Below are 44,882 nucleotides of genomic sequence, written 5' to 3'. Positions count from 1 at the left end.
CGGTGGCGGCGCTCTGGTACAGGGCGTTGAGGTCGCCGCCGCTCCAGAAGTCGCGTTCGAAGAGGTCGGTCTTGCGCTTGGCGTCGCGGATCTGGAACCACTTGCGGAAGATCCAGTACCAGGACATGAAGGAGACGGTGCCGAGCAGCGCCATCACGAGCTTGACGAGGACGCTCGCGTTGGCGATCAGGGACAGGATTGAGAGGTCTTCGGTGACGTTCATCGGTTTAAACCAGGGTGGCGAACTGGTCGCGTACGGCAGGAGGAATCGGAATGGCGCGCTTGGCGGTGCTGTCGATGCAGGCGATGGTGATCTGGGCGTCGAAAATGGGCTGACCTTCGCGCTGGATCTGCTGGTCGAAGATCAGACTGGCGCGGCCGAGCCGGGAGACCCGGCTGACGACGTCCAGCATGTCGTCGAGGACAGCGGGCTGGCGGTAGTCGGCCTTCACGGAGCGCACCACGAAGACGACGCCTTGCTCGGCTGCGAGCCGGCCCTGCTCAAAACCAATAGCCCGCAACCAGTCGGTGCGGGCTCTTTCGCAGAACTTCAGGTAGTTGGCGTAGTAAACCACACCACCGGCGTCGGTGTCTTCGTAGTAAACCCGCACCGGCAGCGTGAAGGACGCCTTCTCCGCGGCAGGAGCGGGATCGTTCGTGAAATGCATCGCAACATTTTACCGCACGACTCGCCCTGATCCGAAGCAACGCGGTAGATTCAGTGTTTCAGAATGTAGGTAGGAGCGGGCCGATTGCGCTGGCCGCATTGTAATTGCAGCAATCCTGTGCCTAGAATCGCGCTCTTGGAGACAGGCTGGTGCGATTCGTGCATTGGCCAGCGAGTCGCAGATGGGCGATGTCGCGGCGCGGATGTCGCGGGATCCCGGCCCGACAGTCGATTCATGGGAGGAATAAGAGATGGTTGCAACTACCAGCAAAGACAAGACGCTGACCGAGGCCGAGATTCTGGCCATGCCGGAAGATGACTATATGAATCCGGCGCAGCTCGAGTTCTTCCGCTTGCGCTTGTCGAAGATGCGTGAAGAGCTGCTCGAGAACGCTGCCAGCACCGGCGCAAACCTGCGCGAGAACGAGATCGTCGCCGATCCGGCCGACCGGGCCACGGTCGAGGAAGAGCACGCCCTCGAGCTGCGCGTGCGCGATCGCGAACGCAAGCTGATCAAGAAGATCGAGGAAGCCCTCGAGCGGATCGCAGAAGGCGAATACGGCTGGTGCGAGGAAACCGGCGACCCGATCGGGATCGGCCGCCTGCTCGCCCGCCCGACCGCCACGCTGTCGATCGACGCCCAGGAGCGTCGCGAGCGCACCCAGAAGCTTTACGGGGAATAATCCCCCCGTTCCCGCTTCCTGCTTCACCCTGTTTCGCCGGATCGGCCAGGCCCACCATGACCGCTCCGGCGAACCGCATTCCTGTCACCCTGCTCACCGGGTTCCTCGGTTCGGGCAAGACCACCCTGCTCAATCACCTGCTGCGCCAGCCCGAGCTGGCCGGGACGGTGGTGCTCGTCAACGAATTTGGCGCCGTGCCGCTGGATCACCTGCTTGTCGAGAAGATCGACGAGGACGTGGTGCTGCTCGAATCCGGCTGCATCTGCTGCTCGGTGCGGGGTGATCTGTCGCGGGCGCTGAAGGATGTCTTCATGCGCCGCCTGCGCCGGGAGCTTCCCGCGCTGACCCGGGTGGTCATCGAGACCACAGGCCTCGCCGATCCGGCGCCGGTAATCTTCACCCTGATGCAGGATTTCTTCATCGCCGAACGCTATCGCCTCGACGGCGTGGTGACGGCGGTGGATGCGCTGTTCGGCGCCGGGCAGCTCGCCCGCCAACCCGAGGCCGTCAAGCAGGCCGCGATGGCCGACCGGCTCATCATCACCAAGTGCGACCAGGCGCCGCCCGACGCCGTGGATGCGCTGGCGGAGGCGCTCGCCGGGCTCAATCCGGGTGCGGCCCAGTTCCGCGTCGAAGGCGGCGTGGTCGAGCCCTCTGCGGTGCTCGATTGCGGCCTGTGGAACCCGGCCACCAAATCCGCCGACGTGGCGCGCTGGCTGGCCGACGAGGCCGTCGCAGCCCGGGCTGTCCGCAACCCGTATGCCCCGGTGGGCCGCGGCACGCGTCCGGCGGGCGACCCGAACCGTCACGACGCGAGCACTCACGCCTTCGTGGTGCGCATCGACCAGCCCGTGGGCTGGGGCGATTTCTCCACGGCCCTCGACATGCTCCAGGGCCTCAAGGGCGATCACCTGCTGCGGGTGAAAGGCATCGTGAACGTGCGGGGCGAGGCCGCGCCGCGGGTCATCCAGTGCGTCCATCACCTGCGCTACCCGGATGCCGCGCTGCCGGCCTGGCCGGATGACGACCGGTCCACCCGGCTGGTGTTCATCGTCCGCGATCTCGACCGCGCCATTGTCGACCACGCGTTTGCCTGCTTCTGCGCGTCGGAGGCAGCGGCGTGAGGCACATCGCGCTGCCTTTCCGCCTGCCGCGCCGGGCCTCGCCGCTGTTTCGCAGCGTGCTGGCGCTGGTGCTGGTGTGCGCCCAGCTGTTCGCTGCCGCCCACGCCCTCAGCCACGTGGGCGACGGGCTGGCGGAGCGCCGCGGTGCGGGCATTCTTGCCGCGACGCCGGCGACCACCGGCGAGACTGGCCCCGGCGGCCTGCCCGCGGCGGAGCGTCACGAGCGTTGCCTGCTGTGCCTGGCCGCGGCCGATCTGGCTTTTGTCCTCCCTCCCTCGCCGGCCGTGCTGGTCGTCGAGACGCTCCCGCCCGCGCAGCTTGCCGAACCCGCCGTGGTGCTGGTGGCCCGGCGCGCGCCCTGCCCACCCTGTCGCGGGCCGCCCGCTTCCGTCTGATCCCGTTCCCGAACCGCTGACCGGCGTCCGTCGCTGCCCGAGGGCAAGACGCGCGCCGGCCGGCTGCTTTATCCGAACTGATCCGACGGAGCACTCTCCATGAAATTCGTACGACCCGCCGCCCTCTGCGCGGCGCTCGCGGCGTTGCCGCATGCCGCCCTGGCGGCCCCCGACGCGGCTTCCGAAGCCGACCTGAAACAGCTCCGCAACCAGCTGCGCGAACTCCGCGAAACCTACCAGCAGCGCATCGACGCCCTCGAGCGCCGGCTTGCCGACGCAGAGGCCCGTAGCGCCTCCGCGGTGGCCGTGGCGGCCGAGGCCGACCGCACGGCCGCTCGCGCCGAGAGCGTGGCCAAGGCCAGTGCCGAGCCCGCGCCCCAGCGCCCGGCGGGCGAGTCCGCCTTCAACCCGGCGGTGTCGCTGATCATCGACAGCAAGTTCACCCGCCTGCAGCGCGACCCGTCCACCTACCGCATCGACGGCTTCATCCCGTCTGGCGGCGAGGTCGGGCCACCGAAGAAGGGCTTCTCCCTGGGCGAATCCGAGCTGGCCTTCTCCGCCAATATCGACCACCTGTTCCGCGGCAACGCGCGTTTCTCGCTGGCCGAGGACGACGGCGCCGGCGTCGTCGAGGTGGAAGAGGTGAACGTGGAAAGTCTGGCCCTGCCGGCCGGCCTCAAGATGAAGGCCGGGCGCTTCCTGTCCGGCGTCGGCTACATCAACCAGCAGCATCCCCACGAGTGGGATTTCACCGACGCGCCGCTGGCCTACAAGGCCTTCTTCGGCTATCGCCTGCAGAACGACGGCGTGCAGCTGCGCTGGGTGGCGCCGACCGCGTTGTTCATGGAGTTCGGCGCCGAAGCGGCCAATGGCGGCAAGTTCCCCGGGGCCGAGCGCCACACCAACGGCGCCGGGCTGTGGACGGCCTTCGCCCACGTGGGCGGCGACATCGGCGAGTCGTCGGCGTGGCAGGCGGGCCTGTCCCACGTGCGCACCCACCCGCAGGAGCGGGCCTTCGAGGACGGCGGCTTCACCAATGCCTTCTCGGGACGCAGCCAGACGTGGATCGCCGATTTCATCTACAAGTGGGCGCCAGGCGGCAACAGCCGCGACACCTACTTCAAGCTGCAGGGCGAATACCTGCGCCGCACCGAATCGGGTTCGATCAACTACGGGGGCGACGGCAATGACTACGCGGCGCGGCTGCGCCAGTCGGGCGCCTACCTGCAGGCGGTGTATCAGTTCATGCCGCGCTGGCGGGTGGGCGTGCGGGGCGACTGGCTGCGCTCGGGCAACGTCGATCTGGGCGGTCTGACCAGCGCCGAGCTGCCGATCCTGGCCGGCTACGACCCGACGCGCCAGTCGGCGATGGTGGATTGGTCGCCGTCGGAGTTCTCGCGCCTGCGCCTGCAGGTGGCGCGGGACAAGTCGCGCAGCGGCGAGTCCGACAACCAGGTGTGGCTGCAGTACGTGATGAGTCTTGGCGCCCACGGTGCTCACAAGTTCTGAGGAGCCGGAAGATGATCGACAAGATGATCCTGCGCGTCGTCGCGCTGCTGTGCGTGCTGCTGCCGGCCCTGCCGGCCGCGGCGTCTGTCAATGTGTTTGCAACGGTGCCCGAGTGGGCGGCGCTGGCGAAGGAGATCGGGGGCGACAAGGTCAATGTGCTGGCCGCCACCACCGCCCTTCAGGATCCGCACCGCATCGAGGCGCGTCCGTCGCTGATCGCCCGGGCGCGGAGCAGCCAGCTGGTGGTGGCCACCGGCGCCGACCTGGAGATCGGCTGGTTGCCGCTGGTGCTGCGGGAGTCGGGTAATCCGGCGATCCAGCCGGGGCAGCCGGGCTACTTCGAGGCGACCTCGGCGGTGCGCCTGCTGGAAGTGCCAGCCCGCCTCGACCGGGCGGACGGCGACGTGCATCCCGGCGGCAACCCCCACATCCAGCTCGATCCGCGCAACATCCTGGCGGTGGGCGAGGCGCTGACGGCCCGGCTGGCCCAGGTGGACCCGGCCAACGCCGCCGCCTACAAGGCGGGCTTCGCGCGCTTCGCCGAGCGCTGGAAGGCGGCGATGGGACGCTGGGAGCAGGCCGCCGCGCCGCTCAGGGGCGTGCCGGTGTGGGTGCAGCACAAGGGCTTTCCGTATCTGTCGGCCTGGCTGGGCCTGAAGGAGCTGGGCGCGCTGGAGCCCAAGCCGGGCGTCGAGGCGGGCAGTGCCCAGCTCGCCAGCCTGCTGGAACGCCAGAAGGCCACGCCGGCGAAGATGATCCTGCGCCCGGCCTACGCCCGGCCCACGTCGTCGGACTGGATGGCCGAGCGGGCGAAGATCCCGGTGGTCGTGCTGCCCTACACGGTAGGCGGTTCGAGTGAGGCGTCCGACCTGTTCGGGCTGTTCGACGACACCCTCCGGCGCCTGCTCGCCGGGGCGAAGTAAGGGGGCGCGGCATGGCCGGATTCCTGATCCGCGCCAGCGGTCTGGTGGCCGGCTATGCCGCGCCGGTGGCCGGGCCGCTGGATTTTGCGCTGCGCCGGGGCGAGATCCTCGGCCTCGCGGGGCCCAACGGCGCCGGCAAGTCAACGCTGCTCAAGGCCCTGTGGGGTGGCGTGCGGGTGTTTGGCGGCACGGTGGAGAAGGCGCCGGGGCTGGCGATCTCCCATCAGGCCCAGGGCTTTGACGACCTGCGCGGCATTCCGCTGACCGGTCGCGAGCTGCTGCGCCTCACCGGCGCCACGACCGACGGCCTGCCGGCGTGGCTGTCGGGCCGGCTCGACGAGCGCCTCGACCGGCTCTCCGGCGGGCAGCTGCAGTTCCTGCGTCTGTGGGCCTGCCTCGCCGCGCCGGCCGACCTGATCCTGCTGGACGAGCCCACCAACAACCTCGACAAGGCCGGCGTGGCTTTCCTGTCGGACTGGCTGGGCCACGCCCACGCGGCGCAGGGCATCGTGATCGTCTCCCACGACCACAGTTTCATCGACCAGGTGTGCACTCGGGTGGTGAACGTGGGGGAGGAGGCGCCCGCATGAGCTTCGATCTGCTCTTCGATCCGCTGTTCCGGGTGCCGTTCTTCACCGGCCTGCTGCTGGCTGGCCTGCTGCCGCTGGTGGGCATGTACCTGCGCCTGCGGGACGAATGGCTGGCGGCGCTGGCCTTTGCCCAGATGGCGTCGGCCGGGGCGCTGCTGGCGATGGTGGCCGACTGGCCGATGATCGCCGGCGGCCTGCTGGCGGCCGTTGTCGCGGCGCTGGTGAAAGGCGTCGCCGCGCAAGCGGGGGCCGGCGCCTACGCGCTGATGATGCTCCTCGCCTGGGGCGCCGGGGTGCTGCTGGTGGCCAATCATCCGCTGGCCGAACAGGCCGGCCACGCACTCTTCGACGGTCAGCTATATTTCACTGGTGAAGGTCATCTGGTGGCCGCTGCGCTGGCCGTGGCGGTAATCGTGCCGCTGCTGGCCTGGCTGTCCCGGCCCTTGCTGCTGGCGCGCTTCTTTCCGGAGTTCTACCGGGCCCGGGGGCGCAACGAGCGGCCGCGGCTGATGCTCTTCGACCTGCTGGCCAGCCTCGCGGTGGCGCTGGCGACGGTCAGCCTGGGGGTGATGGCAGCCTTCGCGCTGGTCTTCGTGCCGCCGCTCCTGGCCTGCCGTTTTGGCCGCGGCTGGCGATCGGGCCTGGTGCTCTCGGCTGTCATCGGAATGGCGGGGTACTGCGTTGCGTTTGCGGTGTCGCTGGGTTTCGACCAGCCTTTCGGGCCGGTTTGTGCGGTGCTTTTCGTGGTGCTCGTTTTGGTGATGGGCGTGAAATCCGACAGGATGTAAATCACGGAGCCCGTGCTTTGTAGAGTGATATCCTAGTCAATCGTAAAAAAGTAACTTGGAGGGTATGGGAGTGGTGCTACCTTTTTTCGGCAAGAAGCCTGCACCTGCCGGAACTACCGCACCCCGTTCCCGGAGCGCTTCCAGCGCCGGAAGCGCCCAGATGTCATTGAACGGGCTGCCGCATGGCGGCAACGTCCGCAGCGAGAGCTCGACCCTCGATTTCACGATCGCCGGCGGTGATCTCAAGCGCATCCTCGCCCAGTGTGCCGACAAGGTGCACGTGGAAGAGGGCGTCGACGAGATGGCTCCGCCGGCCGAAGAAGCCGCCATCCTGTTTGCCCACGGCGGCGATGACGAAGCCCGCAGCGTGCTCGAGCACGCGCTAGAGGGCACTATCAACGCCGATGCCCGCTTCAACCTCTGGCAGATGCTCCTTGACCTGATGCGCCTTACCGGCCAGCGGGAGCGTTTCGAGGCCCTCAGCCTCGGGTTTGCCACCGAATTCGAGCGCTCGCCCCCGGCCTGGCGCGATCTGTCTTCCCCGTCGGCCCGGGTCAGTAACGAGCCAAAGGTACAAACGATCAACCTGTCCGGCCATCTCGGCGGTCAGGCTGCCGCCCAGTTTGCCCAGTTGATCCAGATCGCGATGCGCGCCGGTGCCCTGCGCATCGATCTTGCCCGCCTCAGCGGTGTCGATGACGCCGGTGCCGAGCTGTTGCTGCGCGCGGTGCGCGGCCTGCGCCGGGCCAAGGTCCGGCTGTCGCTGGGTGGCGCGATCCATCTCGTCAATCTGCTGAGCGGTTTGGTGACTTCCGGCAAGCGCGCCAACCAGTCCCTGTGGCTGCTCCTGCTCGAAGTGCTGCAATACACCGATCAGCAGGATCGCTTCGAGGAGCTCGCCGTGGATTACGCGATGACCTTCGAAGAGTCGCCGCCGTCCTGGGAGCCGCCCCTGACGGTCACCGCCAGCCAGACCGGCGCCGAGCCCCTCGCCACCGCTGCCCGCACCTATGTGCTCGAAGGCGAGATCATCGGCCCCAACACCGACACGCTGCGCAAGATCACCGGTTTTGCCGCCGACAAGACCATGGTCGAGGTGGATTGCAGCCGGCTGCGGAGGATGGATTTCGTCTCTGCCGGCATGCTCTTCAATATCATCTCCCAGCTCCACAACCAGGGGCGGCTGATCGTGCTGACCGGCGTCAATTCGATGGTCGCGGCGCTGATGCAGGTGATGGGCCTTCATCAGGTGGCCCGGATCGAGCTTCACAGCTGAGCCTTCCGGCCTCGTCCGCAGCGCTTTTTTCGTCTGATTCCGTTCCACTCCCAGGCGTCGTGACGCCGCCAGATCACGCTGTTTCCGCCGCGGGCGGAGTGGGCTTGTAATCCGTTTTTTCGTCCCCACATCCGTGCGATGGAACAATATCACGGCACCACCATCCTCTCGGTCCGGCGCGGCCGGCACGTAGCCCTCGGCGGCGACGGCCAGGTCACCCTCGGCAACATCGTCATCAAGGCCAGCGCCCGCAAGGTGCGCAAGCTCTATCAGGATCGCATCCTGGCCGGGTTCGCCGGCGGCACGGCCGATGCCTTCACGCTCTTCGAGCGCTTCGAGGCCAAACTCGAAAAGCACCAGGGCAACCTCGTGCGCAGCGCCGTCGAGCTCGCCAAGGACTGGCGCACCGACCGCGCCCTGCGCCGGCTCGAAGCCATGCTGGCGGTGGCCGATCTCGACAACTCGCTGATCATTACCGGCAACGGCGACGTGCTGGAGCCCGAGCAGGGCATCGTGGCGATCGGCTCTGGCGGCGCCTACGCCCAGTCGGCGGCCCGTGCGCTCATCGAGAACACCGAGCTCGCCCCCGAAGAGGTGATCAAGAAGTCCCTCACCATCGCCGGCGATCTGTGCATCTACACCAACCAATGCCACACCATCGAGGTGCTGAAGCCATGAGTCCGCAAAGCCGCCTTAAGGGCGAAATCTCCCGCCTGGCGGGAAAGCGCGTAGCGCCAAGGGTGCCCAAATGACCCAGATGACGCCTCCGGAGATCGTCTCCGAACTCGACAAGCACATCGTCGGCCAGGGCAAGGCCAAGAAGGCCGTGGCCGTGGCGCTGCGCAACCGCTGGCGGCGCGCCCAGGTGGCGGAGCCGCTGAAGAGCGAGATCACCCCCAAGAACATCCTGATGATCGGCCCGACCGGCGTAGGCAAGACCGAGATCGCCCGCCGTCTGGCGCGGCTCGCCAACGCGCCCTTCATCAAGATCGAGGCGACCAAGTTCACCGAGGTGGGCTATGTGGGCCGCGATGTGGACACGATCATCCGCGATCTGGTGGAAATCGCCATCAAGAGCCACCGCGAACAGGCCATGAAGAAATGCCGCGACCGGGCGATGGACGCCGCCGAAGACCGCGTGCTCGACATCCTCTTGCCGCCGGCCCGGCCGACGGTGGGCTTCGGCGCCGAGCCGGCCACGCCGGAAGATAACGCCACCCGCCAGAAATTCCGCAAGAAACTGCGCGAGGGCGAGCTCGACGACAAGGAAGTCGAGATCGAGGTGGCGGTGCCCGGCATGAGCGCCGAGATCCTCGCGCCTCCGGGCATGGAAGAGCTCACCGGCCAGCTGCAGAGCATGTTCCAGAACATCGGCGGCGGGAAGAAGAAATCCCGCAAGCTGAAGATCAGCGAGGCCATGAAGCTGCTCGCCGACGAGGAAGCCGCCAAGCTGGTGAACGACGAGGAGCTCAAGCTCGAAGCGCTGCGCATGGTCGAGCAGAACGGCATCGTGTTTCTCGACGAGATCGACAAGATCGCCACCCGCTCCGATAGCCACGGCGCCGATGTGTCGCGCCAGGGCGTGCAGCGCGACCTGCTGCCGCTGGTCGAAGGCACGACGATCAGCACCAAGTACGGGATGGTCAAGACCGACCACATCCTGTTCATCGCCAGCGGCGCTTTCCACCTGTCGCGCCCGAGCGACCTGATCCCCGAGCTGCAGGGGCGCTTCCCGATCCGCGTGGAGCTGGAGTCCCTCTCCGTCGAGGATTTCGAGCGCATCCTGACCCAGACCGACGCCTGCCTGACGCGTCAGTACGAAGCCCTGCTCGCCACCGACGGCGTGACGCTGCAGTTTGCGCCGGACGGTATCCGCCGGCTCGCCGAGATCGCCTTCCAGGTCAATGAAAAGACCGAGAACATCGGCGCCCGCCGGCTTTACACCGTGATGGAAAAGCTGCTGGAAGAGCTGGCCTTCGAGGCTGGCAAGGCTGGTGAGCAGACCGTCACCATCGACGCCGCCTATGTGGACGGGCGCCTCGAGGTGCTGGCCCAGCGGGAAGACCTGGCGCGCTACGTGCTGTAAGGCTGCGCCGGGCTCATCCGGATGCTGTCGAATGAGGGGCTACCGGGGTAGCCCCTCATTTATTTCACGGGTCGGATGGCGTATACCGTCGGGCGAGCGTCGCCGGAGAGTGGCGCCGATACCTCCCCAGAACTCGTCACCTGAACGCCATGCTCCTGCGCATCGTCTCCATCCTCTTTCCGCTCTTTGCCATCACCGCGGTGGGTTTTCTGGTTGGCCGGCGGGCGAAGCCGGATCTGTCCCAGGCCAACAAGCTCAACATGGATGTGTTCGTGCCGGCGCTGGTGTTCGGCGCGCTGGCCAACAAGTCCTTCCACATCATGCAGTTCCTGCCGCTGCTGGGGGCGACCACGGTGGCGGTGGTGGGCTCGGGGCTGGTCGGCTGGGGCGTGGCGCGGATGATCGGGGTGGCGCCGCGCACCTTCGTGCCGCCGATGATGTTCAACAACTGCGGCAACCTGGGCCTGCCCCTGGCGGTGCTGGCCTTCGGCGAGGAGGCGCTGGCGCCGGCGGTGGTGATGTTCATGGTGTCGAACCTCATCCATTTCACCTTCGGCGCCTGGTATCTCGATCACCACGCGCGCCTGGCGAGCGTGTGGCGCGTGCCCTCGGTGCTGGCCACGCTGGCGGGGCTGGCGGTGGGCATCGCCGGCATCGAGGTGTGGCAGCCGGCGATGCTGGCGATCAAGATGCTCGGCGACATCTCGATTCCGCTGATGCTGTTTGCACTGGGGGTGCGGATCAGCGAGTCGCGCATCTCGGCGATCCGGCTCGGGATGACCGGCGCGGTGGCGCGGCCGGCGATCGGCATGGCGCTGTCGGTGGTGCTGATCTGGCTGGTGCCGCTGCCCGAGCGCGAGCGGGCGCTGCTGCTGGTGTTCGGCGCGCTGCCGCCGGCGGTGCTCAACTACATGTTTGCCGAGCGCTACCACCAGGAGCCGGAGAAGGTGGCGTCGATGGTGCTGATCGGCAACGTGCTGGCGGTGGCCTTCCTGCCGCTGGCGCTGGCGATGGCCTTGTGACGGGGCTCAGCCGCCGCTGTTGAAGCGCCCGATCAGCCGGCGGTCGCGCTTGGTGGGGCGGCCGTGAAGGTCGGCGCCGGGCGTGGCGGCGAACTTGCGTTCTTCCCGCGCCGTTTCGCGGGCGGCGATGCTTTCAGGCGTTTCGGCGTAGAGCGTCTGGGCCACAGTGGCGCTGCCGCGCTTCTCGGCGATGCCTGTGACGATCAGCGTAAATCGGGCTTCGGCTAGCTGGATCTCTACCCGATCGCCGATCTTGACGTCTTTTGCGGGTTTGACGCGGATGCCGTTGAGCTGCACCTTGCCGCCTTCGACGGCGTCGGTGGCGAGGGTGCGATGCTTGAAGAAGCGGGCCGCCCACAGCCATTTGTCGAGGCGGGTGCGGTCGGTGGAGTCGTGGCTGTCTTTCATTCCTTGACCGGCCGTTTGGCCAGTTTCCGTTGCAGGGTGCGTCGGTGCATTTTAAGCGCACGCGCCGTGGCGGAGATGTTTCCGTCGTTTTCGCTGAGCACCCGCTGGATGTGCTCCCATTCCAGCCGGTCCACCGACATCGGCGCCGCCGACGGCGTGTCGTCGATGACCACCTCGGTGGCCGAGAGCGCCTTCAGGATCGCATCCACGTCCGCCGGCTTGGCGAGGTACTGGGTGGCCCCGAGCTTGATCGCGTCGACAGTGGTGGCGATGCTGGCGTAGCCGGTCAGCACCAGGATGCGGCAGTCGGGATTGACCGCCAGCAGCGGCTCGATGAGGCGCAGACCGGAGCTGCCGGCGATGTTGAGGTCGAGGACCACGTATTCGGGCTCGTGCTCGCGGGCGAGGCCGAGGGCGCTCTCGGGATCGGCAGCGCCGAAGACTGTAAAGCCGCGCTGGCCGAGGGCGCGGGTGAGCACGCGGTTGAAGACGGGGTCGTCGTCGATGACGAGGATGTGGGGGGCGTCCTGGGCGTTCATGGCTGGAGGTTGGCAAGAGGAAGGCTGAGGGTGGCGACGGTGCCGCCGCCGGGGCGGGGCGCAAAGCGGATGCTGCCGCCGCAGCGCTCGGCGGCGCTGCCGGCCAGCAGCAGGCCGATGCCCAGGCCCTGGCCAGGGCTGCGCGGAGCGGCTTCGTCGACGGGCATGCCGGGGCCGCGGTCGAGCACCCGGACGACGAGCTCGGCGTCGTCGACACCAGCTTCGCATTCGATGCCCGCCGGATCGGCGTCGGCGGCGTTGTTGATGAGGTTGTGGATGGCCTGTTCGAGGGTTGTGTCGGCCACCAGCGTGGGGGCGGGATCGCCGCAGTCGATGCGGGTGGCCAGCGGCACGTGGGGCCGCTGGCTGCGCCAGCGCTCGATGATGCCGGCGAGCCAGGCATCGGCGGCCATCGTGGAGCCGCCTTCGGCGCGCAGGCTGCCGGCGCGCAGGGTGAGCCCGCCGAGGATCGTCTTGCAGTGGGCGATCTGGGTGAGGAGGATTTCGGCGTCGGCCCGGGTGTCGTCGTCGAGGCCCGGGTTGCGGGCAAGTTCGCCGGCGACGATGGCCATCGTGCCCAGCGGTGTGCCGAGCTCGTGAGCGGCGCCGGCGGCGAGGTTGCCCAGGGCGACGATGCGCTCGCTGCGCAGGCTGGACTCGCGGGCCGCGGCCAGCGCCTGGTCGCGGCGACGGATGGCGGCGGTCATGCGCACCACGTACCACACGATCACCCCGGCCGAGAGGGCGAAGGTGAGCCACATGCCGGCCAGATGCCAATGCACGGCGAGACCCGAGTCGTAGATGTCGAGCTGCTCGTTGAAATCCCACAGCACCGAATAGGCCACAACGGCCAGCACCGCAAGCAGCCATGCCCACCGTCCGGGGAGGGTCGCCGCGCCGATCGCGACCAGTGGCAACAGCAGCGAAATCAACGGGTTGGTGGCGCCCCCGGTGAAGTATAGGAAGGCGCTCCAGGCGCCCAGTTCGATGCATAGCTGGGCGAACAGCTCGGCCGGGCGGATGGCGCTGATGCGGGCGGCGCGCAGCATCGACAGGCCGTTGATCGCGATCAGCGTGACCGCCACCGGGAGCAGGGCGGCGCCGGGGAGGGGAATGTCGAGGAGCCAGGGCACGAAGAGCAGCACGCCCAGCATCGTCCCGATGGACAGCCAGCGCAGGCCGATCAGGCGGCGCAGGGCATCGGTGGGGCTGGCGGGAGAGGGCATGGCGGTGTGCCTGGGAGGAGGAAAACGCGTCGGCGGATTATCGCCGAAGCGGGCGCCAGGCCTCGCGCTGAAGGCGCCAGAGGGTGTGCGGTGGATTGTCGCAGCCCGCCTTTTTGACATTTTTTCGGGCTTTCGGGCATGTTTTCGAAAATAGTGTTTGCATTAGTGGCCGATACAGTGCACAGTCCGACCTCGCGATCTTCAAGTAGTGTTGTTGTTGTCTGGTTCAGTACCCGCAGCCCTGCGGCAGTCTTTCCTTCATCACCCCGCCGTCTTGAGTTTCGCCCTTCCCAGGGGGAAAACCCTGTTTTAACGTTTTTTCAAGGATATTCATCATGGCAGCAGGTACCGTGAAGTGGTTCAACGATTCCAAGGGCTTCGGTTTCATCACCCCGGAAAACGGCGGTGACGATCTGTTCGCTCACTTCTCCGCCATCCAGTCCAAGGGTTTCAAGACCCTGACTGAAGGCCAGCGCGTGACCTTCGACGTGGTCACCGGCCCGAAGGGCCAGCAGGCCGCCAACATCGTTCCGGTGGCCTAAGTCCCGGTCGATACCAGCCCGGCGGGAGCCGGGCTGCGGAACGCGGCAACGCTGTTCCGGACGCATCCCAGAAGCCCGGCCCATGCCGGGCTTTTTGCTGTCCACGCGCCAGATCCCCGCCCCGCGAAATCCGCCCGGCGGGGATTTTCTTTTTCTGTGCGTGCTTCTTGCTCCTTGTTAAGGCGATTTCTCAGCTGTAAGCGAACGTAAGTTCACCGTAAGTCTGCGCCGGTAACTTGCGATCACCCTTAGGGCGCCCCACGGTGCCCAGCAAGGTTAATTCGAAGAGGAGGAGAAAGACATGAGAGACGACCTCGGCGACCGCATCCGGGCAAATCCGAAGTACCAGGAGCTGGTCTCGAAACGCAATTCATACGGCTGGATCATGACTGCGTTGATGATGATTGTTTACTACGGCTACATCCTGCTGGTGGCCTTCAACAAGGAGTTCCTCGCCCAGAAGACCGGCGCGGGCGTGATGTCGATTGGTATTCCCATCGGCGTTGGCGTGATTCTGTTCACCATCATCATTACCGGCATTTACATCCGTCGTGCCAATACCGAATTCGACGATCTGAAGGCTCAGGTCATCAAGGAGGCAACCAAGTGATGCGTACTTCCAAACTTATCCTTGGCCTCCTGGCGGTGCTGGCTTCCGGTGCCGCCCTGGCTGCCGGTGCCGACCTCGGTCAGGCCGAAAAGCAGGCCACCAACTGGACCGCGATCATCATGTTCGGCATCTTCGTTGCCGGCACGATGTTCATCACCAAGTGGGCCGCTTCCAAGACCAAGTCGGCTGCCGACTTCTACACTGCCGGCGGTGGCATTACCGGCTTCCAGAACGGCCTGGCGATCGCCGGTGACTACATGTCCGCCGCGTCCTTCCTGGGTATTTCCGCCGCGGTGATGGCCAACGGCTACGACGGCCTGATCTTTGCGATCGGCTTCCTCGTGGGCTGGCCGGTCATCACCTTCCTGATGGCAGAGCGTCTGCGCAACCTCGGCAAATTCACCTTCGCCGACGTGGCCGGTTACCGCTTCCAGCAGACCCCGATCCGTGCCTTCGCAGCTTCCGGCACGCTGGTCGTGGTGGCCTTCTACCTCATCGCCCAGATGGTCGGTGCCGGTCAGCTGATCAAGCTGCTCTTCGGCCTCGAGTACTGGATGGCTGTGGTGATCGTTGGCGCGCTGATGATGGTTTATGTGCTCTTCGGTGGCATGACCGCCACCACCTGGGTGCAGATCATCAAGGCCGTGCTGCTGCTGGCCGGTGCGTCGTTCATGGCGTTCATGGTGCTCGTCAAGTTCGGTTTCAGCCCGGAAGCGATGTTCGCCAAGGCTGTCGAGATCAAGACCGCCCTCGCCGCCAAGGACGCCAAGCTGATCGCCGACGCCGCGACCGCTGCTGCCGCCTCCGGCAAGGATGTGGCCGAAGTGACCGCCGCGATGGCCGCCAAGAAGGGCGATTCCATCATGGGCCCGGGCTCCTTCGTGAAGGATCCGATCTCCGCCATCTCCTTCGGTATGGCGCTGATGTTCGGTACCGCTGGTCTCCCGCACATCCTGATGCGTTTCTTCACCGTGCCGGATGCCAAGGAAGCCCGTAAGTCCGTGGGCTGGGCGACTGTCTGGATCGGCTACTTCTACATCCTGACCTTCGTGATCGGCTTTGGCGCCATCTGCTTCGTGCTGACCGATCCGACCTTCCTGGATGCCAAGGGTGTCCTGAAGGGCGGCGGCAACATGGCGGCCATCCACCTGGCCAACGCCGTTGGCGGCAACATCTTCCTCGGCTTCATCTCCGCGGTTGCGTTCGCCACCATCCTGGCCGTGGTTGCTGGTCTGACCCTGTCCGGTGCTTCCGCCGTGTCGCACGACTTGTACGCCACCGTGTTCAAGAAGGGCAATGCCGACTCCGCCGCCGAGCTGCGTGTCTCCCGTATCACCACCATCGTCCTGGGTGTGATCGCGGTTGTCCTGGGTATCGCCTTCGAAAAGCAGAACATCGCCTTCATGGTGTCCCTGGCCTTCGCCATCGCCGCTTCGGCCAACTTCCCGGTGCTCTTCATGAGCGTGCTGTGGAAGGACTGCACCACCAAGGGTGCGGTGATCGGTGGTTTCCTCGGCCTGCTCAGCGCCGTGGTGATGACCGTCCTGTCCGACTCGGTGTGGGTTGCCACCCTGGGTAACCCGAAGGGTTCCGCTCCGTTCCCCTACACCTCGCCGGCCCTGTTCTCCATGACCATCGGCTTCGTGGGTATCTGGATCTTCTCGCTGCTCGACCGCAGCCCGAACGCCCAGCAGGAACGTGCTGACTTTGCTGCCCAGCTGATCCGTTCCGAAACCGGTATCGGTGCATCTGGTGCGTCTGGTCACTAAGCCCTGAATCCACCGGCCGGATCGCTGATCCGGTCGGCCCGGAAATGACAAACCCCGGTTCGCCGCAAGGCGACCGGGGTTTGTTGCGTCTACCGGGTATGGTTTTGCGTGCCTGTCCGGGTTGCGCGGGCGCGGCTGCATGTCACTTCAACCGCCCCTCCGCGTGGTGGCCGGGGGCCGATGGCGTCCTGCTGCTCCGCGGGCTGCGCCAATCGGCCTCGCTGGACAGGCGGCGACGCGTGCGCGCCTGCACTTCGACCGTGTTTGCCGACGATCTCGGTCGCGATGCGGTTCATATCGGTCTTGGCGTGGTGATCATTCACCCCTGCGTAATCAATATCGACGTCGGTGTATTGATCGCGCGGACGTCGACATCGATGTCTGGTGCCGGCGTGATGAAATGTCGCGCGGTGATATTGATATCCGGTGCCGGTGCGAAGATCGCGCCGCAGGTGGCGTTGATATCTGGCGCCCGCGTATTCAATGTCGACGCCGGTGTATTGACCACGCGGGCGCCGACATCATGTTCTCCCGTGTGAGCAAGGTGATTTTTTAGCCTGCGCAATGATTGCGCGGCGGCAGACTGAGGCATCCGTCCAGCGCGGTGAAAGCCGGCGCCGACGTGGCGACCGCGCCAGCGGCAGGATCGAGGGCCGGCCTTGGCGCGCAGGGATGGCCGCTGCACAAACCTTGCTGCGCCGCCTGGCCAGCTCAGGCTGGCGGCGGTAGACAAAAAAACGGCGCCCTTGCGGGGCGCCGTGAAAATCTCCTGGGAGGGAGAAGAGAAGACACTCTGTGTAGTCGGGCGCCGGAGCGCCCGACCGTGTTCAGTGGGAGCTCGCCGAAGCGGCACCGATACCGGTCTGGGAACGCACGTACTGGTCGTCGTAACCCGCCTTGTCGATCTTGGAGCGGGCGCTGGTGTCGGTCACCGAGAACAGCCAGGTGAAGAAGAAAGCCAGCGGCATCGAGAACAGGGCCGGTTGTTCGTACGGGAAGATCGGCGTGGCATTGCCCAGCACCACCACCCACACGGCCTTGGACAGCACCACGAAGCTCACCGCCGAGATCAGGCCGATGAGGCCGCCAAGGAGTGCGCCGCGGGTGGTCAGGCCCCGCCAGTACATCGACAGGATCAGGATCGGGAAGTTGGTCGAGGCGGCGATGCCGAAGGTCAGGCCGACGAGGAAGGCGATGTTCTGCTTCTCGAACATGATGCCCAGCAGCACGGCAACCACGCCCAGGGCGATGGTGGACAGCTTGGAGACACGCATCTCTTCGGCTTCGCTGGCGGTGCCCTTGCGGATCACACGAGCGTAGATGTCGTGGGCGATGGAGGAGGCGCCGGCCAGAGCCAGACCGGAAACCACGGCCAGGATGGTGGCGAACGCGACCGCCGACATGAAGCCCAGGAACAGGTTGCCGCCAACGGCCTTGGACAGGTGCATCACCGGCATGTTGCCGCCGCCGATCAGCTTGCCGCCGATGTTGCCGCCTTCGTAGAAGTCGGGGTTCTGGCCGACGATCACGATGGCCATCAGGCCCAGGGCGCACACCACCATGAAGAAGTAGCCGATGCAGCCGCTGGCCACGAACACGCTCTTGCGGGCTTCCTTGGCGTTCGGCACGGTGAAGAAGCGCATCATGATGTGGGGCAGGCCGGCGGTGCCGAACACGAGACCCAGCGACAGGGACACGGCGGTGATCGGGTCGGCCATCAGCGAGCCGGTGCCCATGATCTTGATGCCGTCCTTGTGCACTTCAACCGCCTTCTGGGCCGCAGTTTCGAGGCTGAAGCCGAACTGGCTGAGGGACAGGAACAGCAGCACGGTGCCGCCGAAGAGCATCAGGCAGGCCTTGATGATCTGCACCCAGGTGGTGGCGATCATGCCGCCGAAGGTGACGTAGATCACCATCAGCACGCCCACCACGACCACCGCGGTGGCGTAGTCGAGGCCGAACAGCAGCTTGATGAGCTGGCCGGCGCCGACCATCTGCACGATCAGGTAGAAGCACACCACGGTGAGCGAACCGAAGGCCGCGAAGGTGCGGATGGTGCCCTGCTCGAGGCGGTAGGAGGCGATGTCGGCGAAGGTGAACTTGCCCAGGTTGCGCAGGCGCTCAGCCATCAGGAACAGGATCACCGGCCAGCCGACGAAGAAGCCGATGGCGTAGATGAAGCCGTCGAGGCCCTTGGCGAAGGTCATCGCCGAGAGGCCCAGCAGGGTGGCGGCGGACATGTAGTCGCCGGCAATCGCGAGGCCGTTCTGGAAGCCGGTGATGCCGCCGCCGGCAGTGTAGAAGTCGGCGGTGGATTTGGTCCGGCTGGCGGCCCAGTAGGTGATGCCCATGGTGGCCACCACGAAGATGAAGAACATCCCGATGGCGGTCAGGTTGAGGGGCTGCTTCTGGGCTGCGCCCATGGCGTCGGCGGCCAGCGCTGCGCCACCGACGAGGGTGGCCGCGAGGGCGGCGAGGAGGTGTTTGCGCTGGATCACTTGGTGGCCTCCCGGACGATCTCGTTGTTGATGGTGTCGAACTCGCCGTTGGAGCGGTTGACGAACCAGCCGGTCAGCAGCCAGGAGCCGATGATGATGGCGGCGCCGATGGGCACGCCGATGGTCAGGGTCGAGCCGGTCGAGATGGGGGTGCGCATGACCTCGGGCGCGAAGGCGACGATCATCATCATCCCGTAGTAGCTGGCCATCACGATGGCGGTGAGGAGCAGCGCAAAACGACTGCGCTTTCCTTCGAGTTCGGCGAACTTGGGGTTCGCACGGACCTTCTTGTAGATGTCTGCCGACATGATTCCTCCTTGAATTCGGCGGGTTTTTCAGGTTGTGGTTGTTGTTACGGGGTGAGTGCTGTTCTCCCCCGGTCTTGCCGTGGTTACTGCTTACATGTTCGGGTAGTTGGGCCCGCCGCCACCTTCGGGCACGGCCCAGTTGATGTTCTGGGTCGGGTCCTTGATGTCGCAGGTCTTGCAGTGCAGGCAGTTCTGGGCGTTGATCTGCATGCGCGGGCCGCTCGGGTCTTCGACGATTTCGTACACACCGGCCGGGCAGTAGCGGGTCTCGGGTGCGGCGTAGAGGGCGAGGTTCACGCTCACCGGCACCGAGGCGTCCTTCAGGCGCAGGTGGCAGGGCTGCTCTTCCACGTGGTTGGTGGCCGAGATGAACACCGACGAGAGGCGGTCGAAGCTGATCTTGCCGTCAGGCTTGGGATAGACGATCGGCTGGCAGTCGGCGGCCTTCTTGAGCTGGGTGTGGTCGTCGTGGTGACGCAGCGTCCACGGGGCGCGGCCCTTGAGCAGGAAGGTGTCGATGGCGCTGTAGGCGATGCCGCCCCACAGGCCCCAGCGGAAGCTCGGGCGGATGTTGCGCACGGTGTACAGCTCGTCCCACAGCCAGCTCTGCTTGAGCTGTTCGGGGTAGGCGATGCACTCGGTGCCGGTCTGGCCCTCGAAGGTGAGGTGGGCGAACAGGGCGTCGGCGGCCACGATGCCGGACTTCATCGCCATGTGGGTGCCCTTGACCTTGGGCACGTTGAGGAAGCCGGCGGTGTCACCGATCAGCACGCCACCCGGGAAGGACAGCTTGGGCAGCGACTGGAAGCCGCCTTCGTTGAGCGCCCGCGCGCCGTAGGCGATGCGCCGCCCGCCTTCGAAGACCTTGCGGACCTCCGGGTGGGTCTTGAAGCGCTGGAACTCCTCGTAGGGCGACAGGTAGGGATTGCTGTAATCCAGGCCGACCACGAAGCCGACGGCTACCTGATTGTTCTCCAGGTGATACAGGAAGGAGCCGCCGTAAACGTCGGTGGACACCGGCCAGCCCACGGTGTGCATGGTGAGGCCGGGCTTGTGCACCTCGGGGCGCACTTCCCACAGTTCCTTGATGCCGATGCCGTAGGTCTGCGGGTCGGCGCCGTCGCGCAGGCGGAAGCGCTCGAACAGGCCCTTGGTGAGGGAGCCGCGGCAGCCTTCGGAGAAGACGGTCTGGCGGGCGTGGAGCTCGATGCCCTGCTGGTAGTTGGGGCCGGGTTCGCCGTTGCGCTCGACGCCCATGTCGCCGGTGGCGATGCCCTTCACCGAGCCGTCCTCGTGGTACAGCACCTCGGCGGCGGCAAAGCCCGGGTAGATCTCGACGCCGAGTTCCTCGGCCTGCTGGCCCAGCCAGCGCACCACGTTGCCCAGGCTGACGATGTAGTTGCCCTCGTTGTGCATCTGGGGCGGCGTGGGCAGCTTGTAGGCCTTCTCGGTGGACAGGAAGTAGAAGTGATCCTCGGTGACCGGGGTGTTGAGGGGCGCGCCGCGCTCCTTCCAGTCGGGGAACAGCTCGGCCAGCGCGCGAGGCTCGATGACGGCACCGGAGAGGATGTGCGCGCCCACTTCGGAGCCCTTTTCGACGACGCACACCGAAAGCTCGTGGCCGGCCTTCTCTGCCAGTTGCTTCAGGCGGATCGCGGCGGCCAGGCCAGAGGGGCCGGCGCCGACGATCACCACGTCGTATTCCATCGCTTCACGCGTCATTACTGCTCTCCGTTGTTGCTATCAATTCGTACGTTCTCCAGACGGAGCGCGAAGAAACCGTAGGGAGCGGCCCGAGGTCGCAACGAGGAGCGCAACCGTACATGCGTACGGTGAGCACCGCAGTTGCGAGATCGGGTCGCGCAGTAGGTTTATTCGTGCTTCGTCAGAAGAGTGCTTCTTCCAGGGCCAGCACCGACTCGGCGCCATTCACGATGGCGTCGCGGTAGCTGTTGGCTTCCGGGATCACGTGCTGGGCGAAGTAGGCGGCGGTGGCCAGCTTGGCCTTGTAGAAGTCACCGTCGGCGGCATCCAGGCGCTCGACGGCGATGGCGGCGGAGCGGGCCATCAGCCAGCCGCCGACCACGATGCCGGTGAGCTTGAGGAAGGGCACCGAGCCGGCGTGGGCGGCCTGCGGCGTGGCTTCGTAGTTGGCGAGCAGCCAGTTGGTGGCTTCGTCCAGCGCGGCGATGCCGTTGCCCAGGGCGTCGGCGATGGCCTTCAGCTGGGCGTTGCCGGAGTTGCGCAGGGCGCTGCCGGTTTCGGCGATGTCGGCGAGGAGCTGCTGCATGCTCTTGCCGCCTTCCTTGGCGGTCTTGCGGCCGATGAGGTCGTTGGCCTGGATCGCGGTGGTGCCTTCGTAGATGGTGATGATGCGGGCGTCACGCATGTACTGGGCGGCGCCGGTCTCTTCGATGAAGCCCATGCCGCCGTGCACCTGCACGCCGTTCCAGGTGATGCCCTGGGCGTTCTCGGTGCACCAGCCCTTGACCACCGGGGTCAGCAGCTCGAGGCGGCGCTGGTTGGCGGCGCGGACGTCGGCGTCCGGATGGCTGTGGGCGCGGTCCATGCAGCCGGCCACGTAGTAGGCCAGGGCGCGGCCGGCTTCGGTGCGGGACTTCATGTCCATCAGCATGCGGCGCACATCCGGGTGGTGCAGGATGGGCTTCTTCTCGCCGGACTTGTCGCCGACGATGCGGCCCTGGATGCGGTCACGGGCGTAGGCCAGGGCGTGCTGGTAGCTGCGCTCGGAGACGCCGACGCCTTCCAGGCCCACGTTGAGGCGGGCGTGGTTCATCATCGTGAACATGTACTCGAGGCCGCGGTTCGGCTCGCCGACCAGGTAGCCGATGGCGCCGCCCTTGTCGCCGAAGGACATGACGGCGGTGGCGCTGCCGTGGATGCCCATCTTGTGTTCGATGGAGGCGCAGATCAGGTCGTTGCGCTCGCCCAGGCTGCCATCGGCATTGACCAGGAACTTCGGCGCGATGAACAGGGAGATGCCCTTCACGCCCGGGGGCGCGTCCGGCAGGCGGGCCAGCACGAGGTGGACGATGTTCTCGGCCATGTCGTGCTCACCCCAGGTGATGAAGATCTTGGTGCCGGTGATGGCGTAGGTGCCGTCGCCGCGGGGTTCGGCCTTGCTGCGGATGGCAGCGAGGTCGGAGCCGGCCTGGGGCTCGGTGAGGTTCATGGTGCCGGTCCACTTGCCGGAGACCATGTTGGGCAGGAAGGTGGCCTTCAGCTCGTCGGAGCCGTGGTGGGCGATGGCTTCGACCGCGCCCAGCGTGAGCATCTGGCACAGGGAGAAGGAGATGCTGGCCGACTTCCACATTTCGAGCACCGCGGTGGACACGGTCACCGGCAGGCCCTGGCCGCCGAACTCGGTGGAGGCGGGCATGCCGTTCCAGCCGGTCTCGCAGAAGGTGGCATAGGCTTCCTTGAAGCCGTCGGCGGTGGTCACCACGCCGTTGTTCCACTTGTTGCCCTGCTTGTCGCCGACGGCGTTGAGCGGGTCGACGACTTCGGTCGCGAACTTGCCGGCTTCGTCGAGGATGGCCTCGACGAGGTCGATGGAGACTTCTTCGTTGCCCGGCAGACCGGTGATCTCTTCAAGACCGGCCAGCTCGTTCATGTTGAACAGCATGTCCTTCACGGGGGCGATGTACGTGCTCATGGTTGTTCCTTGCGAATTCGGTTGAGTGCGGCGTCGGCGTGGCGCAGGTCGGGCCTTCGCCCGACGCCGTTGCTTCGATCAGATTCCGGGGTGTCGGGCAAACGCCCGACGCACGATCAGAGGGCGGAAACCAGCTGCGGCACGGTCTCGAACAGATCGGCCACGAGGCCGTAGTCGGCCACCTGGAAGATCGGGGCTTCGGGGTCCTTGTTGATCGCGACGATCACCTTGGAATCCTTCATGCCCGCCAGATGCTGGATGGCGCCGGAGATGCCGACCGCCACGTACAGCTGCGGGGCGACGATCTTGCCGGTCTGGCCGACCTGGTAATCGTTGGGCACGAAGCCCGCATCCACCGCGGCGCGGGAGGCGCCCATGGCGGCGCCGAGCTTGTCGGCGAGAGGTTCGAGCACGGCGCGGTAGTTGTCGCCGCTGCCGAGGCCCCGGCCGCCCGAGACGATGATCTTGGCGGCGCCCAGCTCGGGGCGGGCCGACTTGGTGAGCTCGCGGCCGACCAGCTTGCTCTGGGCCAGATCCGGGCCGGCGGCGATGGCTTCGACCGTCGCACTGCCACCGGTGCCGACGGCGTCGAAGGCGGTGGTGCGCACGGTGATGACCTTCACCGGATCGGCCGACTTGACGGTGGCCAGCGCGTTGCCGGCGTAGATCGGACGCACGAAAGTGTCGGCCGATTCGACGGCGGTGATGTCGGAAATCTGGGCGACATCCAGCAGCGCGGCGACGCGCGGCAGGACGTTTTTGCCGAAGGTGGTGGCGGGGGCGAGCACGTGGCTGTAGCCACCGGCCTTGACCACGTCGACCAGCAGCGCGGCGAGATTCTCGGCGCCTTGATCAAGGTAGGCGACGGCATCGGCCACCTTGACCTTGGCGACACCCGCCAGCTTGGCGGCGGCTTCGGCGGCGGCGCCGCAGTTGCTGCCGGCAACCAGCACTTCGATGTCGGCGCCCAGTTTGGCGGCGGCGGAAACGGTGTTGAGGGTGGCGGCCTTCAGGCCGACGTTGTCGTGTTCGGCGATGACGAGGATGGGCATGTTCTTTGTCTCCGTGTTCTTCAGGCGCTTACAGCACCTTGGCTTCGTTCTTGAGCTTGTCGACCAGCTGGGCCACGTCGGCCACCTTGATGCCGGCGCTGCGGGCGGCGGGTTCGACCACCTTGAGGGTGGTGAGGCGCGGGGTGACATCCACGCCCAGATCGGCCGGCTTGACGGTGTCGAGCGGCTTCTTCTTGGCCTTCATGATGTTGGGCAGCGTGGCGTAGCGCGGCTCGTTCAGGCGCAGGTCGGTGGTGACGACGGCGGGCAGGGGGAGGGAGAGGGTTTCAAGCCCGCCGTCGATCTCGCGGGTGACGCGCACGCCGTCGCCGGCCACTTCGACCTTGGAGGCGAAGGTGGCCTGGGGCCAGCCGAGGAGCGCGGCGAGCATCTGGCCGGTCTGGTTGGAGTCGTCGTCAATGGCCTGCTTGCCAAGGATCACCAGCGTGGGCTGTTCCTTGTCGACGAGGGCCTTGAGCAGCTTGGCCACGGCCAGGGGCTGCAGGTCGGCGTCGGATTCGACGAGGATGCCCCGGTCGGCGCCGATGGCCATGGCGGTGCGCAGGGTTTCCTGGCACTGGGTGACACCGGCGGAGACGGCGACCACTTCGGTGGCAGTGCCGGCTTCCTTCAGGCGCACGGCTTCTTCAACGGCGATCTCGTCGAAGGGGTTCATGGCCATCTTGACGTTGGCCAGCTCGACGCCGCTCTGGTCGGCCTTGACGCGGATCTTGACGTTGTAATCGACGACCCGCTTGATGGGTACGAGAATCTTCATGGGAACCTGTCTCCGTTCTTGTGCTTGCGCGCTCGCGCTGAATCTCCTGGCCGGACTGCCGAGGATCGGACGGAAGGTTCGCAAACAAACTTGTCGGAAGTTTCGTGAAAATGTACTCAATCATGTCTGGTGCTTCGGGGCGGCCGGACGCTGGCTAGAATCAGTGAAAGTGATTGAAGTGGAGCAGCGATGAGCGGGCAGCAGATGGATGGGGGAAACGATCGGGGCGCCGACACGCCGCCGTCCTTCGACCGGCGTTACCGGGAGATGCTGGGCGCGGGGCTGGATCTCCTCGACCAGGGCGTCACGGTGTTCGACGAAGACCTGCGGATGGTCGCGTGGAACACGACCTTCCTGCGCCTGCTCGACTTTCCCGAGTCGCTGGCGAAGCCCGGTGTCAATTTCGAGGATTTCATCCGCTACAACGCGGAGCGGGGCGACTATGGTCCGGGCGATCCGGCGACGCAGGTGGCCGAGCGGGTGGCCCGTGCCCGCAGCTTCCAGCCCCACGTCACCGAACGGGTGCGGCCCAACGGGCAGATCCTGTCGATCCGCGGCTTTCCGCTGCCGCACCAGGGCTTCATCACCGTCTATACCGACATCACCGGCCAGCGCCACAGCCAGGAACAGATCGCCCGCCACCAGGCCGAGCTGGAAGAGCACATCCGCCTGCGCACCGACGCGCTGACCCGCGCCAACGCCGAACTCACCGCGGCCATCGAATCCAACAAGGCGATCACCGGCGCGCTGCGCCGCAGCGAGCAGCGCCTGCGCGAGATCACCGACGCGATCCCGGCGGCGGTGGCGTATTTCGACCGGGACTGGACCTACCGCTACGCCAACAAGGGCTACGCCGAATGGTTCGGCTGGTCGGCGCCGGAGATCGAGGGCCGGCAGATCCGCGACGTGGTCGGGCAGGAGGTCTTCGCCATCGTCTCGCCTTACGTATCCCGGGCGCTGGCGGGCGAGCGGGTGTCGTACGAATACACCCTCACCGGTCGCGACGGCACGCCGGCCCAGGCCCGCAGCACCCTGGTGCCCGACATCGCCGACGGTGAGGTGATCGGCTGCTACGTGCATTCGGTGGATGTCACCGAGAGCCGGCGCACCCAGGCGGCGCTGGCCCAGGCCCAGAAGATGGAAGCCATCGGCCAGCTCACCGGCGGCCTCGCCCACGACTTCAACAACATGCTGACGGTGGTGATCGGCAACCTGGTCGCCCTGAAGGAAAACCACCCCAACGATCCGCTCACCGAGAACTTCGTCGAGCCCGCCATGCAGGCCGCCAACCGGGGCGCCGAGCTGATCCGCCGGCTGCTGGGTTTTGCCCGCCGTCAGCCGCTGGAGCCGCGCCCGGTGGAGGTGAACGAGCTGATCCTGGGCATGTCGAAGCTGATCCGCCGCTCCCTGCCGGGCACCATCGCAGTGAGCACCGCCAGCCGCGAGCCCTGCCTGGTGGCGATGGTCGATGCCCACCAGCTCGAAAACGCGCTCCTCAACCTCGCCCTCAACGCCCGCGACGCCATGCCCAACGGTGGCGAGCTGCGCATCGAATCGTCGCTGGAGCACCTCAACGTGCACGCCGCGGCCGATCTCGAAGTGCCCCCCGGCGACTACGTGCAGATCGCCGTCACCGACAACGGCATGGGCATGGACGGCAGCACGCTGGCGCGGGTTTTCGAGCCCTTCTTCACCACCAAGCAGTTCGGCATGGGCAGCGGGCTCGGGATGTCGATGGTGTATGGCTTCGTCAAGCAGTCGGGGGGCGGGGTGCGCATCCGCAGCCGGCAGGCGCGGGGCACCACGGTGGCGCTGCTGCTGCCGCGGCTGGCCGAGGCGGAGGAGGTCGAAGCCCTGCCGGTGGGGCATGAGGTGGCCGAGACCGATCTGGCCGGCAAGCTGGTGCTGCTCGCCGAGGACGACGTGGACGTGCGCACCGTGGTGCGCATGCAGCTCTCGGAGCTGGGCTGCGCGGTAGTCGAGGCCGAGAACGGCGCCGAGGCCGCCGACATGGTCGAGAACATCCCGGCCATCGCGCTGGTGATCTCCGACGTGGTGATGCCCGGCGCGATGGATGGCCGGGCGCTGGCGCGTTTCGTGCGGCGTTTCCGGCCCGATCTGCCGGTGGTGCTGATGAGCGGCTTCGCCGAATCCCAGCACGAGCTGGGCATGGACGGCGATCTGCCGCTCCTCTCCAAGCCTTTCTCGCGGGACAAGCTGCTGGCCGCCTTGCGTCCGCTCGCCGCTTGAGCCAAGCTTCGCAGCCATGGCCCAGACCCGCAAACCCGAGCTGATCTACGTCGTCGAGGACGAAGCGGCCATCGCGCGCCTGATCGCCGACACCCTCGAGAAGTTCAGCTACCGCACCGAGCTGTTCCGCACCGCGGAGGCCTTCTTCCACGGGCTGCGCCATCAGGTGCCGGATCTGGTGGTGCTCGATCTGGGCCTGCCCGACATGGACGGCATGGCGGTGCTCCAGCAGCTGCGCCGCAAGCACACCTGCGGCCTGCTGGTGGTCACCGGCCGGGCCGACACCCACGACCGGGTGATGGGCCTGGAGCTCGGCGCCGACGACTACGTGGTCAAGCCCTTCGAGCCCCGCGAGCTGATCGCCCGGGTGCGCTCGATCCTGCGCCGCTATCCGGGGCAGGTCACCCTGCCGGCCGATCCGGCCCAGCGGATCGCCGAGTTTGCCGGCTGGCGTTTCGAGCCGGGCAGCAATACCCTGGTCAGCCCCGGCGGCCAGCAGGAAACCCTCAGCACCGCCGAGGCCCAGCTGCTCGGCGTGCTGCTGGCCCATCCCAACCACATCCTGACCCGCGAGCAGCTGCTCGAAGGGCGCGACGTGTCGGCGCTGGATCGCAGCATCGACCTGCGCATCTCGCGCCTGCGCCGGCGTTTCGAGGAAAACCCCCAGCACGCCAAGCTCATCAAGACGGTGTACGGCGCCGGCTACCTGCTGGCGGCCACGGTCACCTGGACGTAGACGGACGAAGGCCGGATCGCCTCGCGGCAGATCCGGCCCGTCGTGCGCGCTGGCCTTCAGCGTCGCTGGGGCACCACGTCGATGGTGCGCTTGTCGTCGGCAAAACCGCGCTTCAGCTCGGCCGGCAGGCGGCTCACCAGCCAGGCGATCACCAGCGGGATCAGCACGAAATCATCCACCAGCCCGATCACCGGCAGCACGTCGGGGATCAGGTCGATCGGCGACAGCAGGTACAGCCCGATCAGCGCCACCGAGGGCACCAGCCAGGCCGGCCGCGCCGGGTGGCGCAGGGCGTACCACAGGATGCGCGCGTCCTTGCGGATGAGGGCATACAGGGCGGTGAGCTTCTTGAACATGGCGGGGGTTCCTTCGTGGTGGATGGCGCTTTCTATGATCGTCTGGCCGCCACCGGGTTGCCGGTGGTGTTGTAAGCGGATGTGATTTCGGCCCCGGGCGGACACATCCCGAAAGATCCGTGCGGCAAATGGTCGCATTCCCGGCCCGTCGGGGGCCGCCCGCGTTAAGCTCGCGGCGTTCATTTCAAGGAGTCTCCCGTGAAGCTTTTCGCCCTGATCGCCCGTTCCGTTGCTGTCACCCTGGCCGGCCTGTGTGCCACCGCCGCCTTTGCCGCGGATATCGAAGTGGCCAACCCGTGGGTGCGCGGCACCGTCGCGGCCCAGAAGGCCACCGGCGCCTTCATGCAGCTCTCCAGCAAGGGCGGCGTGAGCCTGGTGGGCGTCGAAAGCCCGGCCGCCAACATCGTCGAGCTGCACGAGATGGTGATGGCCGACAACGTGATGAAGATGCGCGCCGTGCCGCGCCTCGACATCAAGCCCGGCCAGCCGGTTGAGCTCAAGCCCGGCAGCTACCACGTGATGCTGATCGACCTGAAGAAGCCCCTCGCCAAGGGCGACGTGGTGCCCATCACCCTCAAGGTCGAGGGCAAGGACCAGAAGGTCGAGCGTGTCGAGGTGAAGGCCGAGGTGCGCGACCTGACCGCCGCCGCGCCGATGCCGATGGATCACAAGCACCACCACTGAGCGCCCCTTGCGGCGTATCAAAGCGCCGGCGGCGGATTGGGTCTAGAGTGGTTCCATCACGTTCCGCCCCGATGGGGCCGGAGGCCGTATGGATGTGCTCTCAGAATGGCTGCTGCCGGTGTTGCGCGGTGGTGCCGGCAATCTGGCCGCCTACCTCGCCGCCCATGTGCTGCTGTGCCTGCTGCCGGCCTTCTTCATCGCCGGCGCCATGTCGGCGCTGATCCCCCAGCAGACGATCACCCGATTTCTCGGGCGCAATTCTCCCCGTCATGTTTCCTATCCCGCCGCCGCGGCCGCCGGCTCGCTGCTGGCGGTGTGCTCGTGCACCATCGTTCCGCTGTTTGCCGGCATCTATAAAAAGGGCGCCGGGCTGGGGCCGGCGATCACCTTCCTGTTCTTTGCGCCGGCGGCCAACATCCTGGCGCTGGTGTACACCGGCGGGGTGATCGGGGTCGATCTGGCCGGGGCGCGCTTCGTGCTGTCGCTGATCTTCGGGATCGGCATCGGGCTCATCATGGCGCTGCTGTTCCGGGCCGACGACGCCGCCCACGAGCAGGCCGGCAGCGCGATGTTCGCGGCCGGCAGCGAGGGCGTCGGGCCCGTGGCCGGGTGGTTCCTGGGGTTGTGGGTGGCGCTGCTGCTGGCGGGCACCCTCAAGCTCGGTTTTCTCACCGGCACGTGGTTCCATCTGGACGTCCCGTTGCCGGCCGCGTCCGGCTGGCAGGCGTGGCTCGACCGGCTGGTGCCCTTCGACGCGAGCCGCGGCGAGGAGGGCGTGTCGGTGCAGGGCGTGATGCTGATCGCCCTGCTCGGGGCCATCGGCTTCACCGCCTGGCGCGGGCTGGAGAACATCCAGGACGGCGTGACTAGCTGGACCCGGGCCAGCCTCGGGCTGGTGTGGGCCACCCTGTTGCTGGCGGCGCTGGCGATCCGGCCGGCCGAGGGCGTGCTGCAGATCGGCTTTACCGGCAAGTTCTTCGGCGTGGCGGCGTGCCTCGCGGCGATCCACATGCTGGCCTGGCGCCGGCTCGAGCGGCAGGCGCTGCAGGACTGGCTGTGGGAATCCTGGCGTTTCGTGAAGCAGATCTTCCCGCTGCTGGTGGTGGGCGTGTTCATCGTCGGCATGGTGCGGGTGGTGGTGCGGCCCGAATGGATCGAGGCGGTGGCGGGCAGCAACTCGGTGCTCGGCAACCTGGCCGGGGTGGCTTTCGGGGTGTTCATGTACTTCCCGACCCTCGTCGAGGTGCCCATCGCCCGGATGTTCCTCGACCTGGGGATGCACCGCGGGCCGCTGCTGGCCTACCTGATGTCCGACCCGGAGCTGTCGCTGCAGAGCATCCTCATCATCTCGGCGATCATCGGCCGGACCAAGACCGCGGCCTACGTGGGGCTGGTGGCGCTGTTCAGCGCGGTGGCCGGCTTCACCTACGGGGCGTGGGTGGATGGCCTGCCGCTGGGCCTGATCGTGCTGGGGCTGGCGGCCTTCATCGGCCTGCTGGCCATCCTCCTGGCGGTGGCGAACCGCCGTAACGTGCTGAAAGGAGCCTGATCGTGCTGGACATCAAGGTGCTGGGGCCGGGCTGTGCCAACTGCCGCAAGCTGGAGGAGATCGCCCGGGCGGCGGTGGCCGAGCTGGGCGTCGAGGCACAGATCGAGAAGATCACCGACACGGAGGCGATCCTCGCCTGGGATGTGCTGAAGACGCCGGGGCTGGTGGTCAATGGCAAGCTGGTGTCGTCGGGGCGCATTCCGGCGCCGGGCAGCGTGCTCGACTGGCTGCGCGAGGCCCAGGGCTGATTCCCGCCGCCGCCGGGCCCTGATCGCCTGCCGGGCGGGTGGCGCGCTACACTCTGCGGCCGCTTTCTTCCTGCAGCCGCCCCCATGAATCACCCCGGCGATCGTCTCGGGCTCCTGTTCGCCGTGCTCGGCGCGGTGGGCTTCTCGTTCAAGGCCATCCTCATCAAGCTGGCCTACCCTTATGGCGTCGACGCCGTGACCCTGCTTGCCCTGCGCATGGGGCTGTCGCTGCCCTTCTTCCTGGCCCTGGGCTTTGCCGATGGCCGACGGCGCCAGCACGCGAAGCTGTCGGGGCGCGATCTGGCGCTGATGGCCGGGCTGGGTTTTACCGGCTACTACATGGCCAGCTATCTGGATTTCCTTGGCCTGCAGTACATCTCGGCGGCGCTGGAGCGGCTGATCCTGTTTGCCTACCCCACCCTGGTGGTGGTGTTCTCGGCGCTGTTCCTGGGCAAGCCGATCACCCGCCGGGCGCTGGCCTGCATCGGGCTGTGCTACGCCGGCATCGCGCTGGCGGTGGCCCATGATCTCCACATCGCCGGCAGCGCCAGGGACGTGTGGATCGGCGGCGGGCTGGTGTTCGGCAGCGCGGTGTCGTACGCGCTGTACCTGATGGGCAACGGACAGGCGGTGGTGCGCCTGGGGGCGGCACGGACCACCGCCTGGGCCAGCGCCATCGCCTGCCTGCTGTGCCTGGGCCACTTCGCGGCCACCCGGCCGCTGGGCCTGCTGGTGCAGCCGGCGCCGGTGATGGGGCTGGCGGTGGCGATGGCGCTGTTCTCCACGGTGCTGCCGGTGTGGATGGTGTCCGAAGCCATCCGCCGCCTGGGGGCGGGGCCGGTGTCGCTGATCGGCACCCTCGGCCCGGTGGTGACGCTCTTCCTCGGCTGGCTGATCCTCGCAGAACCCATCGGGCTGTTCCAGATCCTGGGCGGCGCGCTGGTGGTGTCGGGGGTGGTGCTGGTGGGGCGCAAGGGCGCAGAGCGCAAAAACCCGGCTCAGGGTTGATCTGCCGGGGGCTGGTTCATCTTCCAGCGGAACCGGTTCAGCGCTGACTTGAACATGTTTGGCGCTGAGGGAAACCGGTTCATGTCCGGGCTGAACTTTTTCAACTGCGACTTGAAGCGGTTCAAGTTTCAGATGAAGGGGTTCAAGTCCGGGTTGAACCCGCTCAGGTCGGAGATGAACGCGTTCAGGTTCGAGGTGAACGAGTTCAAGTTGAAGCTGAACCGGTTCATCTCGAACCTGAACCCCGCTCCGCTTTCACCCCAGCCCGCCCCGGGCGCGGGTTTTCCGTAGCTGCGGCGGGTAGCCGCGGCATGCGATGCTTGGGCCATGGACATCGCCCAGCTCCGCCAGACCCTCGAACACGATGCGGTCGCCCTCGTCTTCATGAACGTGCTGCTCCAGCAGATCGGTCTGCCCGTGCCGGCGGTGCCGACGCTGCTGGTGGCCGGCAGCCTGGCGGCCAGCCCGTGGGCGCTGGGCAAGGTGCTGGCGGCGGCGATCCTCGCCTCGGTGATTGCGGATGCGATCTGGTATGCCGCAGGGCGGCGCTTTGGCTACCGGGTGCTGGCCGGGCTGTGCCGGTTGTCGATCAACCCGGCCTCCTGCGTGAGCCAGACGGAGGCGCGCTTCGTGCGCTGGGGCCTGTCGTCGCTGGTGGTGGCGAAGTTCGTGCCGGGCTTTTCGACCGTTGCGCCGCCGATCGCCGGGGCGCTGCGCATGGCGCGCACGGGCTTCCTGCTGGCGGCGGCGGTGGGTGCGGGTTTGTGGGCCGGGCTGGCGCTGGGCGCCGGGTGGTTGATGAAGGACACGGTGCAGGCCGTGATCGACGGGCTGGAGGCCAACGCGGGCCGCGCAGTGGGGGTGGCGCTGGGGCTGGCAGCGGCGTGGCTGGGCTGGAAGCTGTGGCAGAAATACCGCTTCCGCCGCCTGCAGGTGCCGATGGTGACGCCGGCCGACCTCCTGGCGCAGATCGACGCCGGGGTGCGTCCGCTGATCCTCGATCTGCGTGGCGCCTCGATGGTGGCTGAGCTGGGCCCCGTCCCCGGCGCGCGGGTGGCCGAGCACGACAGGCTGGCGGACGCCCTGGGTGACTGGCCGAAGGACGCGCCCATCATCACCCTGTGCGCCTGCCCCGAGGACGCCGGGGCGATCCAGGCGGCGCGGCGCCTGCTGGGCGAGGGTTATCTGTCGGTGCGGGTGCTGGCCGGGGGTTATGAAGCCTGGCTCGCCGCCGGCGGGCTGGATCAGCCCGAACGCTAAACCGTCCAGGGCAGGGGCGGCGCGACGAGGCGCCGGTCTTCGCCCCCCTTCACCGGCCCGAAGCGGACGCTGCCCACCTCGCCACCGCCTTCCCAATCCCGCTGGGCCTGGGCGATGGCGGCCTTGTCGTGGCCGACGAAGTTCCACCACATGGTCACCGGCTCGCCGAAGGGCTCGCCGCCCACCAGCAGGATGCGGCTGCCGGCGGCGAGATCGAGGGTAATCCGCTCCCGCCCCGGCGGGATGTAGGCGAACTCGTCGGTGGCGAAGTGCTGGCCGCCGATGTCCATGCCGCCTTCCATCGGCAGCAGGCCGTATTCGAAGCTCGGGTCGAGGGGCAGGGCGAGCTGCGCATCCTGGCTGGCGAGGAGGTCCATGCCCACCAGCGGGGTGTGGATGCGCGCAGGGGATTCGCGGCCGCCAAAGCGCCCGGCCAGCAGGGTGAGGGTGCAGCCGGCGTCCTGCCAGCGGGGCAGATCCGGGTAGTGCTCGAAGGCCGGCGGGCAGTCGGCCAGCTCGGGCGGCAGGGCGATCCACAGCTGGGCGGCGTGGAGCCGGCGGGCGCCGGGGGCGCTGTCTTCGGTGTGCACGATGCCGTGGCCGGCGGTCATCAGGTTGACCTGGCCCGGGCGGATCCACTGCTCGTGGCCCAGGCTGTCCCGGTGCAGCACCTCCCCGTCGATGAGCCAGGTGAAGGTGTGCAGGCAGGTGTGGGGATGGGCGCCCACGTGCATGCCGCCGCCGGGGGCAAAATCCACCGGCCCGGCGTGGTCCAGAAAGCACCAGGCGCCCACCATGCGGCGCTGGCGGGTGGGCAGGGCGCGGCGGACGATCATGCCTTCGCCCAGGTCGGCGGCGCGGGGGAGGATCAGTTCGATCGGGCTCATGACGGCGCTCCGGGTTCAGGCAAGGGTGGTCTGGACGCGCACTTCGCCGGTCAGCAGCTTGTGCATCGGGCAGGCGTTGGCGATCTTCAGCAGCTGGGCACGCTGCTCGTCGGTGAGCTCGCCTTCGAGGATGATCTGCCGGGTGATGTCGTTGCCGGCTTCGGGCTTGCCGTCGGGGTTGAGGGCCAGCTCGACGCGCACGCCGGTGAGGGGAATCTGCTTGCGGGTGGCCACCATGCGGATGGTGATCGCGGTGCATGCGCCGAGGCCGGAGAGGATCAGGCGGTCGGGGGGCGGGGCCGCGTTGCCGCCGCCCACGTCGGTGGGCTCGTCGGCCTGCCAGGTGTGGCCGAGGTCGTCGGTGAAGCTGACGAGGTAAGGCGTGTCGTGAAGGACGGCGGTGACGGCGGGCTTTCCGGACATGATGGCTCCCAGGTTGGCAGCCCGCCGGATGGGGGCCGTGTCCACTCCGACCAGCGCCGCCGGGCCGAGGTTCAGTCGGCGTCCAGCAGCGGGCGGGTGCGCCAGTCGAAGCGGATGGTGAGCATGCGGGCGACGAAAGCGACGCCGATGGTCGTCCAGGCGGCGACCTCTGCGGCCAGCCCGGCGGCGAGGGTGAGCCCCAGGAAGACGGCGCAGGCGAGCAGCACGATCAGCGCCGAGAACTGCCCCGGCTGCAGGATGAAGGGCACTTCGCGCACGATCATGTCGCGCAGCACGCCGCCGCCCACGCCGCTCACCGCGCCCACCAGCACCACGCCGGGTAGCGGGATGGCGGCGCCGAGGGCGAGCTGCATGCCGACCACGGCAAAGGCCGGCGTGCCGAAGGCGTCGATGGTGTCCACCAGGCGGTTCACCACCGGCAGGTGGGCGATGCGCCGGCGCAGCAGTGCCACCAGCAGGGTGGCGGTGAGGATCAGCGGCAGGTAGACCTGATCGGTGAGCACGGGCGGGGTGCGCTGCAGGAAGACGCCGTCGCGCAGGATGCTGCCGCCCATGGAGGTGAGCAGCGCCAGCACGAACACCCCGACGATGTCCTGGCGCTTGCGCAGGGCCACCACGGCGCCCGAGAGGGCCCACGCAAAGGTGGCGAGATAGTCGAAATAGACCGGGATCTGGAAGGCGCTGGCGGACATGGGGGCGAAGCTTACCCGGCAAAGACGAGCTGGTCGCGGCCGATGTCCTTGGCGCGGTACATGGCGTCGTCGGCGCTCTTCATGAGGCTCACGTCGTCGGCACCGTGCTCGGGGAAGATGCCGATGCCGATGGATGCGGAGATGTGCAGCTCGTTGCCGTTGATGGCGAAGGGGTGGGCGAGGGTGGCGCGGATGCGGCCGGCCACCAGCTCGGCGTCGGCGCGGTCGTCGATGCGCGGCAGCAGCACCACGAACTCGTCGCCGCCGATGCGCGCCAGGGTGTCGGATTCGCGCAGGCAGTCGCGCATCCGGGCCGAGGCGGCCACCAGCAGCTTGTCGCCCACGGCGTGGCCGTAGGCGTCGTTGACGCCCTTGAAGTGGTCGAGATCCACGAACATCAGCCCGGCGTTGCCCTGGTCGTGGCGGGCGCGGGCCAGCGCGCTGTGCAGGCGCTCGGAGAACAGGGCGCGGTTGGGCAGCTGGGTGAGCGGGTCGTGCTGGGCCATGTGGCGCATCCGCTCCTCGCTCTCGCGCAGTTCGCGGGTCATGGCCTGGGCGCGGGCGTGGGCGCGGGCCCGCCCGGTGACCAGCAGCCAGGTGAACAGCCCGAGCAGCACGCTGCCACACACCCCGGCCACCGCGATGATGTGCTCGGAGCGGCGGCTGTGGCGCTCCTCGAAGGTGGGCGTGGTGCGGATCTGCAGCGTCCAGCTGTGCTGGGGGAAGCTGATGTATTCGGTGGTGCTGAAGCGCGGCGGCGGCAGCTGGTCGGCGCCCGGGTGGGATTCGAAGAGGAGGTTATCGGGGCTGGCAACGGCGCCGTCGTGGATGCGGATCGCCACGCCAGGGATGCCTTCGCCGTAGAGGCTGGCCATCAGGTCGCGGATCCGGAAGGCGGTGTGCACCCAGCCGCGCAGCGCGGCCTGGCGGGCGGCGGGGCTATCCGCGGGCAGGTTGCGGTCGTACACGGCCAGATAGATGGCCACGGCGGCAGGGCCGTCGGGCTGGTCGGTGAGCAGCTTGACCCGGGGGGTGATGGCGATCTCGCCGGAATCCCGGGCCTGCAGCATGGCGGCGCGTCGGGGCGGGTTGTCGAGGAGGTTGTAGCCGAGGATCGGGCGGTTGTCGGCGCTGTCCGGGGACACGTAGAGGATCGGTGCGGCTTTGCCTTCGCCCTGCCAGCGGGTGAACATGAAGGCCTGCAGGCCCGCGAACTCGGCACCCTGGGTGAGGGCATCCACGAAGGCGCTGAAGTTGTCACGGCTCACGTGGTCGGAGGCGTCGAACAGCCCGCGGGCGGCGCGCAGCATCTGCTCGTAGTTGGCAACGCGCTGTTCGATGCGGGTGCTGGCGAGGCGCACGCTGAAGTCGAAGTCGGCACGCAGGTTGGCGTCGAGGCTCTGCCGCTCGTGCCACCACAGCCAGCCGACCACCGTCAGGGTGAATAACCCGACGGCGATGGGCAGCAGCAGATCGCGGAGTTGGCCGAGGGTCTTCAAAATCGTGTCATCTCCCGGGCGAGCTCGGGTTTGAAGTACTGGGCGAAAATCCGCTCGACGGTGCCGTCCTCGCGCATCTGGTCGATCAGCGCGCGCCAGCGGGCCTGATCGGCGGCCGGCACGGCCTGGCGCGACATGATCAGGCCGTGGGGCACCGGCGGGTCGTCGAACTCGAGGATGGTGGTCTGCTCGCGCAGGCTGGCGCTCTCTACGGCGGGGTAGTCGAAGGGCTCGATGATCATGCCGTGGATCTGGCCGGCCAGCAGGTTCTCGTAGAGCGGGGCGAGCCCGGTGGCGTAGCTCACCCGCAGGCTGGCGTCGAGCGCGTCCACCAACCGGTTGGCGCCGGGGTTATAGCGGAAACTGCGGATCGCGCCCAGGCGTAGCTGGGGGTTGCGGGGAAAGTCGGTGACCCGCTGGATGCCGGCGTCGCGACGCACCAGCAGGTAATACTTGTTGGAGAAATACCAGGCGAAGGCGGCAAAGCTGTCGCGGGCGGGATTGGAGATGCCCGACAGGCTGAAATCCAGCCCGCCGGATTCGATGAGCTGCCAGATGCGGGCGCGGGGCATCACCACCACGTTGATCCGGCAGCCGCTGCGGCGGATGAGCTCGTCCGCGATGTCCTTGTCGATGCCCTTGCCGGTCTGGCGCGAATACAGCAGGCCGTGCTCGTGCAGGGCCAGCGTGTAGGCGCGGGAACAGTCGGGTCGGGTCGGGTCGCCGGCGAAGGCGTGCGGGCTGCTTGCCCCCGCCACGGCCAGCAAGGCCATCATGGCCAGCGGGGCAAAATGGCGCAGCAGGCTCTCGATTCTCACGGATCGCTCTCCGGGGGGTGAGTTCTTGTTATTGCGTTGCGCTTTCTCCGAATTCTAGGCGCGATTGGGGCCGTGCGTCCCTCCTTTGTCACAGGCCGAGTGCGAGGATGGCCGGCGTGCTAAGTTCGGCGCTTTCCATGCACCAGGAGAGGGCATGTCTCCGAGTTTTCGCGCCGGGGCGCGGGTGGGTTTCCGGGCCTGTCTGCCGGTTTCGGTGGGGTTGGTTCCGTGGGCCCTGGTCACCGGGCTGGCAATGGTCGGCGCGGGGTTTTCCACCGTGCAGGCGATGGGCATGAGCCTGATCGTCTTTGGCGCCACCGCGCAGCTGGGCACCCTGCCGCTGATCGTGGCGGGGGCGCCCCTGTGGCTGATCGTGGCCACCGCGCTGGTGGTGAATCTGCGCTTCCTGATCTTCAGCGCGGCGCTGGCCCGGCCGCTGGCGGGCGGTCGCCCGGGCCTGCGCTGGTTGTGCGGTTATCTGCTCACCGATGGGGTGTTCGCCACCATGCTCGAGCGCCTGCGGACGGAGCCCGATCCGGCGTGGCGGCTGGGCGCCTATCTGGCGCCGTCCCTGTGGTGCGCGCTGGTGTGGCAGACGTCCACCCTGGTGGGCGTGCTGGCGGCGGGGTCGATCCCGCGCAACTGGTCGCTGGAGTTCATGGCCAGCATCGCATTGCTGGTGCTTCTGGTGCCGATGGCCCGGATGCGCCCGATGCTGGTCTCGGCGGCCACCGGCGGCGCGCTGGCGGTGGTGCTGCGGGGCATGCCCCTGAAGCTGGGGGTGATGGTGGCCATCGTGGGCGGCATCGCGGCAGGCTTTGCGGCGGAACACTGGCAGGGCCGGGAGGCGCGGCGATGAGCGACGACGCGGGCCTGTGGCTGATCTTCGTGCTGATCGGGCTGGCAACGACCTTGCCCCGGGCCAGCTTCATCGTGCTGGGCGAGCGGGCCAGCCTGCCCGACGTGGTGCAGCGGGCCCTGCGCTATGCGCCGGCGGCGGCGCTGGCGGCCATCGTGGTGCCCGACGTGGTGCTGGTGGCGGGGGCGGTGGAGGTGTTCAACCCCAAGCTGGGTGCGGCGATCGCTGCGGTGCTGGCAGCGCGCGCCTCGCGCAACCCGTGGCTGCCCTTTGTGGCCGGGATGGCGGCGTTGTGGGGGCTGCGCTGGGTGGGCGGCGGATGACCAGCTAGCCGGACGGGCGTTTGCCGGCGAGGCCGTGTTTGTCCATCCGGTAGCGCAGGGTGTCGCGGCTGATGCCCAGGTGGCGGGCCGCCTGGGAGACGTTGCCACGGGTGTCGGCGAGGGCCTGGACGAGGATGTCGCGCTCGACCCGGTCAAGGGCCGAGAGGCCGGCTTCGGTGTCGGGCCGGGTGGCGCCGGGCTGGGCATGGGAGGTGGAGAGGGGCAGGTCGCCCGGGCCGATGGCGCTGTCGCCGGCGAGGAGCGCGGCCTGTTCGACCAGATTGCGCAGCTCCCGCACGTTGCCGGGCCAGGTGTGGGCCTGGAGCAGGCGCTCGACGGCGGGGGTGAAGCCCAGCGCGCCCTTGCGGTAGCGCTGGGCGAATTCCGCCAGGAAGTGCCGGGCCAGCACCAGCACGTCGCCGTCCCGCTCGCGCAGGGGTGGCACGTGGATCTGCAGCACCCGCAGGCGGAAGTACAGGTCGGCCCGGAACAGCCCCTGCTGGATGTGGGCCTCGAGGTTCTGGTTGGTGGCGGCGACGATGCGCACGTTCACCTGACGCTCGTGCACCGAGCCCAGCCGGCGCAGGCGGCCGTCCTCCAGCACCTTGAGGAGCTTGGCCTGCAGGCTGCGGTCCATCTCGCCGATCTCGTCGAGGAAGAGCGTGCCGCCGTCGGCGGCTTCGAGCAGCCCGAGCTTGCGTTCGCGGGCGTCGGTGAAGGCGCCGCGTTCGTGGCCGAAGAGTTCGGATTCGAGCAGGCTGGCCGGGATCGCGGCGCAGTTCACCTCGACGAAGGGCATGTCCCGCCGCGGGCTGCAGAAGTGGCAGGCCCGGGCCACGAGTTCCTTGCCGGTGCCGGTCTCGCCGATGATGAGCACGGGCGGCAGGGTGTCGATGCCCTCCACGCCGGCGATGCGGTTGATGCGGTCGCGCAGGTCGGCGATGGCCGGGCTGGTGCCGACGAGGGCGTCGAGCTGGCTGCGGTCGCGCTCCCGCGCTTCGTAGTACTGCAGGCGGGTGTTTTCGCGCTGGCGCTGGGTGAGCTGACCGATGCGCTGGCGCAGCTCGCCCAGCGCCACCGGTTTGGTGAGCAGGTCGTTGGCGCCGGCCTTCATGGCCTCCACGGCCAGCTCGATGCTGCCGTGGCCGGTGATCATGATGATGGGCACCTGGGCGTCGTCGGCGCGGATCGCGGCGATCACCGCGAGGCCGTCCATGTCGGGCAGGCGGTAGTCGAGCACCACCGCGTCGGGGCGCAGCTCGGCAAACTGGCGCAGGCCTTCCCGGCCGGTGCCGGCGACGCTGGCACCGTGACCGCCTTTTTCCAGGAAGCGGGCAGCGTTGCGGGCGAGGGTGGCTTCGTCGTCAATGATCAGGATGCTGGCCATGATGGTTTAGCGTGCGGGAAAGGTGATGCGGATGAGGGTGCCGGCGTGCTCGGCCGCGCCGATCCGGATCGTGCCGCCAAAGCGTTCGACGATCAGCTTGGCCAGGGGCAGGCCGAGGCCCAGGCCCTTGGGCTTGGTGGTGAAGAAGGGGCGGAACATCTGGGCCTGGGCGTCGGGGGTGAGGCCGCTGCCGCTGTCGGTAATGTCGATCCGGAAGGTCTTGCGTCCCTCGGGGTGTACCGACACCTCGCAGCGCCCGCCCTCACCCATGGCCTCGCTGGCGTTGGAGAGCAGGCTGTGGATGGCCTGGCGGAGCAGCGGCGGGTCGCCCTTGATGACAGGGGCGTCGGCCTCGCAGTGGAAGCTCAGGTGCTGGGCGCGGCGTTCGAAGGCGGGGCGGTGATCCGCGCAGCAGGCTTCGAGCAGCTCGCGCAGGTCCACCGGGGTGGGTTGGGGTTCGTGGGTGGCCGAGAAGGCCAGCAGCTCGGCCACCCGGTCGCTGATGCGATCTACCTCACGGATGATGTCGCGGGCTTCGGCGGAGCAGTCTTCGCCGGGGGATTCGAGGGCCAGTTCGGCCGACGAGCGGATCGACGACAGGGGGTTGCGCAGGTTGTGGGCGACGGAGGAGGTGAGTTCGCCCACCACGGCCAGGGTTTCGGCGTCGATCAGCCGGACGTGCTGCTGCTTGATGATGGCGTCGGCCCGGCGAATCAGCCAGAACAGGCCGAGGTAGAGCACCAGGGCGCTGCCCAGCGCAGTGAGCAGCACCTGCCGGCGCCCGGCCTGGATGGCCTGAGTGAGGGCGAGGGGCGCCTTGTACAGCTCGATCACGCCCACCACCTCGCCGCTGGTGGGGCGGCGGACGGGGATGTAGCTCTCGACGAAGAAGTGGATCGACGGGTCGATGCCCACGTGCTCGGTTTTCTCCCGGTGGGATTCGGAGATCTGCCCGGCGTGCACCACCAGCTCGCCGCCCATCGCGGCTTCGAGCTCGTCGTTGTCGGCGAAGCGCTGGCCCACCAGGCTCCTGTCCGACGACCAGATGATGGTGCCGCCGCTGTCGAAGACGTTGGCCCGCAGCACGTCGCGCATGTTCGAGAGGTGGTCGGCGGTGTTGCGGAAGCGTTCCTTCAGGAGCGGGTCGGTGGGGCGGGAGAGGTATTCGAGGGAGCCGTCGGCGACCAGGATGTTCTGCACGAAATCCCGGGTGATGCCGGCCTCCCGCTGGAACAGCTGGTCGTTGAGGAAGCTGGAGATGATCCACGCGTTGGCGAGCGCCATCCCGGCGATCAGCACGGGGCTGAGCCAGGCGAACCAGCGCAGCAGGTCAAAAGGTCTGGTGCGTTTTCCGGTCGGCATCGTCCGCGTCTCCCCCCAAGTTGGGGCAAGGTAACACGGTGCGCGGCGGGTGGGGGATATCCCCCAGCGGGATTGGGGAATAGTCCCCCCAAGAATGGGTTAAACCTGGTGTCGAGCAGGGCGAAGTGCTGTCGGATCAAGGGTTTGGGTTTCTCTTGGGGGACGTGGCACGGCTCCTGCACAAGGTTGGGGGCAGGGTTGAACCTGCAGGCCGCCGAGGCGGCCGGAACCCGAAACCAACAGGAGTCACAAAATGAAGAACACGCTGCTTGCACTTACCGTGGCCGGTCTCATGGGCGCCCTTTCAATGCAGGCCGTTGCGGCATCCGCGTCGGCGCTGGACCAGGACATCTACCGCGCCGAGCGGCCGGAAAAGGTCGAGAAACCCGAAAAGCCCGAAAAGCCCGAGAAGAAGGAGAAGGTCGGAGCCATCGACGGCGCGCTGCAGCTTGCCCGCGCCGAGCGGCCCGAGAAGGTCGAAAAGCCGGAAAAGGCCGAGAAGCCGGAAAAGGCGGAGAAGCCCGAAAAACCCGAGAAGAAGGAAAAGGTCGGTGCCGTCGATGGTGCAATCCGCCTGGTGGGCTGAATGCGTGCCAGGTTCGGCGAGGCTGCGGTGGATCGGTCGCAGCCTCGCCGGCGGGCGCGTCGTGCTGGCCCTCGCCATTGTGGCCGGTGGGGCGGCACGGGCCAGTGAGCTGAGCCTTGCCACCGGCCTGGAATACACCTCAGGCAAGTACGGCGACACCGCAGCATCCACGTCCTGGTATCTGCCGCTGGTGGCCCGCTACGAGCAGGGGTCGTTCATCTTCCGGGCAACACTGCCTTATCTGCGCAACACCGGGGCAGTAAGCCGAACGCCCGACGGGGTGGCGATTCCGGGCACCGGGGGTAGCCAGGAGGGCTTCGGGGACATCGTGCTCGCCGCCGGCGCGACGCTGTGGTCAGCCAGCGATTTCTCGGTGGATGGCGTGGCAAAGCTGAAGCTGCCCACCGCCGATCCGGGCAAGGAGCTGGGCACCGGCAAGACCGACTGGTCGATGCAGTTCGATGGGGTGCAGCGCGTGGGCCCGGTGAGCGTGCTCGCCACCCTGGGCTGGAAGAAATACGGCGATCCGGACGGTGTGGACTTCCGCAACCCGCTGTTCGCGAGACTGGGGTTCAGCTGGCGGCTGTCGGCGGTGACCAGCGTCGGGCTGTACCACGACTGGCGCGAGCGGCTGCGTCCGCGGGGCAGCGAGGTGAGCGAGACGACGGCCTATGTGTCGGTTCGGCTCGACCCGACGTGGAAGCTCCAGCTGTACGGTGTGAAGGGTTTTTCGGACGCCAGCCCCGACTACGGCGCGGGGCTGATGGTGTCGCGCATCTACTGACGCGCGACGGCGAGCGTCAGGTGGCCTTGCGCCGGCTGGCCCACACCGCCATGCCGATGCCGGCGAGGATCATCGGCAGCGACAGCCACTGGCCCATGGACATGCCGAAGGTGAGCAGGCCGAGGAAGTCGTCCGGCTCGCGGCCGAATTCGGCGATGAAGCGGAAGGCGCCGTAGCCGATCAGGAAGACCGCCGACACCAGCCCGCGGGGCCGCGGCTTGGCCGAGAACCACCAGAGGATGACGAACAGGGCGAGCCCTTCGAGGGCGAACTGGTAGAGCTGGGACGGGTGGCGGGGCAGGCCGTCCACCTGCGGGAAGATCATCGCCCAGGGCACGTCGGTGACGCGGCCGACGAGCTCGCCGTTGATGAAGTTGCCCATCCGCCCGGCGGCCAGGCCCAGGGGCACCAGCGGGGCGATGAAATCCGTGACGGCCAGCCACGAGCGCCCGGTGCGCCGCCCGAACAGCCACATGGCCACCAGCACGCCCAGAAAGCCCCCGTGGAAGGCCATGCCGCCCTGCCAGACGGCGAGAATCTCGGCCGGGTTGGCCAGGTAGTAGGCCGGCTTGTAGAACAGCACGTAGCCCAGCCGCCCGCCGAGGATCACCCCCAGCACGCCGTAGAACAGCAGGTCGTCGATCTGCTGGGGCGTCCAGCCCAGCTCGGGCCGGCGCTGGGCGTGGATGCGCCCGAGGACCACGAAGAGGATGAAGGCGAGCAGGTACATCAGGCCGTACCAGCGGACCGCGACGGGCCCGATGGCGATGGCGATGGGATCGAACTGGGGATGGACGAACATGGGCTGGACTGGCTGCGGGTTGGATCAGGCGGTGAGAGCGCGCGGCGGCGGCGGGGTTCCCGCCACCGGGCCGGCAATCACTGGAACTGCTTGCGGAAGGCTTCGAACTCGTTGGTGAGCCATTCGAGCTGCTGGCGCAGGCGGCGGACTTCTTCTTCGAGTTCGCCCACCCGGCCGCCCCGGGGCGCCGCGCCGCCGGATTCGGCGTCGAAGGCGTGCTGGGGGATGGCCGCTTCGCCCGACAGCAGGTGGGCGTAGCGGGCTTCCTTGGTGCCCGGGGCCTTGGGCAGCTGCATGGCGAGCTGCTTGTCGTCGAGGCGTTCGAGGATCTCCTCGACCTCGGCCGGGCTGGCGAAGGCGTGCATGCGTTCGCAGCGGGCGCGGATCTCGCCGACGGTCTGGGGGCCGCGCAGCATCAGGATGGCGAGCACGGCCTGCATCGGCGGGGTGAGGGAGTGGCGCAGGCGGATCTGGTGTTCCCACTTGGCGACGCGGGCGCCGGCCTGGTGGCGCTGGCTGACGAGGCCGCGCTCGGTGAGGCGGTCGAGGGCGGCGAGCACGGCGGATTCGGAGAGGCTCATCACCGGTTCGCGGCCGGTGAGCTGGTTGCACCCGGTGACCAGCGCATTGACCGACAGGGGGTAGGTGTCGGGGGTGACGAAGGCCTTTTCGATGAGCACGGCGAGGACGCGGACTTCAAAGTCGTCGAGGTCGAAGCCGGCGGGGGTGTCGGAGGGGGCAGTGTCGGTCATGGCGAGCTTCCGGGGGCGGACGAGGGCGCAATCATAGCCGACCGGTGTGGTCGGCCCGATGACAGCAGCCCGGGGTGGGGATCAGGTGGCGCCGTGGCATTTCTTGTACTTGCGGCCGCTGCCGCAGGGGCACGGGTCGTTGCGGCCGACCTTGGCTTCTTCGCGGCGCACCGGTTCGCGGATGGCGCCCAGCGGAATCGGACGCAGAGCGACGGGCGGCAGGTGGAAGATCTCGGGCCAGTCGGCGATCTCGTGGGCCACGTCGTCGATCAGCCCGTGGCCGACGCGGCGCAGGGCGGCGATGCGTTCGGCGGCGGGGCGGTTGATGTCGGCCTCGATGTCGGCCGGATCGGCGAAGGTTTCATCCACCAGCCCGGCGGCGAACCATTCGTGGATGGCCGGCAGGTAGTCGGTGGCGCCCAGGTCGGCCAGGTGGGTGACGACCAGGTCGAGGAGCTGGATGTCGGCGCTGGTGTCCTGGTTTCCGCGCAGAGCTTCGGCCTGGCGGGCGCCAAAATCGGCGAGGAAGTCGGCCACCGGCGCGGCGGGGGCGCGGTGCTCGACGGCGGCGAGGGTGAGCGCTTCCAGCGCCGCCGAGCGGGCCCAGGCGCTGGCGTCGGCGTCGTCGGCGAGCGTGGTGAGCGGGGCGATGTCGCCGTCACAGGTGGAGGCCAGCGCGCGGCCGTAGCTGGCGTGACCAAGCTGGCCGAACACGGCGTCGATGGCGGCTTCGTCCAGGTGGCCGAGTTCGGCCAGCGGGGCGTAGGCGCGGCTGTCGCGCCAGCGGGCGAGGAGCAGCATCGCGTAAAGATGCAGCACGTAGCCGTCGGCCTGGGCGGCGGCGGGATCGGCGGCGATGCGCTGGAGCTCGGCCACCAGTTGCGGGGCGAGCTCGTCCCGGTGGGAGTCGGCCTCGGCGAGGGCGGCCAGCGGCACGCTGCCGGTGAAGGTTTCGAGCTGCGGGCGGAGGGCGGACCAGATGTCGGACATGACGGACTTTCAGGGCTTCGCCAGGAGCTTGGCGAGGTAGCGGCCGGTGTGGCTCGCGGGGTTGGCGGCGAGGGTTTCGGGCGTGCCGGTGCCGACCACCGTGCCGCCGCCGTTGCCGCCTTCGGGGCCCATGTCGA

At 67.9% G+C, this 44,882-nt stretch carries 47 protein-coding genes and 3 pseudogenes; 26 read left to right on the top strand and 24 right to left on the bottom strand.

From position 1 onward, the window contains the following. Positions 1-223: pseudogene (locus Q0672_RS17500) on the bottom strand (protein TolQ); the annotation flags it as partial. Positions 224-227: 4 nt separating this feature from the next. Continuing rightward, positions 228-668, bottom strand: coding sequence for a tol-pal system-associated acyl-CoA thioesterase (gene ybgC / locus Q0672_RS17495; RefSeq protein WP_153161921.1), 441 nt, complete (start codon positions 666-668; stop codon positions 228-230). 250 nt (positions 669-918) lie between these two features. Here ybgC and dksA point away from each other — a divergent pair, with 250 nt between their 5' ends. The 11 genes from dksA to Q0672_RS17440 all read left to right on the top strand — a co-directional run bounded on the left by dksA (position 919) and on the right by Q0672_RS17440 (position 11,063). Next, positions 919-1,350 carry an RNA polymerase-binding protein DksA gene (gene dksA, locus Q0672_RS17490; RefSeq protein ID WP_153161922.1) on the top strand — a complete coding sequence of 144 codons (432 nt, stop codon included), beginning with the start codon at positions 919-921 and terminating at the stop codon, positions 1,348-1,350. Between the two features lie 56 nt (positions 1,351-1,406). Then, the gene (locus Q0672_RS17485; RefSeq protein WP_298624305.1) at positions 1,407-2,474 is read left to right on the top strand and encodes a GTP-binding protein; all 1,068 of its coding nucleotides are present in this window, start codon (positions 1,407-1,409) and stop codon (positions 2,472-2,474) included. Further along, on the top strand, positions 2,471-2,869 hold the full coding sequence (locus Q0672_RS17480) for a hypothetical protein (protein WP_298624303.1): 399 nt from the start codon (positions 2,471-2,473) through the stop codon (positions 2,867-2,869). Before Q0672_RS17485 ends, Q0672_RS17480 begins: the two co-directional genes overlap by 4 nt. 99 nt (positions 2,870-2,968) lie before the next feature. Then, a complete protein-coding gene (locus Q0672_RS17475; RefSeq protein WP_153161925.1) occupies positions 2,969-4,378 on the top strand; it encodes a TonB-dependent receptor in 1,410 nt (469 codons plus the stop codon). Between the two features lie 11 nt (positions 4,379-4,389). After that, positions 4,390-5,301, top strand: a complete 912-nt coding sequence (locus Q0672_RS17470) for a zinc ABC transporter substrate-binding protein (protein WP_298624300.1) — start codon at positions 4,390-4,392, stop codon at positions 5,299-5,301. Between the two features lie 11 nt (positions 5,302-5,312). Next, complete coding sequence (locus Q0672_RS17465; protein WP_298624298.1) at positions 5,313-5,891, top strand: ATP-binding cassette domain-containing protein; 579 nt, start codon at positions 5,313-5,315, stop codon at positions 5,889-5,891. Beyond that, positions 5,888-6,679, top strand: coding sequence for a metal ABC transporter permease (locus tag Q0672_RS17460; protein WP_298624296.1), 792 nt, complete (start codon positions 5,888-5,890; stop codon positions 6,677-6,679). Before Q0672_RS17465 ends, Q0672_RS17460 begins: the two co-directional genes overlap by 4 nt. Before the next feature lie 160 nt (positions 6,680-6,839). Further along, entirely contained in the window at positions 6,840-7,955 is a 1,116-nt protein-coding gene (locus Q0672_RS17455) for an STAS domain-containing protein (protein ID WP_298624294.1), read from the top strand. A 138-nt stretch (positions 7,956-8,093) separates the two neighbouring features. Further along, on the top strand, positions 8,094-8,633 hold the full coding sequence (hslV, locus tag Q0672_RS17450; protein ID WP_298624292.1) for an ATP-dependent protease subunit HslV: 540 nt from the start codon (positions 8,094-8,096) through the stop codon (positions 8,631-8,633). Positions 8,634-8,703: 70 nt separating this feature from the next. Beyond that, entirely contained in the window at positions 8,704-10,041 is a 1,338-nt protein-coding gene (hslU, locus tag Q0672_RS17445; protein ID WP_153161930.1) for an ATP-dependent protease ATPase subunit HslU, read from the top strand. Positions 10,042-10,190: 149 nt separating this feature from the next. Continuing rightward, positions 10,191-11,063, top strand: coding sequence for an AEC family transporter (locus Q0672_RS17440; protein ID WP_153161931.1), 873 nt, complete (start codon positions 10,191-10,193; stop codon positions 11,061-11,063). A gap of 6 nt (positions 11,064-11,069) precedes the next feature. Here Q0672_RS17440 and Q0672_RS17435 read toward each other — a convergent pair whose 3' ends face one another. Genes Q0672_RS17435 through Q0672_RS17425 form a run of 3 tightly spaced genes read right to left on the bottom strand, consistent with a single transcriptional unit; the run spans position 11,070 to position 13,236 of the window. Then, a complete protein-coding gene (locus tag Q0672_RS17435; RefSeq protein WP_153161932.1) occupies positions 11,070-11,471 on the bottom strand; it encodes an RNA-binding S4 domain-containing protein in 402 nt (133 codons plus the stop codon). Beyond that, a complete protein-coding gene (locus Q0672_RS17430) occupies positions 11,468-12,010 on the bottom strand; it encodes a response regulator transcription factor (RefSeq protein WP_284188862.1) in 543 nt (180 codons plus the stop codon). Before Q0672_RS17430 ends, Q0672_RS17435 begins: the two co-directional genes overlap by 4 nt. Next, a complete protein-coding gene (locus Q0672_RS17425) occupies positions 12,007-13,236 on the bottom strand; it encodes an ATP-binding protein (protein WP_298624286.1) in 1,230 nt (409 codons plus the stop codon). The genes Q0672_RS17430 and Q0672_RS17425 overlap by 4 nt, the downstream gene beginning before the upstream one ends. Positions 13,237-13,571: 335 nt before the next feature. Here Q0672_RS17425 and Q0672_RS17420 point away from each other — a divergent pair, with 335 nt between their 5' ends. The 4 genes from Q0672_RS17420 (at position 13,572) to Q0672_RS17405 (ending at position 16,696) form a co-directional block, all read left to right on the top strand. Then, positions 13,572-13,778 carry a cold-shock protein gene (locus Q0672_RS17420; protein ID WP_153161935.1) on the top strand — a complete coding sequence of 69 codons (207 nt, stop codon included), beginning with the start codon at positions 13,572-13,574 and terminating at the stop codon, positions 13,776-13,778. A gap of 301 nt (positions 13,779-14,079) precedes the next feature. Further along, on the top strand, positions 14,080-14,388 hold the full coding sequence (locus tag Q0672_RS17415; protein ID WP_153161936.1) for a DUF485 domain-containing protein: 309 nt from the start codon (positions 14,080-14,082) through the stop codon (positions 14,386-14,388). Further along, the gene (locus tag Q0672_RS17410) at positions 14,388-16,157 is read left to right on the top strand and encodes a cation acetate symporter (protein WP_298624283.1); all 1,770 of its coding nucleotides are present in this window, start codon (positions 14,388-14,390) and stop codon (positions 16,155-16,157) included. The genes Q0672_RS17415 and Q0672_RS17410 overlap by 1 nt, the downstream gene beginning before the upstream one ends. Before the next feature lie 260 nt (positions 16,158-16,417). After that, positions 16,418-16,696 carry a hypothetical protein gene (locus Q0672_RS17405; protein WP_298624281.1) on the top strand — a complete coding sequence of 93 codons (279 nt, stop codon included), beginning with the start codon at positions 16,418-16,420 and terminating at the stop codon, positions 16,694-16,696. A gap of 288 nt (positions 16,697-16,984) precedes the next feature. Here Q0672_RS17405 and Q0672_RS17400 read toward each other — a convergent pair whose 3' ends face one another. The 6 genes from Q0672_RS17400 to Q0672_RS17375 all read right to left on the bottom strand — a co-directional run bounded on the left by Q0672_RS17400 (position 16,985) and on the right by Q0672_RS17375 (position 24,469). Then, positions 16,985-18,655, bottom strand: a complete 1,671-nt coding sequence (locus tag Q0672_RS17400; RefSeq protein WP_153161939.1) for a cation acetate symporter — start codon at positions 18,653-18,655, stop codon at positions 16,985-16,987. After that, positions 18,652-18,963: a DUF485 domain-containing protein gene (locus Q0672_RS17395; protein ID WP_194271234.1), complete on the bottom strand. Its 312-nt coding sequence runs from the start codon at positions 18,961-18,963 to the stop codon at positions 18,652-18,654. The genes Q0672_RS17400 and Q0672_RS17395 overlap by 4 nt, the downstream gene beginning before the upstream one ends. A 90-nt stretch (positions 18,964-19,053) precedes the next feature. Then, a complete protein-coding gene (locus tag Q0672_RS17390) occupies positions 19,054-20,685 on the bottom strand; it encodes an electron transfer flavoprotein-ubiquinone oxidoreductase (protein ID WP_298624278.1) in 1,632 nt (543 codons plus the stop codon). A 163-nt stretch (positions 20,686-20,848) separates the two neighbouring features. After that, the gene (locus tag Q0672_RS17385; RefSeq protein WP_298624276.1) at positions 20,849-22,639 is read right to left on the bottom strand and encodes an acyl-CoA dehydrogenase C-terminal domain-containing protein; all 1,791 of its coding nucleotides are present in this window, start codon (positions 22,637-22,639) and stop codon (positions 20,849-20,851) included. 116 nt (positions 22,640-22,755) lie between these two features. Continuing rightward, positions 22,756-23,691 carry an FAD-binding protein gene (locus Q0672_RS17380; RefSeq protein ID WP_298624274.1) on the bottom strand — a complete coding sequence of 312 codons (936 nt, stop codon included), beginning with the start codon at positions 23,689-23,691 and terminating at the stop codon, positions 22,756-22,758. Between the two features lie 28 nt (positions 23,692-23,719). Then, positions 23,720-24,469, bottom strand: coding sequence for an electron transfer flavoprotein subunit beta/FixA family protein (locus tag Q0672_RS17375; protein ID WP_153161944.1), 750 nt, complete (start codon positions 24,467-24,469; stop codon positions 23,720-23,722). 189 nt (positions 24,470-24,658) lie between these two features. Between Q0672_RS17375 and Q0672_RS17370 the strand changes: the two genes are divergently transcribed. After that, a complete protein-coding gene (locus Q0672_RS17370) occupies positions 24,659-26,719 on the top strand; it encodes a PAS-domain containing protein (RefSeq protein ID WP_298624270.1) in 2,061 nt (686 codons plus the stop codon). A gap of 16 nt (positions 26,720-26,735) precedes the next feature. Then, positions 26,736-27,455 (top strand): response regulator transcription factor, encoded by a 720-nt coding sequence (locus Q0672_RS17365; RefSeq protein ID WP_194271235.1) that lies wholly within the window; start codon positions 26,736-26,738, stop codon positions 27,453-27,455. 56 nt (positions 27,456-27,511) lie between these two features. On the opposite strand, the gene Q0672_RS17360 is transcribed toward Q0672_RS17365, so the two are convergent. Further along, complete coding sequence (locus Q0672_RS17360) at positions 27,512-27,811, bottom strand: DUF1232 domain-containing protein (RefSeq protein WP_153161945.1); 300 nt, start codon at positions 27,809-27,811, stop codon at positions 27,512-27,514. Between the two features lie 198 nt (positions 27,812-28,009). Between Q0672_RS17360 and Q0672_RS17355 the strand changes: the two genes are divergently transcribed. From Q0672_RS17355 to Q0672_RS17340, 4 genes are all read left to right on the top strand, one after another. Further along, positions 28,010-28,495: a copper chaperone PCu(A)C gene (locus tag Q0672_RS17355; protein WP_367179973.1), complete on the top strand. Its 486-nt coding sequence runs from the start codon at positions 28,010-28,012 to the stop codon at positions 28,493-28,495. Between the two features lie 88 nt (positions 28,496-28,583). Continuing rightward, entirely contained in the window at positions 28,584-30,044 is a 1,461-nt protein-coding gene (locus Q0672_RS17350; protein ID WP_298624248.1) for a permease, read from the top strand. 2 nt (positions 30,045-30,046) lie between these two features. Then, positions 30,047-30,292: a thioredoxin family protein gene (locus Q0672_RS17345; protein ID WP_298624246.1), complete on the top strand. Its 246-nt coding sequence runs from the start codon at positions 30,047-30,049 to the stop codon at positions 30,290-30,292. A gap of 84 nt (positions 30,293-30,376) precedes the next feature. Continuing rightward, the gene (locus Q0672_RS17340) at positions 30,377-31,300 is read left to right on the top strand and encodes a DMT family transporter (RefSeq protein ID WP_298624244.1); all 924 of its coding nucleotides are present in this window, start codon (positions 30,377-30,379) and stop codon (positions 31,298-31,300) included. Between the two features lie 128 nt (positions 31,301-31,428). Here Q0672_RS17340 and Q0672_RS17335 read toward each other — a convergent pair whose 3' ends face one another. Continuing rightward, positions 31,429-31,635, bottom strand: coding sequence for a hypothetical protein (locus tag Q0672_RS17335; protein WP_298624242.1), 207 nt, complete (start codon positions 31,633-31,635; stop codon positions 31,429-31,431). Here Q0672_RS17335 and Q0672_RS17330 point away from each other — a divergent pair. Then, positions 31,628-32,560, top strand: coding sequence for a VTT domain-containing protein (locus Q0672_RS17330; RefSeq protein WP_298624240.1), 933 nt, complete (start codon positions 31,628-31,630; stop codon positions 32,558-32,560). The two genes, Q0672_RS17335 and Q0672_RS17330, sit on opposite strands and share 8 nt — an antisense overlap. Here Q0672_RS17330 and Q0672_RS17325 read toward each other — a convergent pair. From Q0672_RS17325 to Q0672_RS17305, 5 genes are all read right to left on the bottom strand, one after another. Continuing rightward, positions 32,557-33,447, bottom strand: a complete 891-nt coding sequence (locus Q0672_RS17325; protein WP_298624238.1) for a pirin family protein — start codon at positions 33,445-33,447, stop codon at positions 32,557-32,559. The genes Q0672_RS17330 and Q0672_RS17325 overlap by 4 nt on opposite strands. A 15-nt stretch (positions 33,448-33,462) precedes the next feature. Beyond that, entirely contained in the window at positions 33,463-33,870 is a 408-nt protein-coding gene (locus Q0672_RS17320; RefSeq protein WP_298624236.1) for an OsmC family protein, read from the bottom strand. Between the two features lie 71 nt (positions 33,871-33,941). Next, positions 33,942-34,583, bottom strand: a complete 642-nt coding sequence (locus Q0672_RS17315; protein ID WP_298624234.1) for a TRIC cation channel family protein — start codon at positions 34,581-34,583, stop codon at positions 33,942-33,944. Between the two features lie 11 nt (positions 34,584-34,594). After that, on the bottom strand, positions 34,595-36,082 hold the full coding sequence (locus Q0672_RS17310) for a diguanylate cyclase (protein ID WP_298624232.1): 1,488 nt from the start codon (positions 36,080-36,082) through the stop codon (positions 34,595-34,597). After that, positions 36,079-36,900 carry an ABC transporter substrate-binding protein gene (locus Q0672_RS17305; protein WP_298624230.1) on the bottom strand — a complete coding sequence of 274 codons (822 nt, stop codon included), beginning with the start codon at positions 36,898-36,900 and terminating at the stop codon, positions 36,079-36,081. Before Q0672_RS17305 ends, Q0672_RS17310 begins: the two co-directional genes overlap by 4 nt. A gap of 154 nt (positions 36,901-37,054) precedes the next feature. Between Q0672_RS17305 and Q0672_RS17300 the strand changes: the two genes are divergently transcribed. Together Q0672_RS17300 and Q0672_RS17295 are read left to right on the top strand one after the other, a co-directional pair. After that, on the top strand, positions 37,055-37,759 hold the full coding sequence (locus tag Q0672_RS17300; protein ID WP_298624228.1) for an AzlC family ABC transporter permease: 705 nt from the start codon (positions 37,055-37,057) through the stop codon (positions 37,757-37,759). Next, positions 37,756-38,082, top strand: coding sequence for an AzlD domain-containing protein (locus tag Q0672_RS17295; protein WP_298624226.1), 327 nt, complete (start codon positions 37,756-37,758; stop codon positions 38,080-38,082). The genes Q0672_RS17300 and Q0672_RS17295 overlap by 4 nt, the downstream gene beginning before the upstream one ends. Before the next feature lie 4 nt (positions 38,083-38,086). Here Q0672_RS17295 and Q0672_RS17290 read toward each other — a convergent pair whose 3' ends face one another. Both Q0672_RS17290 and Q0672_RS17285 read right to left on the bottom strand, forming a co-directional pair. Beyond that, positions 38,087-39,469 (bottom strand): sigma-54 dependent transcriptional regulator, encoded by a 1,383-nt coding sequence (locus tag Q0672_RS17290; protein ID WP_298624224.1) that lies wholly within the window; start codon positions 39,467-39,469, stop codon positions 38,087-38,089. A gap of 6 nt (positions 39,470-39,475) precedes the next feature. Beyond that, a complete protein-coding gene (locus Q0672_RS17285) occupies positions 39,476-40,831 on the bottom strand; it encodes an ATP-binding protein (RefSeq protein ID WP_298624222.1) in 1,356 nt (451 codons plus the stop codon). Positions 40,832-41,084: 253 nt separating this feature from the next. On the opposite strand from Q0672_RS17285, the gene Q0672_RS17280 reads away from it, so the two are divergent. Further along, the gene (locus tag Q0672_RS17280) at positions 41,085-41,417 is read left to right on the top strand and encodes a hypothetical protein (RefSeq protein WP_298624220.1); all 333 of its coding nucleotides are present in this window, start codon (positions 41,085-41,087) and stop codon (positions 41,415-41,417) included. Then, the gene (locus Q0672_RS17275) at positions 41,392-42,201 is read left to right on the top strand and encodes a hypothetical protein (protein WP_298624218.1); all 810 of its coding nucleotides are present in this window, start codon (positions 41,392-41,394) and stop codon (positions 42,199-42,201) included. Before Q0672_RS17280 ends, Q0672_RS17275 begins: the two co-directional genes overlap by 26 nt. A 16-nt stretch (positions 42,202-42,217) precedes the next feature. Here Q0672_RS17275 and lgt read toward each other — a convergent pair whose 3' ends face one another. The 4 genes and pseudogenes from lgt to Q0672_RS17260 form a co-directional block, all read right to left on the bottom strand. Then, complete coding sequence (lgt, locus tag Q0672_RS17270) at positions 42,218-43,003, bottom strand: prolipoprotein diacylglyceryl transferase (protein WP_298624216.1); 786 nt, start codon at positions 43,001-43,003, stop codon at positions 42,218-42,220. A gap of 77 nt (positions 43,004-43,080) precedes the next feature. After that, entirely contained in the window at positions 43,081-43,755 is a 675-nt protein-coding gene (locus Q0672_RS17265; RefSeq protein ID WP_298624214.1) for a YceH family protein, read from the bottom strand. Between the two features lie 81 nt (positions 43,756-43,836). Further along, a pseudogene (locus Q0672_RS23535) lies at positions 43,837-43,935 on the bottom strand (SEC-C metal-binding domain-containing protein); the annotation flags it as partial. Between the two features lie 60 nt (positions 43,936-43,995). Beyond that, positions 43,996-44,745, bottom strand: a pseudogene (locus Q0672_RS17260) (DUF1186 domain-containing protein); the annotation flags it as partial. Positions 44,746-44,882: the final 137 nt, after the last annotated feature.

The sequence above is a fragment of the uncultured Zoogloea sp. genome, from assembly GCF_937894855.1.
In the GTDB taxonomy this organism is placed as follows: Bacteria; Pseudomonadota; Gammaproteobacteria; order Burkholderiales; family Rhodocyclaceae; genus Zoogloea; species Zoogloea oryzae.
Note: the sequence above shows the minus strand (reverse complement) of the source record. Positions and strands in the feature narration are given on the sequence as shown.

Bases quoted from the DNA above. Each gene is read 5' to 3' on its own strand.
- ybgC (WP_153161921.1), bottom strand. From the start codon at position 668: ATGCATTTCACGAACGATCCCGCTCCTGCCGCGGAGAAGGCGTCCTTC.
- Q0672_RS17275 (WP_298624218.1), top strand. From the start codon at position 41,392: ATGGTGCAATCCGCCTGGTGGGCTGAATGCGTGCCAGGTTCGGCGAGG.
- Q0672_RS17290 (WP_298624224.1), bottom strand. From the start codon at position 39,469: ATGGCCAGCATCCTGATCATTGACGACGAAGCCACCCTCGCCCGCAAC.
- Q0672_RS17330 (WP_298624240.1), top strand. From the start codon at position 31,628: ATGGACATCGCCCAGCTCCGCCAGACCCTCGAACACGATGCGGTCGCC.
- Q0672_RS17325 (WP_298624238.1), bottom strand. From the start codon at position 33,447: ATGAGCCCGATCGAACTGATCCTCCCCCGCGCCGCCGACCTGGGCGAA.
- Q0672_RS17340 (WP_298624244.1), top strand. From the start codon at position 30,377: ATGAATCACCCCGGCGATCGTCTCGGGCTCCTGTTCGCCGTGCTCGGC.
- Q0672_RS17300 (WP_298624228.1), top strand. From the start codon at position 37,055: ATGTCTCCGAGTTTTCGCGCCGGGGCGCGGGTGGGTTTCCGGGCCTGT.
- Q0672_RS17485 (WP_298624305.1), top strand. From the start codon at position 1,407: ATGACCGCTCCGGCGAACCGCATTCCTGTCACCCTGCTCACCGGGTTC.
- Q0672_RS17415 (WP_153161936.1), top strand. From the start codon at position 14,080: ATGAGAGACGACCTCGGCGACCGCATCCGGGCAAATCCGAAGTACCAG.
- Q0672_RS17475 (WP_153161925.1), top strand. From the start codon at position 2,969: ATGAAATTCGTACGACCCGCCGCCCTCTGCGCGGCGCTCGCGGCGTTG.
- Q0672_RS17285 (WP_298624222.1), bottom strand. From the start codon at position 40,831: ATGCCGACCGGAAAACGCACCAGACCTTTTGACCTGCTGCGCTGGTTC.
- Q0672_RS17420 (WP_153161935.1), top strand. From the start codon at position 13,572: ATGGCAGCAGGTACCGTGAAGTGGTTCAACGATTCCAAGGGCTTCGGT.
- Q0672_RS17455 (WP_298624294.1), top strand. From the start codon at position 6,840: ATGTCATTGAACGGGCTGCCGCATGGCGGCAACGTCCGCAGCGAGAGC.
- Q0672_RS17460 (WP_298624296.1), top strand. From the start codon at position 5,888: ATGAGCTTCGATCTGCTCTTCGATCCGCTGTTCCGGGTGCCGTTCTTC.
- Q0672_RS17320 (WP_298624236.1), bottom strand. From the start codon at position 33,870: ATGTCCGGAAAGCCCGCCGTCACCGCCGTCCTTCACGACACGCCTTAC.
- Q0672_RS17430 (WP_284188862.1), bottom strand. From the start codon at position 12,010: ATGAACGCCCAGGACGCCCCCCACATCCTCGTCATCGACGACGACCCC.
- Q0672_RS17375 (WP_153161944.1), bottom strand. From the start codon at position 24,469: ATGAAGATTCTCGTACCCATCAAGCGGGTCGTCGATTACAACGTCAAG.
- Q0672_RS17410 (WP_298624283.1), top strand. From the start codon at position 14,388: ATGCGTACTTCCAAACTTATCCTTGGCCTCCTGGCGGTGCTGGCTTCC.
- Q0672_RS17335 (WP_298624242.1), bottom strand. From the start codon at position 31,635: ATGTCCATGGCCCAAGCATCGCATGCCGCGGCTACCCGCCGCAGCTAC.
- Q0672_RS17365 (WP_194271235.1), top strand. From the start codon at position 26,736: ATGGCCCAGACCCGCAAACCCGAGCTGATCTACGTCGTCGAGGACGAA.
- Q0672_RS17370 (WP_298624270.1), top strand. From the start codon at position 24,659: ATGAGCGGGCAGCAGATGGATGGGGGAAACGATCGGGGCGCCGACACG.
- Q0672_RS17470 (WP_298624300.1), top strand. From the start codon at position 4,390: ATGATCGACAAGATGATCCTGCGCGTCGTCGCGCTGCTGTGCGTGCTG.
- Q0672_RS17465 (WP_298624298.1), top strand. From the start codon at position 5,313: ATGGCCGGATTCCTGATCCGCGCCAGCGGTCTGGTGGCCGGCTATGCC.
- Q0672_RS17390 (WP_298624278.1), bottom strand. From the start codon at position 20,685: ATGACGCGTGAAGCGATGGAATACGACGTGGTGATCGTCGGCGCCGGC.
- lgt (WP_298624216.1), bottom strand. From the start codon at position 43,003: ATGTTCGTCCATCCCCAGTTCGATCCCATCGCCATCGCCATCGGGCCC.
- Q0672_RS17295 (WP_298624226.1), top strand. From the start codon at position 37,756: ATGAGCGACGACGCGGGCCTGTGGCTGATCTTCGTGCTGATCGGGCTG.
- Q0672_RS17280 (WP_298624220.1), top strand. From the start codon at position 41,085: ATGAAGAACACGCTGCTTGCACTTACCGTGGCCGGTCTCATGGGCGCC.
- dksA (WP_153161922.1), top strand. From the start codon at position 919: ATGGTTGCAACTACCAGCAAAGACAAGACGCTGACCGAGGCCGAGATT.
- Q0672_RS17435 (WP_153161932.1), bottom strand. From the start codon at position 11,471: ATGAAAGACAGCCACGACTCCACCGACCGCACCCGCCTCGACAAATGG.
- Q0672_RS17440 (WP_153161931.1), top strand. From the start codon at position 10,191: ATGCTCCTGCGCATCGTCTCCATCCTCTTTCCGCTCTTTGCCATCACC.
- Q0672_RS17425 (WP_298624286.1), bottom strand. From the start codon at position 13,236: ATGCCCTCTCCCGCCAGCCCCACCGATGCCCTGCGCCGCCTGATCGGC.
- Q0672_RS17350 (WP_298624248.1), top strand. From the start codon at position 28,584: ATGGATGTGCTCTCAGAATGGCTGCTGCCGGTGTTGCGCGGTGGTGCC.
- Q0672_RS17395 (WP_194271234.1), bottom strand. From the start codon at position 18,963: ATGTCGGCAGACATCTACAAGAAGGTCCGTGCGAACCCCAAGTTCGCC.
- Q0672_RS17360 (WP_153161945.1), bottom strand. From the start codon at position 27,811: ATGTTCAAGAAGCTCACCGCCCTGTATGCCCTCATCCGCAAGGACGCG.
- Q0672_RS17385 (WP_298624276.1), bottom strand. From the start codon at position 22,639: ATGAGCACGTACATCGCCCCCGTGAAGGACATGCTGTTCAACATGAAC.
- Q0672_RS17315 (WP_298624234.1), bottom strand. From the start codon at position 34,583: ATGTCCGCCAGCGCCTTCCAGATCCCGGTCTATTTCGACTATCTCGCC.
- Q0672_RS17380 (WP_298624274.1), bottom strand. From the start codon at position 23,691: ATGCCCATCCTCGTCATCGCCGAACACGACAACGTCGGCCTGAAGGCC.
- hslU (WP_153161930.1), top strand. From the start codon at position 8,704: ATGACCCAGATGACGCCTCCGGAGATCGTCTCCGAACTCGACAAGCAC.
- Q0672_RS17265 (WP_298624214.1), bottom strand. From the start codon at position 43,755: ATGACCGACACTGCCCCCTCCGACACCCCCGCCGGCTTCGACCTCGAC.
- hslV (WP_298624292.1), top strand. From the start codon at position 8,094: ATGGAACAATATCACGGCACCACCATCCTCTCGGTCCGGCGCGGCCGG.